The sequence below is a fragment of the Parabacteroides sp. MSK.9.14 genome (assembly GCF_019041495.1).
Classification (GTDB): domain Bacteria; phylum Bacteroidota; class Bacteroidia; order Bacteroidales; family Tannerellaceae; genus Parabacteroides; species Parabacteroides merdae.
This window is the reverse complement of the sequence record NZ_JAHPXO010000018.1, coordinates 1-57,671: the sequence shown is the minus strand read 5'-3', so window position 1 is coordinate 57,671 and position 57,671 is coordinate 1. Positions and strand designations below refer to the sequence as shown.

The 57,671-nt window shown below is 44.9% G+C and carries 58 protein-coding genes and 2 pseudogenes (1 of these 60 running past the window's edge); 53 read left to right on the top strand and 7 right to left on the bottom strand.

Annotated features, from left to right (window positions below; translation table 11 throughout):
• The 6 genes in view from KTG12_RS11190 to KTG12_RS11165 are tightly spaced (at most 52 nt apart) and all read left to right on the top strand, a layout consistent with a single transcriptional unit that may run on beyond the window.
• A protein-coding gene (locus tag KTG12_RS11190; protein ID WP_075965554.1) for a DEAD/DEAH box helicase crosses the window boundary here: on the top strand, positions 1–1,939 show its 3' portion. Its footprint begins 341 nt before the window's first position; the window shows 1,939 of its 2,280 coding nt (coding positions 342–2,280); the start codon falls outside the window, past its left edge; the stop codon is at positions 1,937–1,939.
• A gap of 26 nt (positions 1,940–1,965) precedes the next feature.
• Entirely contained in the window at positions 1,966–3,471 is a 1,506-nt protein-coding gene (locus KTG12_RS11185) for an ArdC-like ssDNA-binding domain-containing protein (RefSeq protein WP_075965553.1), read from the top strand.
• Positions 3,461–3,808, top strand: coding sequence for a hypothetical protein (locus KTG12_RS11180; protein WP_075965552.1), 348 nt, complete (start codon positions 3,461–3,463; stop codon positions 3,806–3,808). Before KTG12_RS11185 ends, KTG12_RS11180 begins: the two co-directional genes overlap by 11 nt.
• A gap of 52 nt (positions 3,809–3,860) precedes the next feature.
• Positions 3,861–4,550, top strand: coding sequence for a hypothetical protein (locus KTG12_RS11175; RefSeq protein WP_075965551.1), 690 nt, complete (start codon positions 3,861–3,863; stop codon positions 4,548–4,550).
• Between the two features lie 2 nt (positions 4,551–4,552).
• Positions 4,553–4,882 (top strand): hypothetical protein, encoded by a 330-nt coding sequence (locus KTG12_RS11170; protein ID WP_075965550.1) that lies wholly within the window; start codon positions 4,553–4,555, stop codon positions 4,880–4,882.
• A gap of 2 nt (positions 4,883–4,884) precedes the next feature.
• The gene (locus KTG12_RS11165; RefSeq protein ID WP_122334176.1) at positions 4,885–6,255 is read left to right on the top strand and encodes a DNA-directed RNA polymerase subunit alpha C-terminal domain-containing protein; all 1,371 of its coding nucleotides are present in this window, start codon (positions 4,885–4,887) and stop codon (positions 6,253–6,255) included.
• 123 nt (positions 6,256–6,378) lie between these two features.
• Here the strand turns inward: KTG12_RS11165 and KTG12_RS11160 are convergent, their stop codons facing one another.
• Both KTG12_RS11160 and KTG12_RS11155 read right to left on the bottom strand, forming a co-directional pair.
• Positions 6,379–7,692: a M23 family metallopeptidase gene (locus KTG12_RS11160; protein ID WP_081415402.1), complete on the bottom strand. Its 1,314-nt coding sequence runs from the start codon at positions 7,690–7,692 to the stop codon at positions 6,379–6,381.
• A 42-nt stretch (positions 7,693–7,734) separates the two neighbouring features.
• Positions 7,735–8,859, bottom strand: coding sequence for a hypothetical protein (locus KTG12_RS11155; protein ID WP_075965547.1), 1,125 nt, complete (start codon positions 8,857–8,859; stop codon positions 7,735–7,737).
• A gap of 243 nt (positions 8,860–9,102) precedes the next feature.
• On the opposite strand from KTG12_RS11155, the gene KTG12_RS11150 reads away from it, so the two are divergent.
• From KTG12_RS11150 to KTG12_RS10980, 35 genes are all read left to right on the top strand, one after another.
• Entirely contained in the window at positions 9,103–9,918 is an 816-nt protein-coding gene (locus tag KTG12_RS11150) for a DUF3945 domain-containing protein (RefSeq protein WP_075965546.1), read from the top strand.
• 5 nt (positions 9,919–9,923) lie between these two features.
• Entirely contained in the window at positions 9,924–10,922 is a 999-nt protein-coding gene (locus KTG12_RS11145; RefSeq protein WP_075965545.1) for a hypothetical protein, read from the top strand.
• A gap of 36 nt (positions 10,923–10,958) precedes the next feature.
• Positions 10,959–12,449 (top strand): toprim domain-containing protein, encoded by a 1,491-nt coding sequence (locus KTG12_RS11140; RefSeq protein ID WP_075965544.1) that lies wholly within the window; start codon positions 10,959–10,961, stop codon positions 12,447–12,449.
• A 10-nt stretch (positions 12,450–12,459) separates the two neighbouring features.
• Positions 12,460–13,698, top strand: a complete 1,239-nt coding sequence (locus KTG12_RS11135; protein ID WP_075965543.1) for a toprim domain-containing protein — start codon at positions 12,460–12,462, stop codon at positions 13,696–13,698.
• Between the two features lie 3 nt (positions 13,699–13,701).
• Entirely contained in the window at positions 13,702–14,007 is a 306-nt protein-coding gene (locus KTG12_RS11130; protein WP_216945442.1) for a hypothetical protein, read from the top strand.
• A 6-nt stretch (positions 14,008–14,013) separates the two neighbouring features.
• Positions 14,014–14,253: a PH domain-containing protein gene (locus KTG12_RS11125; protein ID WP_227226202.1), complete on the top strand. Its 240-nt coding sequence runs from the start codon at positions 14,014–14,016 to the stop codon at positions 14,251–14,253.
• 14 nt (positions 14,254–14,267) lie between these two features.
• A complete protein-coding gene (locus KTG12_RS11120; protein ID WP_075965541.1) occupies positions 14,268–14,906 on the top strand; it encodes a hypothetical protein in 639 nt (212 codons plus the stop codon).
• Positions 14,903–15,532 (top strand): hypothetical protein, encoded by a 630-nt coding sequence (locus KTG12_RS11115; RefSeq protein WP_139322578.1) that lies wholly within the window; start codon positions 14,903–14,905, stop codon positions 15,530–15,532. The genes KTG12_RS11120 and KTG12_RS11115 overlap by 4 nt, the downstream gene beginning before the upstream one ends.
• Before the next feature lie 28 nt (positions 15,533–15,560).
• Entirely contained in the window at positions 15,561–17,360 is a 1,800-nt protein-coding gene (locus KTG12_RS11110; protein ID WP_075965539.1) for a hypothetical protein, read from the top strand.
• Positions 17,361–17,363: 3 nt separating this feature from the next.
• Entirely contained in the window at positions 17,364–17,756 is a 393-nt protein-coding gene (locus KTG12_RS11105; protein WP_075965538.1) for a hypothetical protein, read from the top strand.
• A 1-nt stretch (position 17,757) separates the two neighbouring features.
• Positions 17,758–18,561, top strand: coding sequence for a hypothetical protein (locus tag KTG12_RS11100; RefSeq protein WP_075965537.1), 804 nt, complete (start codon positions 17,758–17,760; stop codon positions 18,559–18,561).
• Between the two features lie 4 nt (positions 18,562–18,565).
• Positions 18,566–20,158 carry a hypothetical protein gene (locus KTG12_RS11095; RefSeq protein WP_075965536.1) on the top strand — a complete coding sequence of 531 codons (1,593 nt, stop codon included), beginning with the start codon at positions 18,566–18,568 and terminating at the stop codon, positions 20,156–20,158.
• A gap of 21 nt (positions 20,159–20,179) precedes the next feature.
• On the top strand, positions 20,180–20,605 hold the full coding sequence (locus KTG12_RS11090; protein ID WP_075965535.1) for a hypothetical protein: 426 nt from the start codon (positions 20,180–20,182) through the stop codon (positions 20,603–20,605).
• A gap of 31 nt (positions 20,606–20,636) precedes the next feature.
• The gene (locus tag KTG12_RS11085) at positions 20,637–21,215 is read left to right on the top strand and encodes a hypothetical protein (protein WP_075965534.1); all 579 of its coding nucleotides are present in this window, start codon (positions 20,637–20,639) and stop codon (positions 21,213–21,215) included.
• Complete coding sequence (locus KTG12_RS11080; RefSeq protein WP_075965533.1) at positions 21,212–21,550, top strand: hypothetical protein; 339 nt, start codon at positions 21,212–21,214, stop codon at positions 21,548–21,550. The genes KTG12_RS11085 and KTG12_RS11080 overlap by 4 nt, the downstream gene beginning before the upstream one ends.
• Positions 21,547–24,609, top strand: a complete 3,063-nt coding sequence (locus KTG12_RS11075) for a hypothetical protein (protein ID WP_216945440.1) — start codon at positions 21,547–21,549, stop codon at positions 24,607–24,609. The genes KTG12_RS11080 and KTG12_RS11075 overlap by 4 nt, the downstream gene beginning before the upstream one ends.
• A gap of 244 nt (positions 24,610–24,853) precedes the next feature.
• Positions 24,854–27,130: a hypothetical protein gene (locus tag KTG12_RS11070; RefSeq protein WP_216945439.1), complete on the top strand. Its 2,277-nt coding sequence runs from the start codon at positions 24,854–24,856 to the stop codon at positions 27,128–27,130.
• Between the two features lie 28 nt (positions 27,131–27,158).
• Positions 27,159–28,202, top strand: a complete 1,044-nt coding sequence (locus KTG12_RS11065) for a hypothetical protein (RefSeq protein WP_075965530.1) — start codon at positions 27,159–27,161, stop codon at positions 28,200–28,202.
• A 4-nt stretch (positions 28,203–28,206) separates the two neighbouring features.
• Positions 28,207–28,944: a hypothetical protein gene (locus tag KTG12_RS11060; RefSeq protein ID WP_075965529.1), complete on the top strand. Its 738-nt coding sequence runs from the start codon at positions 28,207–28,209 to the stop codon at positions 28,942–28,944.
• A 5-nt stretch (positions 28,945–28,949) separates the two neighbouring features.
• Positions 28,950–29,273: a LapA family protein gene (locus KTG12_RS11055; RefSeq protein ID WP_075965528.1), complete on the top strand. Its 324-nt coding sequence runs from the start codon at positions 28,950–28,952 to the stop codon at positions 29,271–29,273.
• An 11-nt stretch (positions 29,274–29,284) separates the two neighbouring features.
• A complete protein-coding gene (locus KTG12_RS11050) occupies positions 29,285–29,851 on the top strand; it encodes a hypothetical protein (RefSeq protein WP_075965527.1) in 567 nt (188 codons plus the stop codon).
• Positions 29,852–29,923: 72 nt separating this feature from the next.
• Positions 29,924–30,886, top strand: coding sequence for a hypothetical protein (locus KTG12_RS11045; protein ID WP_075965526.1), 963 nt, complete (start codon positions 29,924–29,926; stop codon positions 30,884–30,886).
• Positions 30,887–30,912: 26 nt separating this feature from the next.
• Complete coding sequence (locus KTG12_RS11040; RefSeq protein WP_081415400.1) at positions 30,913–31,677, top strand: fimbrillin family protein; 765 nt, start codon at positions 30,913–30,915, stop codon at positions 31,675–31,677.
• A gap of 47 nt (positions 31,678–31,724) precedes the next feature.
• Positions 31,725–31,925 (top strand): hypothetical protein, encoded by a 201-nt coding sequence (locus tag KTG12_RS11035; protein ID WP_147379060.1) that lies wholly within the window; start codon positions 31,725–31,727, stop codon positions 31,923–31,925.
• Positions 31,926–31,940: 15 nt separating this feature from the next.
• On the top strand, positions 31,941–32,393 hold the full coding sequence (locus KTG12_RS11030; RefSeq protein ID WP_075965523.1) for a hypothetical protein: 453 nt from the start codon (positions 31,941–31,943) through the stop codon (positions 32,391–32,393).
• Positions 32,394–32,399: 6 nt separating this feature from the next.
• Positions 32,400–33,650 carry a hypothetical protein gene (locus KTG12_RS11025; protein WP_075965522.1) on the top strand — a complete coding sequence of 417 codons (1,251 nt, stop codon included), beginning with the start codon at positions 32,400–32,402 and terminating at the stop codon, positions 33,648–33,650.
• A 20-nt stretch (positions 33,651–33,670) separates the two neighbouring features.
• Entirely contained in the window at positions 33,671–34,180 is a 510-nt protein-coding gene (locus tag KTG12_RS11020) for a hypothetical protein (protein ID WP_075965521.1), read from the top strand.
• Between the two features lie 127 nt (positions 34,181–34,307).
• Positions 34,308–34,940, top strand: coding sequence for a hypothetical protein (locus KTG12_RS11015; protein WP_147379344.1), 633 nt, complete (start codon positions 34,308–34,310; stop codon positions 34,938–34,940).
• A gap of 6 nt (positions 34,941–34,946) precedes the next feature.
• On the top strand, positions 34,947–35,615 hold the full coding sequence (locus KTG12_RS11010; protein ID WP_075965519.1) for a hypothetical protein: 669 nt from the start codon (positions 34,947–34,949) through the stop codon (positions 35,613–35,615).
• A 100-nt stretch (positions 35,616–35,715) separates the two neighbouring features.
• Positions 35,716–35,979 (top strand): hypothetical protein, encoded by a 264-nt coding sequence (locus KTG12_RS11005; RefSeq protein WP_122298295.1) that lies wholly within the window; start codon positions 35,716–35,718, stop codon positions 35,977–35,979.
• A gap of 5 nt (positions 35,980–35,984) precedes the next feature.
• Positions 35,985–36,686 carry a hypothetical protein gene (locus tag KTG12_RS11000; protein ID WP_075965517.1) on the top strand — a complete coding sequence of 234 codons (702 nt, stop codon included), beginning with the start codon at positions 35,985–35,987 and terminating at the stop codon, positions 36,684–36,686.
• A 2-nt stretch (positions 36,687–36,688) separates the two neighbouring features.
• Positions 36,689–37,186, top strand: coding sequence for a hypothetical protein (locus KTG12_RS10995; protein WP_122338939.1), 498 nt, complete (start codon positions 36,689–36,691; stop codon positions 37,184–37,186).
• Complete coding sequence (locus KTG12_RS10990) at positions 37,170–38,060, top strand: fimbrillin family protein (protein WP_075965515.1); 891 nt, start codon at positions 37,170–37,172, stop codon at positions 38,058–38,060. The genes KTG12_RS10995 and KTG12_RS10990 overlap by 17 nt, the downstream gene beginning before the upstream one ends.
• A 28-nt stretch (positions 38,061–38,088) precedes the next feature.
• Positions 38,089–38,517, top strand: coding sequence for a hypothetical protein (locus tag KTG12_RS10985; protein ID WP_075965514.1), 429 nt, complete (start codon positions 38,089–38,091; stop codon positions 38,515–38,517).
• 44 nt (positions 38,518–38,561) lie between these two features.
• Positions 38,562–38,897, top strand: coding sequence for a hypothetical protein (locus tag KTG12_RS10980; RefSeq protein ID WP_075965513.1), 336 nt, complete (start codon positions 38,562–38,564; stop codon positions 38,895–38,897).
• A gap of 256 nt (positions 38,898–39,153) precedes the next feature.
• Here KTG12_RS10980 and KTG12_RS10975 read toward each other — a convergent pair whose 3' ends face one another.
• Positions 39,154–39,414, bottom strand: a complete 261-nt coding sequence (locus tag KTG12_RS10975) for a hypothetical protein (RefSeq protein ID WP_227226147.1) — start codon at positions 39,412–39,414, stop codon at positions 39,154–39,156.
• Here KTG12_RS10975 and KTG12_RS10970 point away from each other — a divergent pair.
• The 5 genes and pseudogenes from KTG12_RS10970 to KTG12_RS10950 all read left to right on the top strand — a co-directional run bounded on the left by KTG12_RS10970 (position 39,387) and on the right by KTG12_RS10950 (position 43,228).
• Positions 39,387–39,974, top strand: coding sequence for an alpha-L-fucosidase (locus KTG12_RS10970; protein ID WP_229101574.1), 588 nt, complete (start codon positions 39,387–39,389; stop codon positions 39,972–39,974). The genes KTG12_RS10975 and KTG12_RS10970 overlap by 28 nt on opposite strands.
• 550 nt (positions 39,975–40,524) lie before the next feature.
• Positions 40,525–40,773, top strand: a pseudogene (locus tag KTG12_RS10965) (capsular biosynthesis protein); the annotation flags it as partial.
• Between the two features lie 48 nt (positions 40,774–40,821).
• The gene (locus KTG12_RS10960) at positions 40,822–42,177 is read left to right on the top strand and encodes an AAA family ATPase (protein ID WP_122298294.1); all 1,356 of its coding nucleotides are present in this window, start codon (positions 40,822–40,824) and stop codon (positions 42,175–42,177) included.
• Positions 42,152–42,937 carry a hypothetical protein gene (locus KTG12_RS10955; RefSeq protein WP_122334172.1) on the top strand — a complete coding sequence of 262 codons (786 nt, stop codon included), beginning with the start codon at positions 42,152–42,154 and terminating at the stop codon, positions 42,935–42,937. Before KTG12_RS10960 ends, KTG12_RS10955 begins: the two co-directional genes overlap by 26 nt.
• Before the next feature lie 45 nt (positions 42,938–42,982).
• The gene (locus KTG12_RS10950; protein ID WP_075965509.1) at positions 42,983–43,228 is read left to right on the top strand and encodes a hypothetical protein; all 246 of its coding nucleotides are present in this window, start codon (positions 42,983–42,985) and stop codon (positions 43,226–43,228) included.
• Between the two features lie 498 nt (positions 43,229–43,726).
• Here KTG12_RS10950 and KTG12_RS10945 read toward each other — a convergent pair whose 3' ends face one another.
• Positions 43,727–44,107 (bottom strand): hypothetical protein, encoded by a 381-nt coding sequence (locus KTG12_RS10945; protein WP_182430137.1) that lies wholly within the window; start codon positions 44,105–44,107, stop codon positions 43,727–43,729.
• Between the two features lie 71 nt (positions 44,108–44,178).
• Positions 44,179–45,033 carry a DNA-processing protein DprA gene (locus KTG12_RS10940; protein ID WP_122334171.1) on the bottom strand — a complete coding sequence of 285 codons (855 nt, stop codon included), beginning with the start codon at positions 45,031–45,033 and terminating at the stop codon, positions 44,179–44,181.
• A gap of 344 nt (positions 45,034–45,377) precedes the next feature.
• Here KTG12_RS10940 and KTG12_RS10935 point away from each other — a divergent pair, with 344 nt between their 5' ends.
• Positions 45,378–46,541 carry an OmpA family protein gene (locus KTG12_RS10935; protein WP_075965507.1) on the top strand — a complete coding sequence of 388 codons (1,164 nt, stop codon included), beginning with the start codon at positions 45,378–45,380 and terminating at the stop codon, positions 46,539–46,541.
• A gap of 76 nt (positions 46,542–46,617) precedes the next feature.
• On the opposite strand, the gene KTG12_RS10930 is transcribed toward KTG12_RS10935, so the two are convergent.
• On the bottom strand, positions 46,618–49,143 hold the full coding sequence (locus KTG12_RS10930; protein ID WP_075965506.1) for a hypothetical protein: 2,526 nt from the start codon (positions 49,141–49,143) through the stop codon (positions 46,618–46,620).
• Between the two features lie 18 nt (positions 49,144–49,161).
• Positions 49,162–49,953 carry a M23 family metallopeptidase gene (locus KTG12_RS10925; protein WP_075965505.1) on the bottom strand — a complete coding sequence of 264 codons (792 nt, stop codon included), beginning with the start codon at positions 49,951–49,953 and terminating at the stop codon, positions 49,162–49,164.
• Positions 49,954–50,157: 204 nt separating this feature from the next.
• Between KTG12_RS10925 and KTG12_RS10920 the strand changes: the two genes are divergently transcribed.
• The 6 genes and pseudogenes from KTG12_RS10920 to KTG12_RS10895 form a co-directional block, all read left to right on the top strand.
• Entirely contained in the window at positions 50,158–51,117 is a 960-nt protein-coding gene (locus KTG12_RS10920; RefSeq protein WP_075965504.1) for a ribonuclease Z, read from the top strand.
• 1,376 nt (positions 51,118–52,493) lie between these two features.
• Positions 52,494–54,065: a hypothetical protein gene (locus tag KTG12_RS10915; protein ID WP_122298804.1), complete on the top strand. Its 1,572-nt coding sequence runs from the start codon at positions 52,494–52,496 to the stop codon at positions 54,063–54,065.
• Between the two features lie 18 nt (positions 54,066–54,083).
• Positions 54,084–54,740 carry a hypothetical protein gene (locus KTG12_RS10910; RefSeq protein ID WP_122298806.1) on the top strand — a complete coding sequence of 219 codons (657 nt, stop codon included), beginning with the start codon at positions 54,084–54,086 and terminating at the stop codon, positions 54,738–54,740.
• Between the two features lie 275 nt (positions 54,741–55,015).
• Positions 55,016–55,696, top strand: coding sequence for an energy transducer TonB (locus tag KTG12_RS10905; RefSeq protein ID WP_075965501.1), 681 nt, complete (start codon positions 55,016–55,018; stop codon positions 55,694–55,696).
• A gap of 366 nt (positions 55,697–56,062) precedes the next feature.
• The gene (locus KTG12_RS10900) at positions 56,063–57,004 is read left to right on the top strand and encodes a hypothetical protein (RefSeq protein WP_216945438.1); all 942 of its coding nucleotides are present in this window, start codon (positions 56,063–56,065) and stop codon (positions 57,002–57,004) included.
• A 204-nt stretch (positions 57,005–57,208) separates the two neighbouring features.
• Positions 57,209–57,671, top strand: a pseudogene (locus KTG12_RS10895) (Arm DNA-binding domain-containing protein); the annotation flags it as partial.

Below are 57,671 nucleotides of genomic sequence, written 5' to 3'. Positions count from 1 at the left end.
CCTGGATCTCTATGCGCACAACGAGAAAATGTACAGGGAAATATGCTCTTCCTTCGAGACGGTCAACAAAGTTGCGGCGGTCCAGGCTACAGGTAGCGGTAAATCCTTGCTGATTGCGGCATCTGTGCGGGATAATGCGGGACAGCAACAACTGGTAATTGCTCCGCGTACTAATATCCATGCAGAGATTGCCAGACATATTCCCGAAGGGGTAAAGGTGGATTATATGACATTCCAGATGTTGGGACTGATGCAGGCAGAGAACAGGCTGGATTCCTTGAAATATGACCGGATTTACATAGACGAGTTCCATCACGGCGGGGCTACCCGCTGGGGAGCAGCCATAGAGGAACTGCTTGCGGGCAACCCGACGGCGAAAGTGTTGGGCACAACGGCAACCAGCGAGCACTCTCATGCCGTAAAAGGGAAACGGGACATGGCTATGGAGATGTTTGACAAGGTGGCCGGACGGATGGATATCTCTGATGCACTTGTACGCCATATCCTGCGGACTCCGGATTATGTGTGTATGCCTTCTTCTTACGAGGCGATGCGGAAGGATTTGCTTGAGAGCAGCGAGGTGAAGGGGGATTATGTCAAAGAAGCAAAGATCAACCAGATGATTGACTCATGGGAGAAGGATATGCCGCTCCATGAGATTATCCGCGAGAAGCTGCCTTCCACAAATTGCAAAATGGTGGTGTTCAGTTCGGACATCACACAGCTCAAAAAGAACAAGCGGCTGATTGCCAACCTTATGGAAAAGGCGGGAATCAGCTATAAAGGATACGATTACTACCACTCCGGCAACAGGAAGACCATGGAGGGGCTGGAGAAGTTCAAGAGCAAGAAGACACGCTCGCGGGCACAGATTATTTTCTGCATTGACATGCTGAACGAGGGTGTCCACGTTCCGGGTGTACAGGCGGCCTTCTTCCTTCGTCCGACGGACAGCAAGACAGTGTTCTACCAGCAGCTGGGACGTATCATGTCTGCCGGTTCCAATGACTGTACCGTGGTGTTCGATATGGTGGATAACATGTATTCCCGAAATATGTCTGACCTGGCACAGGATGTGCACGACTGCCAGACACGGAAGATCGATTCGCTTTCCATGGGAACGAAGGAGTATGTGGATCCTGAACCGGTGTCTTTCCGGGTGGATGACTACTTGAAGGTGTTGCGTGACCAGAAGGAGAAGGTGGCACCCAGACAAAGGCAGGAGAGTTTCGCCGAGAAACTGGAGCGCATTGCGGCTAACTACACGGAGAACGGACGGATACGGATTCGCGTATATAACACTCAGTCCCGCAATGACGAAAACTGGTTTTATCTCCAGACAAAGAAATATGCGATGGATGCGCTGTCTCCGGAAGAACGCAGGCTGATAGACCGGCTGAAGTTTGATCAGTATGTGCCGCCAGAGAAGAAGGAACAGATTGAATTGGACCGTTTCATAAAGAACTTCAAGCTGCACCATCAGGACATCAGCAGCATGTCCATCGTGGATCAGGCTTACTATAAAAGATTGGCTTTCCAGTTGTCGGCCAACAAGCTGGATTTGGCCGTTTACCGGAAACTGTCTGACGCGGGCGTGGCCTTTGTCGGATATAAGGTTCCCGTAAACTACAAGATAGCCCAAGCCTACAAGCTGGATACACCCGAAGAGGTGATGGCTCAGATGAAGGAGTTGGAACGGGCTAACCGTAAGGTCGTGAAAAGGCAGCCCCGTGTGGTCAAGACCCAGGAAGAGAAGGACCAGAATAAGCTCCGCAAGGTAGTCGCTTCCAAAACTGAAGGGGAGTCATACAAGGTGAACGGGGGTGAGCGTAAGTTCGGCGGGGTGAAGTCACGCGAGGAGATAGAGGCACTAAAACGGAGTGCGGCAACTGCGTTCATGAACAATACGAAAACGGTTTCCCGGCGTATCCATAAATAAGGATTCATTAACTAAAACCAAATATTATGGCATTCAATGACACAGAGAAAACAGATGCGAAAATCGAACAGGCGTATCTAGATTTGCTGGCCAAGACCTTGTCTGCCGCAAAGGAAAAATGGTCTGAACCTTGGCTTAGAAGTATCGTGAACTTTAATCCTCAGGGATTTGACGGTGCACGCTACTCAGGTATGAACAACTTCTTCCTTGCCCTTTCGGATATGGCGAATGGGTATTCTACACCCATCCATGTGACTTTCGCATGTGCACAAAACGAAGGATTCAGAGTGAAAAGGGGAGAGAAGGGTGAACCAATCCTCAAATTTTGCCCGTATTACCTGCCGGATGACGAGGGCAAAAAGAAGGGTATGAAATATGCTTCCGAAGATGATTACCTAAAGATGGATGACGAGACAAAAGCTTATTATCATAAAGTGGCCAAAACGGTGGGGTATACCGTGTTCAATCTGGACCAGACAACTATCCAGGCCGAGAACCCGAAACTCTACAAGAAGATGCTGGACAGATTCTCCAAATTGACCGGCGAACGGGACAACGTTCAGAAAACAGCCATAGCCGGACTGGACGAGACTATCCGAAACAATACGTGGATTTGTCCGATCAAGACGGACTCTATCGGTAAGGCTTACTGGAACTCCAAGGCAAATATCATCAAGGTGCCCGACAAAGCGGATTTCCGATCGGATGTGTCTTTCTATCGTACACTGGTACATGAGATGATTCATTCCACCACGCTGCTGCCTAAACATCCGCTGACTCCCGAAGAACAGGAACTGTTGGCTTCCGAAAATTGCCCGGATGCAAAACGCGAGGCATTGCTCAAAAAGCAAGGCGAGCAGATGCGTACCTATGACTACGGTAACCTGCCTGAACGGGCACGTGAGGAAATGGTAGCGGAACTGGGTTCGGCTATGGTACTGACACAAATCGGCATAGATGCCACGTTCGCTCCGGAGAACAAGGCATATCTCCAGAATTGGGGCGAATACCTGGGAATAAAGGTTGAGACCGGTATGGTCGAGAATCCGGAGTTCAGGGCTTTCGGTTTGATGTTGCAGTCAATGGGTTGGAGAGGAAACTTGCAAGAGTTGATCAAGGATGTCGCTGAAGTGGAAAAAGGGAAGTCTCTCAAAGCTGTGTACAAGTACCACCATATACCTGATAATGCCCTGGCGCATAATTTCCTTGAAATGGTCCGTGACGGGGTAAAGCCTTTGAAGGTGATGGGTGAGAAGTATGTGTCCATGACCGAAGCGGAACGCATGCAGTCAGGCATATCAAAAACGATACTGAGTGACATCGTGAAGGATGCCTGGCAAGCCGCCAAGGTTGTCATGGCTGAAGGGATAAAGATCGATCTGAAAAAGGAACTTGGACAGGCCGAGAATTTCAGCAAGATAAACGACAAGCGCCGGACGGAACCGGAGAAGAAGGGTAAGTCAAAATCCGGCGGCTACAAAAAGTCCAACACGGCAGTTGCCAGGAAAACAACAAAGAAGTATGGCAGGTAGATCCAAACGCTCCCCTGATGCGGAACTGCGTAGCCGGACAAGATTTGACGAACCGCAACGAATCAGGCTGTATGTCTTCGAGAGATACGCCATCATTCACAAAGTGATGCTGTCCCGGAGCAATGCGTTTGTCTCTTTCTCGGTAAAGTCGCGCAAGTTCCGTTTCCAGGAGACGGACATCTATTACTATAGGATGTCGCTTGTAATTACCAAGGACGAATTCCTGCAGATGAAGAAGCTTTTGGCCCTGATGGATCCATTAACGGGGCTCTCACAGATTTGGTTCAACTTTGAAAATACTAATAAAATGGGGGAATCTTTGAAATCTAATGGATAATTGGTTACATTTGCGAAAAAGAACGTGACGACACACGTAAAAACGACAGTATATGAAAAAATTAATCGAAAAGGAACCCCTTGTTCCACTGTTTGTGGACATGGGAGAGTCCGTATTATTGGCTGTCTCTATTGGTGACGGTGGCATGCAGCGTTTTATGAAGGATGATGCAGGTCATTTGCTAGCTCCAACAGGAATATTTGGGTTGGCCCAGTTTTCTGTGGATGAGATAGCCTTGAAAATCCGTTTCCTTAAGCAACAGGATGATCCTTGGTTGCTTAAAACCGCTGAGTGTCTACAATTAGCTCTTGACAGCCGTTATCAACTGAATGACTTGCCCACACGAAATGCAGAACTGGTGTTCTGTCTCATTTACCGTAACTCTCCCGAGTGTGTCCCCCCATGCGGTTTCACGCTTATTCCTATTAACAATTCTGCCCAACTGATGAATCTGGAAGCTGATGCTATCCGTCATGGTGACAGCTATTACTGTTTCCTTCGTAAAATCAATGATCCCGCATCGTTCTCGCTGACGGATGTACGCCGGTTTCTGATTGAGACGGAGGAGGGGAGCTATTTGCGGGATGTCAATGGTGGAACTGTCCATTGGACTAACCGGAGGAATAAGGCGGCACGACTTTCCAAACCTCGCTCGAAATTACTTTTGAAAAGGCTCAATGGAATGTACCCGGATCTGAAATTGCATATAGTAAAGTTTAGTACAAAACCTTATAAGATATAACTATGGCAAATAAAGTAAAAACAGATGTGCCTAAACACAGAATCAGAAATCCATACGAAGGCTACCCGATAAGTTTTTTCTACCCTGTCACCCAGGATGCAGACAAGGCTGACGATGATGACAGTGACGATATGATCCTTATCCTGCGTAAGTTGAGACAGGCTTTGCGTGAAACCGGATATCATATCGGATGCGAGCTGGGCCAATATGTCCTGCTGGACGAGAACGAATCCAAACTGAAAGACGGAAATCCGAAATCTCTGGCACGCTATTGCCTATTGTCCCAGATAATTGATGCGGATACTTATCATTCCATTATCGCAAATGAATAGCTATGGCTGAACTGTTGGATTTTATGGTGGTACGCTCGGACAGGTCTGAAGCTGTAGCCAAATATACCGTTCTATACAGACCGGCTGATTATTTCTGCAAAAGGCTGAACTTTGAGTTCGACAACTCGGAAGAAGCCGAAGCGGTGGCCTTCTATTTCCAGTACTGGATGAATGCCGGAGGGCGGGTCAGATATACGGGAGCTCCGGATATACCCGGAGTGTTGATGTCCATGGACGGTTCGGACATGACGGACTGTCCCATGGACCTATCCAAACAGTTGTACTGTCTGTTCAGCTCAGGAGGATACTGCCCGTTACCACTGGTCGAATACCTGCTCAATCTTCAACCGAGATGTCTCGATTATCTGTTTACACAACATGCCATATCGTTCAAGGCGGCTGGAAAAATCAAACTGGTGCGCTTGAGTGATATCAATTCCCTATTCCGGTTTTCTGAGACGAAAAAGCGGTATAAAGAGGATTTGGCGGTTTTTCATGAAAAGGTTGTAGGACTCAGATGTGAGTATAACAGGATGTCACTGTTATTGCCGGCTCTTCGTCAAATCGGTGAATTGGCAAATGCTCATGCCAAAGACGAACGTAACAACCGGATTCTGTTGGATTATATCGAAGGCAAGGAGAATGCAGAGTTGGCGGCAAACTGGAACCTTTCTCCGGAACGCATCAGGCAGATTCTGGTCGAGCAGGTGAATGCACTCTGCTATCAGATCTCACAAATAATGGTTGTCCATAGCTCTATTCTGGAAGAACGGGCACGTAACATACGGATGGAGCACGAATTGGTCAGACTGCGGGCAGAAGCCAAACTGACTTTAGCGGGGAATCTGTTCAATGTAAAGCCAGACAAGAAAAAGTGGGAATGGATTAAGGATATCTGCCGGTTGTACTCGACTCCTATATCCGAAATGGGTTTCTCTACCCGAACATACAATGTGCTTACCCATCTGGGCGTACAGGATATATTCGGATTAAGCAAGTTGGACGAAACAACACTGCATCATGCGCAAAACTCCGGCAAAAAGACCGTTCATGAGGTGATGGAGTTTAAGGAACAGTTCAACCTGAAGATGCTATCTGACCCGATATACATGCAGTATGTCGAATGGCTGGCACACAAGTTGTCGGAACAGGAACGTGACTGCTTGGGCGAATGGATTGTAAGTATGGACAGTGAGGGGAATGTCTGGACCAAGAACTGCCGGTCGGAACTGGATCTCTCTAAAGTGGATCTGTTCATTCATCCGGATGTTGTGGAGACAAGCATACTCCATATCTGCTTCCCGGAACTGGGGAATTTCAGACAGACGGGTACCACAGAAGTACAAACCCCGAACTCGAATAAACGCAAATAAGGATATCTTTAACTATGAAGTAGGAGGGGTGTCACCCGGTCAAGGTTTTCCACACATTTATTTCATACCAAAACCAGCCTTGCAAAGACTTCCCGGACTGCCCAGATGGACGGTTCCGGGTTATTAATTTCGGGTAAGTGGTTTGACACTGACCACACTGTCCCCGACTGGGAGGATGATGCCGCTCTTGGGCTTGGGTACTTGGGGTATCTCATCCGTCTTATCTGACTCGCCTGTCTTTGACGGTTTTGTCATGGTTACACTTTGTTGCGCTTTCCCTGAATAATGGATGATTCCTCCTGTCTCCGGAACTGGGTTCAGATCCGTTTCCTCTTTCTTCTTATCGATATAGTGGATTCTGGGGTCTCCATCATTACCACGGCCAGAATTTCCGGACTGTACGTTCTGTCCTTGGATGTGTATTTCCCCCTCTGTGTTCTCCTTTTCGTCTTCAGCGACTAGCATCATGCCGGAAGTACGCTTGGATGGAACTGTATCCTGTGACATGGTGGCTTCCTTTGGGGTATTCACCATATCCTTCACCACTGGTTTTTCTTTATCTGATCCTCCATCCTTCAATTCCTGATAGCTGGGCAGGAAGAACTCTTCATCCGTGGGTTGCTCTTCTGCCAGGATACTGGAGAGGTAATCCAGCATCGGTACCGGGTCAATGTATTTGCCTTTGTTCATGATACTGAAGTGCAGGTGCTCGCCGGTGGAACGTCCGGTAGTGCCGGATATGCCGATAGGCTCCCCGGCTGGGACAGGCTGGTTACGCTTGACGAGGATATAGCTCAAGTGGGCGTACAAGGTATGGATGTCACCATGTTTCAGCTCGACACAATAACCGTAACCGCCACGATAACCCGCATAGACCACGAGCCCGGGAAGGACAGCGTAGACGAAATTGTCATGGGCGGCAAAGTCTATTCCGTTGTGGAACTTCATGGCTTTGGTGAACGGATCTTTACGGTAACCGAAGTAGGAGGTCGCCTTCAGCTGGTCCATTGGCATGCTGACCATCGACTTACGCTTGAGGACCTGATACCTTCGCTTAATCAGTTCGTATTTGATGGAGTCCAGATACTTTCGTTCGTCAGCTTCCGTAAAGATAAACGATCCGTTCCCCTCGACTTTATCGTAGGAAAATTGAGTAGGATCGATTGGGACGGTATCTTTCACTGCTTCGTCTTTTTTCAGACCTATCCATTTGCCAATCCGGTCGAATAGCCGGCCGATGCCTTTGCGCCGTTTTTTTTTGACAGTATCGTCTTCATCATCATCTTCTTCATCAAAATCATACTGATCAGTGGGATTGAAATCTGTGCTGACGGTATCATTGACTACCGTTTCGGTTTCTCCCATAATCGTTACAAACTGTGCTTGGACCGTGATGGCAAGCATACAGAATAATTCGGCTAGTAATATTTTTCTCATAGGGTATTGAAAGTTTTGGTACAAGGCAAGAAAGTCCTAATCTTAATACTTGCTCAGCTGGGTTTCTTTCAGGATGACTTTCCCGTTCTCCCGAACTTCCAGCACGTTCTTCGTTTTATCACAATGGATGATGTACTTATACCTTCCATTCTCAAACACATAGCTACCGTTAGCCAATTTCCCACCTTTAAGAATCAATTCGGGTTTCTCGGACATTGGAACGCCTCTTTCCCAAGATGCATATCTGAACATGCTGTCCTTCATCTTGTCTATGCGGACCCGATAGTGCTTGGTCTCGAACAACAGGCACAGTTCGTCAAATTCCCGCAGTCCGGGATAAATCCAAAAGGGACCACTCTGCCCGCACAATGTGAATTGCTTTCCGTCAAAATGCCAGACCTGATATTGATCCGTGAAACTCTGCATGTCATTGGTAACAGGCATATATAAATCTTGGTTGGCGGTATCATAGCGGTTCAGCCAGTCCCAACCTTCTCCCAGATTCGTGCTGAAGTACCAGTCGGATATGGTATGCTCGGTTCCTATGGAGGCAATCTTATCGCCATCCTTATTGAAGCACGGGTATTCTTTGAGTTTGCCGTTCTGAATGTTCAGGGCCATCACTCCCGTATATGCCAAGTTACCGCTTTCCCGGAAATATTCATCCACCAGATAAATGGCCTGGCCATTGTCGGTATAGAGGGTTTTTATAGTGTCAATATGGCTGCCAAAATCCATTTCCGAATCACCGGATTCATTGGGATGAAGGACAGCATAAAGGGATTTGTGCTCGGCCTTCACCTTCTTGCCGGAACGGTATTGGATGATGTTCCCCCAACAAATCATGGTGCCGCCATCCCCGGTGTCCCAGGTATAGACCCGTAGATTGCCGTCCGCAGAGGTGGCGATGGTCACATACTCATTTTGGATAGAGGATGTGAAGGGATAGGAGAGGGTAGCCGTGTCCTGCTGTACCCATTCGATCAGAGGGGTTCTGTCTGAACGGTAATAATCCTTGATTGTCTCGCCGTCTTCCTCATACTCTGACGGATTGCTGGCAGCAAGGACTTCCTGCTCTTTTTGGACCGGATCAATCCGAACTGGTTCATTGCAGCCGGTCAGGATATGAAGGAGACAAATGGAATAAATGATAAGTTTCAGTTTCATAATGGGTCGTTTAATTCTTTGCAAAGATAATGCTTTTCAGGGAGATACGGATTTTATCGACCGATTTCTTCCGACGGTTTCAATGATCTGTTTTTATTATTAGCCTCTAATTATAAATGTATATTAAAATAATGTCTTTATAAGTTAATAATCCCTTATTGGCTTTTCTTAATTTGGCAGGGAAAACGATTTACCGGGCTAAAATTATATATTTGCAATAGTTATAAACCAGAACATTAGACTATGGATAAATTGATTGAGACCATAAACATTAACCAAATACCTTTTGAGGATATTGAGCGCAAAATGGGTGTTCCACCATCAGCTTTTCTGAATGCGCCGGATTCAGAAGATATCATTGATGCATTAACGACATTGACCAACGGACGGAGTTGTCTGACCCCACAGGTTGATTTGGGAGACTACAACTTGGGATTCCGATATGCGAGATTCAGTTTGTATGCAAAAAACGGAAGATATTGCTTCAGAGTCCATCCGGTCCGTGACCAGGAAGAGTTCGTGAATGAGTTCAATTTGGATGCCCGTGAGATAGAACTGCTGTACAAAGGTGAGAAGATAATCAAAATGGCTGATTTGGAACAAACCGGCCAACCGGTTGAGTGCCTGATTCAGCTGATTCCCGGCACCAACGCGCAAGTGGCTTGCCCTCGTTACACGATTGACATCCCTAACCGTATCGGCGGCCAGGAAATCACCCACGAGATGAAGGCCGAACTTACTTCAGGGGCAAAAATGACCATTACGAATAAGGACAATGTGCCTTTTGATATCCAAATTGACCTTGTCAGCCACAATATGCTTAAGATAGCGGAAAATAAAGACCGGTTGTTACGCTCTGCCGGCTCTATCGGACAATCTCAGGAAACGAGGGGCATGAGCTCTGTTCTCGGTGGGGGAAAGAGCACGAAACCGGCCACAAGCAAGTCCAAAGGCAAAGGAAGCCAGGCCGGGAAGAATGTGGCTGCGGAACAGGCATCCGCTCCATCGCAAGGACAGTCACAACAAAGTGAAGGACATCGTGGTGGACTTAAACGCTGATAATTATGGAACTACTGGATATTCAAATAGATTTGTTTCACTTTAAGGGACTGCTGGATTCTATCGGAACGGAGAACCAGGAGAATACGCATGAGCAGCTAAGCGGACGGTTGTTGTATTATATTTCCAAATACAAGAATTCCCCCTCAGTCACGATGCAGCAGGCAAACCTTATGCTTTCCCATGTGGAGAGGCTTTTCAAATTGATGATTGTCTACAAGCCTGAAGAGTTTATGGAATGTCTCTTGAACACCAATGCGGGAAACGAACTGCGCAAGAAAGGGATTGGAGCTGTCTTGGAAAGGAAGTTTGCCACACTGATCCCACTGGACAAGCTGTATCTGCTTTATCTGGAATACTACTGCAGGGAGCTGGTCATACAGGGCAATTTGTCCGAGAGCGTCCGGAGTGACACGGAGAAGGTGCTCAGAACAGTTGACGAAATACGTGAAGCCGAACGTATTTATGCGGAGCAGATGCCCGTTGACACCCTGCTGCTGAAAGTGTTTGACAAAATGTTTGAAGGCAAGATAAAGCTGGAAACGTCGGAACGGATCGATCTGTTGGCCGGACGGGGAAGATTGAGCTTGACAGTAGTGCCGCAATCGGAAAATAACAACAAGCAGTTGGCGCAAATGAAGATCGCCTGCAAGCCGATATCGGAAGGAGTGGCACACCTAAGCAAGATTGGTGTCTATGATAACTTAGGTGTTGATGCCGTTGCCAAGAACGAACGATACATGGTCGCTCGAAAAATACCCTTTGCGGTCAACGAGAAGTCATACCTGATAGGAGACACCAAACGGAATATGTTGATGTCTCTTTCCTACAGGGATCTGACAACCTTATGGCCTTCTGTACGCTATTTCATCGTATCACAATATGCGCATACGGGTGAGGACGAACAGCAGTTCAAGAACAGAAAGGACTTTTGTCATGCGCTGGCACAGGAAGACTGCCTTTCCCCTTTGGGAGGACCTGTCAGTATGGAGGTCAGCATCTGATTATAATATAAACGGAACCAAATAAACGGAATAACTATGGAGAAGAAATCAGTACGTGAGAAAATCGAGGAAATCTGCAATGGCAGACTGCCTTCGCTATATGATGTGGCCACTAAGATAGGGTTCAAAAAGGACCCGATGGAGTGCAGCCAGCGTTCTGTCTGTATGCGTATCGGAGCGGCAGGCGGTGGTGAGAAAATTCTGATTTACGATAACGGACAGAAATATAAGAACTTACGCTCCGGTAAATGCGGGGATGTGGTGGCCATGTCCATCGAGTTCATGGACCGTTTCAGCAACTACTCCCATAACTGGACCTCGTTCTACAAAGAATGGCAGGACTACTACGGTTCAGTCCAGAACATGTTTGTGGAACGGCATGCGGCATCGAACTTCCAGGAAGAGACAAGGGCATACATCCCCTTTACTCCGGAAAGATGGGAAACCAAACCGTTCGGACCGACCTCAAACGTATCCCTGAAATCCTATCTGCAATACATACGGTGCATCGACCGGGATACACTGGCCGAGATGTGCGGATTCTTCAATACAATCAAGGACACCAAGTACGGCACTCATAATGGAAAGGATATCGTGAACATCGGATTCCCGCTATATAGGGTGGGTGAGGATACTCCCTGCGGATTCGAGATCAAGAATGTGGGATACAAACGTACCGCCCCGGGTTCCGATGTATCCATGGGCATGTGGTCAGCAACCCGTGCGAATCTTCAGGATGTCAAGCGCATTTTCTTCTTCGAGTCGGCGATAGACGCTATCTCATACGTGAGCGTTGACCGCATGAAGGCGGCAGAGACCGGGACCCCAAGGAAGATTAATCTCGATACGGATTTGCTGGTGTCATGCGCCGGCGGCCCTAAAATCGGACAGGTTGTGTCATTGAAAAAGGCTTGCCCGCAAGCACAGGTTATCGCAGAGTTCGATTTGGACAGGGCCGGACACAAGCATGATATAATCCTGAATAACATCTGGAGCAACCAGACTATACAGATTAGCAATGTCAACAAGCGTGAAGAAAAGCTGTTTACGGCAGAAAAGGTTTGTACTGAAGAAGGTAAGAAGGAAATACAGGACTTGAAAGATGCCGGATGGAGTTCTTACTTCAGGAAGGACGGTTCCACACTGATGTACAGAAGTAACTTGGTGGGTCACGAGGTTAAGTTCAACGGACAGACCGTAAATCTCGGACTGGATGAGCTGACCCTGCCCAAACTGGCCAATTCGTTCCGGGATTACCGTATCATGATAGATCGCGAAAAACCGATTCGTGGCAACTACATCAAAGTGGTAAATGACCAGCAGGTGTCTGTGGCTGTCAAGGACTGGAACGACCGGGCCATTGCCGACAAACAGCAACGTCGGGCGGGTTTGCAACGCTCTGTTGAGAAGATTGGTGTCATCAAGCAGCACCAACAGGAGAAGGAGGCGGTCGAACAGGCACAGCGTGACGCTCAGATCGCCAAGGCAAACGAGCGTATACAGAACAAGAGTGGCAGAAAAATCTAAAGAGTGAGATATGGGTGCAATGTTTGACAGTTACAAGTTAAGGATTCCAATTACACGGGCAGCCGAGTATATTGGTTATGTGCTTCGTGCCGACAAGGGACAGGGACGCTCGGTTACTATGGGTATCCACGACGGGCACGGCAGATGGGGTGACCAGATTGTGATTGTCAACCACAGAAATCCTGGCACCAACTACTACTTCAACCGGAACGAGGACAGCCGGGACAAGGGGGATCTGATATCTTTCATCAACAATCACATGGCTGATTTCCGTGAGGTGTTGGGGCTGACCGGAAATTCCTCCAGGGGTAATTATGACATGGAGGGGATCAAGGCTGTCCTCGAAGCATTGTCGGGTATCCAGTTCTCGGAACCTCTGAAGTCCGTAAACGGTTCTTTTTCCGCTAACAGGACGGATTCGGAATTCCGGTTGTCGGACTACGAGATATGCCCGCTGAATGAGAAATGCCGGGATTTTCTGATTACCGGGCGCAAACTCTCCCCGTCAACGGTGGACCTGTTCAGCCCGTTCATTAACTCCGTAGCGTATATAGCTGACGGGAAACGGTATTACAATACGTCATTTCCTTACAGGGTGCCGGGAAACACCGACATATGCAACTTCGAGGTGCGGAATTACAGGTATAAGGGACACAGTGCTGGAGGAAACAAGGTGGATGCGTGCTGGGTGGTGTCTTTCAATAGGGAGCCGTGGGACATCGAGTTCGTATATCTCTTTGAGTCGGCCATAGATGCCATGAGTTTTTATGAGCTGAATAGTTCAATCCTGTTAAGCAGATTGCCGCACGTGGCGTTCGTATCTACCGGAGGCAGCGTGTCGCGAGCCCAAATCAGTGCGATACACAATTACTTTGAAATGGCCAGACTGGTATGCTGCTATGACAATGACGAGAGCGGTGTACGCTATGACATATCCACGGCATGCTGTCTGTGGAATGTAACCTTACAGCGTTCGGTGCGTGAGGATTTGGTGGAGTTCATCTGTAACGGGCGCAAGTTTGCAATCCCCCGCGACAAGCTGACCTTTACCGCATTTAAGAATGCAGCCGGACTCAGACAGAATATCCTAGTCAAAAAGCCTCGATTCACTGACAAATCACTGGATGCGGACGGACTGACGGAAACGGTCTGGTTCAAGGATTGGAACGACTGCCTGAAATATAGGAAGACCCCGAAAAAAGAATATATCCTTTACCGGGGCAGAGGACGTGATTATAACAATGTTTGATAGATGACTATGAGAGAATACGGTTCTGACAGGGAGTACCCTGCAAATGATTGCCTCTCCAAACAAGAGCAGGTGATGGATATACACATAAAGCCGAAAATGAGATATTTGGTCGTTTCGGCATTCATACCCGTGGTTGTGTACCTGGGGGCTTTCTTCCTTTCATTTTATCTGCCGCCCGGATACCATTGGGCGTTACAGGTGCTGGTGGGTATCATGGTATTGACGGCGCTTGCAGTATTCTGGTCTGTGTTGTCGCTGATATGCACGAGCTGGACACTGACTCCCGACCAAATCCGCTTCAAATGAGGGGTTATCGCCCGAAGGACAGATTATCTGGAACTGTACCGCGTGACGGACTACATGGTAAAGGAGTCTGTGGTGGAGCGTGCGCTGGGAATATGTTCGTTCTATGTGGTATCGACGGACGCAACCTCTCCAGTCATGCATATCTATGGCATCCCGAACTTAAGGGAATTGCAGATTGAACTTCGGACCCGCGTCGAACGCCAGCGCCAGCTCAAACGGATTTACGAAATTGGAAACCATAACTGATAGACAAATAGGATATGAAAACTGCTGACAATATACGATGGTTGGGGCCGCTGCTGCTTTTCTTCTGTCTGCTGCCGGTAACGGCAATGGGACAGTTTGTAATCTATATTGACCCGACTCACAAGGCCGGTGAGAAGGATTATATATCAACCACCAAAAAATTGATAACCGAGATAAATAAGTCAGCTACAGCGACAGCTGCTTTATATACGACCGCTTCCGAAGAGATGAAAAAGCTGGAACGGCTCAAGAGGGAACAGTATAACGCCCTGACAACCGCATACGCCTTTTATACGGATGAATTGCGAATCAAGCGTTTCAACGAGACACTAGGTACCGTAAAGCGGAACCTTCAGATGGGGTTTTCTGTCATCGAGGCGAACCCGCAAGCCTCCTTTTTCTTCAGGGACAGGCTTATCGAACTGATAGCGGAAGTGAACGACGCCGAACGGGTGTTCAAACAGGCGACGGTCATCGAGGGAGAGGATAACCAGATGAGCAATGCGGACCGGAATGCACTGCTGTTCAAGGCCGAGGAGATGATTGCGGAAATCGCCAAGGAGGGACAGAATATCGTGAATGTGGGCAAGATGATCACGCTGGATCCCGAGAGAATGGAAGAATTGGCCAAAAAGAAATATCATAAACAATGAGAATGTCTATTCATAACAGATCAACGAGAGGTATGCTGATGGTATTCCTGCTCTCGCTTTTCACACTGGAAGCGGCTTCCCAGGTGGTGATTGTGATGGTGGATCCTGTCAATACCAAAACCATGTATGAAGGGAACAGTATTCACGAAGCCGGATTCAATATGCTTAGGGAGAACCAGTCACGAATCTTACAGCTACAGACGCATATCTCCTATTTCTCAACGATGATGGTGAAACGGGAAACGGAGAAGATGAACACGTTGCTGAATATCGACGATTTTTTCTCTGATAATATTCCCTGGCAGGAACATTTCTTAGGACGTATGGATACGGTACGGATGAACCTGAACACTATCGGCAGACTGATAGCGAGCTATCCGAAGACAAGCAAGCTGGCCATTGTTCATAAACGCTTGACTGAGGATCTGGACGATGCTTTCGCCAAGTATAACCAAGCCATCAACAAGAGGGGGAGCGAGAACATGATGCGTAACGACGAACGGAACCACTTGGCAATATTGGCAGAAGACCAACTCGAAAAGGTGGCCAAGCTGGTACGTGAGATGTTTCGCTCCATTCCTCATGCGAGGGAGCAAATTATGGAAGAACATATATCTGGATTTTAACTCTTTACAGAACAGCGTTATTATAAAGATGATGAAATTGGGCAACATATTGGATAAAATGAAAGGAAGCCGCAATCCTGCTTGGCTGTTCCTTTCTTACGACCTTGACAACAGCAGGATAACGGCGGTGCGAAGGGTGGCACAGGATGCCCCGGTCTGGGCAGACTGGAATCAGTTTGTCAAAGAACAGGTAGAACGGTGCTTCAAAGACATCAGCAACATCCCCAACGAACGGGTGTACGCATTCAGATTTGACAATCTGGAAAGCATTCCGTATCTGCAGGGCGAGAACAACAATCATTATATCGAGTTTGTCAGCAGGACGGTTCCTAGCTATCAGCTGGGAATTCTTGAGTGCGCCTTTGCCCTGGAAAAGGGGATTCTGCCCACCGAGCTTCGCAAGAATCCAGAGAATTATGACACCTATACTGAGTATGTCGCCAACCTTCAGATGGATCAGGACATGGAGCTGTTCAAGCGTACAGTCCGTAATGATTCAGAGAACTACGAGCTGTTGTATGACCTGGTCGCACGATATACGGATGTACCTGAGATAACCCAAGAACAAATCGGCATACTGAATGACTCTCCATGCGGATTGCGGGTGTTCTCTGTGCTGGAAGAATTGCTCAAATCATCTGAATATGTGCAGAACACCCTGGACTTTGACAGTTACGAGTCACTAATCTACACCCCAGTGGCAGAGCGCAATGGACTTCATTATCTGAAAGCTGAGCTGGACAAGTTCGACTACGCTTCCGGACGAAAAGGGGAGGGTGACCCCGAGAAAAGGAAGAAGATACTTGAGCTGACCTTATTCATCCGACGCTTTGAGATAACAAGGAACTGGGAAGACCATAACATTGACCGTGAATGGTTTTCCGCGTGCATTGCGCGTATGTCGGATGCGGAGATGGTAGCACGCGAGTTGCAGAACTTCGCCTATATCCCGGCACTGACACGTGCACAACTGCAGTACCTCATGCGGACGGGTACGACGGCAGAGACTTTGTCCCGTAGCGGGATCATGGGGGATGTCATCATGGAGACGCCGTTTTTCCATGAGTCATTCGGACTAGACCTTTCCCAGGTACAGGGAAGGAAAATAGAGCCGTTGGACCAGATGCTCATCGATGCTACCTGCCTGGTAATAGAGAGTTCGCTGGAATGGTTGAAAGAGGTGGCGGTACACCCGGATGAAACCCAGGAAACACGGCTGATGGCCGAACGGGAGATACCGGAAGTGGAACAGTATCTGAGTAGCGCCAAACAGGTGGCACTGGAACTGGGCCGAACTTTACACGCCAAATCGGAACAGGATATTCTGACAGGGTTTGGCAAGGTGCTGGAATCGGCAGCTTCATTCTATACAAGCCATCTGTATGACGGTGCGGGTGACAACCCACAGATTGATTCGGAGATCATAGAGATTATGTCCTCCAAACCTGCAGATACGGAGCTGTCTGAGAAAATGGCCGCTTTGCTGGTAGAGTATGTGGACAGGTTACCCGTCCATCTGCTGTCCCGTTGTCAGACAGTGTTCTCTTCCCAAGTGTATGGCCAGTTACCCATACATCATGACATGTCTTTGGGCAAGCTGCTACAGAAAACGGAACTGGAATCTTCCCTGCAACGGTTGGGGGTAGGCATCGAATGCAGGAAACTGTCACAGGACCGTGATAGCATGGAGGTTGAACTGAAAGAGAAGAAACGTACTGAAAGGCGTATCCAGAAAGAGATTAATGACTTGTCCGATCGCATCGGTGAGTGCAGCGAAGGTATAAACCGGCTGAAGTCACTGATGAACGGCCAGGAAAAGGAGAATTGATAAATGAAGAACTGGCGAAAGGGATTATTGTTGGGCTGTTTGCTCTCCGCTATGGGAACAATCAGCCTTGCCGCCCAAATGGTAGTTGCGGATTCAGCATCGGTTGGCTTGGAGACCGGAAGCAAATATGGAAACTGTCTGCACACAAAAGCCGCAGAGGAGCTGATACCATATATGTTGGGACCCATGAAGGGGATGCGTGCCCGCCTGCACGAGGCTATCCCCAGAAAAGATATTCCGGAGGTCAACCAAGTATACCAATTAAGAAAGCCCAATACTTTTTTCCCTTCCGGTTTCGTCGGTAGGGTGGTTTCAGTTCGGAAAGTCAAGGGATGCTGCGTTGTCAGTTTCAAGCCATTGAGGAAATATAGAAAAAAGGATTTAATACAAAATTAATATGGCAGAAAAGAACATTGTTGAAAATAGACCTGCTGAAGATATCAAAGAACGTTTTTCAAGCAATGAGACGGTCAATACTGTGATGAACGGTCTTGGGAAAGTGGTGGACTATCCCATGGGGGTGGTGGGTAATCTGACAGTAAAGAACAATGCCGTCGATGCTTCTGTGAAACCCGGTAAAGCATTGGGACAGTCCATGTTGATGGGCATCGTTGCCTTTGGACTTAGTCTGCTGCTTGGTAACGGTTTGCTGGGCTCGCTCGGATTCGGCTTGGGAGCCGGAATCATGGGACAGGAAATTCGCACCATGGGCGGCAATCTGGTAGATACAATCAAAGGCAGAGAGTCTTTTCTTAGCGGAAGATTCCTGAGCACGGCAATTCCACTGTTGGTGTCCATGGTACTATCCAGCAAGTTGGGACCGGGGAAAGCGCTCCTGACAACCGTCCTCGGCGGAGCATTGGGCAGCAAGGTGTCCAATTACTTCATGGGATCCAATGAAGGAGAAAGGTATTACGGTGAAGACTATGTCGGTGTCCGCAAGGTACCTGGGGATCAGAAGAAGCCAGAAGTGAAAGAGAATGAAGTAAGGGATCAGTCCGCAAAGGAAGTGGAAAAAGCCTGGCAGACACGCCCGGAAATTGGGAACGAGAAGCACGGCATAGTCAACGAGGTCAGGAATGACAGCGTGGATCTGAAAGCGGAGATTGCGGCTACCCGTGATTCCCTGCAGACCGGGAAAACATTGGTACCGGCAGACACCATCCAGACACAACAGAGAAATTCATCAGTAAAACTTTGACGATATGGCAACAACTAAAGATCAGGAAAATAAGGCCCGGAACAATGGGCTGGGTGCGGAGAAAACGCCTGCGATGAACATAGGTGCGAACGGAAAGATTTCCATTGACGGGAAAGTGATGCGTGAAAAGCCGGGGTTCTTCAAGAGAATGTGGCATTCGATGAAAAGCGGGAGCATCAGCAAGGCTTCTTTGGCAAATCCGGCTGTGAGCCAGTTCCTTTATGAAACGAAGAATCATATATTTGGTATGGGCTTGACTGAGGACGAAACAAACAAGGTTGCCCAGGAACTGAGAACCATCATAGACAGGGACCAACTGGATATGTCGAGATATAACGAACAGCAGCGTGACGAACTGCTCCGTAACTCCAAGACATTCCGTAGCACCATGGAGGGAAAGATGTATCTGGAGAGCAAATTCGGAGCCCATAGCCAGCGGGAAGAGAAAGCCAGGGAACTGGCTGACAAGATTATTTCCGAGATGCCCCAATTGGATATCAAGAAACCCGGCAAAATGGAATGCGAGCGATTTGATATGGGGTTGGTATTTGGTAATCATACTTCCTGGGAACGTATGGTCATAGACCCGAAGGATTTTGCCCTGCAGCGCGAAGCGGCGAACCTGGCATTCTCCATGGGTATGTCAAAACAAGATTCCCTCAGAGTAGGAGAGGAAGTGTTTGCCCAGGCTGACGCTCTCACCACCAAGGATAGAAACTATAACCTGAATGACTTGCTGGCACAGTCACCGACATTCTCCACCTATGAACAGGGTGTCCAATACCTGCAACGAATGAGATTGGATATGGCCGTCGAGCAGATTCATCAGGAAAATATTTCCGCACAACAGGTAGAGGCAAATTCCATCCGGACAGATGCGGCAAACAAGCTACGTTCCGAATACGGTCTCAACCCGATAGCAAACCCTGTCGGTCAAGGAACGGAAGCCGGACAGCAGTTGCCGGGGCTGGGCTCCATGATGGGGAATGTGATGAATAACGGCATGTCTGGTGTCTCGCAAGAGTCACACAACGGAATAAAGGAATTCTTCGGATCGATTCTGGGACGTGTAGTACTGGCAGTGGCCGGATTCTTCATGTCGAAGTTACTGGGTGGAACGAATATAAGTGGATTGCTGGTCGGTGGTTTGGGTGTTGCGGTTTCCCCGCTTCTCGGAAATCTTTTCGGAAGTTTCTCCAGCAGATCAGATATGACGCAACAAGGCATGAATATACTGAACGATTACGACATGAAGGAACGTGTGGCAGAAAACCGGGAACGCCAGCAGTCCATAGTGAACGGACGGCAGATCGATGACCGGACAACCGAGAAACAGGTGGCCAAAGAAAAGACAAATGCCGAACTTATGAATATAGTGAGAGAGAAGGGAATAGACGGCATACAGGTGTACTTCGGAGCCGATGAAAAGAGACTGAATGAGTTCCTGACACGCAATAACCTGAATGAGGTGGCACGCAACGAGGCTAAGGTGCGGATGGAAGGCGGCGACTGGCTGAAGGCGACCCGCGACGCACTTGCTTCTAACACTAACAATGTTTCGGCGAACATTAACGAGGGGTTAAAAAAGCATTTGTAATAATTAAAAATATAAGATATTATGGCAATACAGCTGGCAGCGGCAATAGCGCCTGTCGTTAAGAAGGTAGGCATCGAGATTGCAACGGAAGTGGCATATAAGATGTTGCATGAGGAGACCCGACGGAGAAAGGCTAAGATAAAACAGCTGAGAGAAAACGGCGGTCTTGGTACATCCATGGATGCTCCAAAACCCGACATGAAACAACGGGTCAAGAATTTCGGTAACCGGGTGGCTTATGAGGTACTGGACTCAAAGGCTCTGAATACAGGTATCGGAGCTGTAGTGGGCAGCATCTCTACTGCCGTATCCTCCAACATACGTACTCCCGAAGAAGAGGTTCTCTTCAAAAAGAAAGAAGAGGCACAGAAAGCCGAACGGCCGGCGACTTTCCAAAGAGACCGCGAGGCTCAGGAGAACTCCAAAGGAAAGGGTTTACACAGATAACTAGTTTACTCACTAAACCAAAACATATACTATGGCAAAAAAACAGACAACGCAAGACCAGGATTCCATTCGGGAGGAACGGGCATATAACCGTGAACGGACCCGGATAGAAAGTTACGAGAACAGTTCCAAAAACCGGGCACGGAGAAGAGTGCTGGACGGCATCGGGAAAATTGTAACAGGACGCAGACGTGAAGGAGTACGTGAAATACGCGAGGCCGCAAGACAAAGAACGGAGGAAAGTGTACGGAACAGAGTCATGGGCGCAACCAATGAGGCTATTCATCAGGCAGAGAAACAACGCCAGGGTTTGCCGGGCGACACAACAAGGACTGAAAACGGGCAACAGATACCCCCTCAGAACAGAGAAGAGCAGACAAATGGAACTCCCCGCCAGATGGACACAAGCAGGCAAATCCCTGAAAGACGGGAAGGGGCCAACGGCATGACCGTCGAACAACTGACTCAGCTGAATGAGCTGAAGAAATCTAACCCTCAGAAATACAAGGAAGAGATGCAGCGCATATTCGGTACTTCACCGGCAGCCGGGAAGGGAACCGGTGAACAGGTAAAGTTAACTAATAACGAAAAACACGGTTTGAAATTATGATAAAGGATTTGATAAAGGAGTGTGTGGTAAACTCTCAGCTGGGAGTGAGTGATTTGGTGGAATACTGCGACGTTACAAAAGAAGATGTGCAGAATATTCTGAATGACGGGGACTATAGCATTGATGTAGCTGACAAGATAGTCTGCCGGCTGGCTATGTTCTCCAACAAGAAGGACAGGCTTATGGAAGATCCGATCCCACATATAGAACTTGAGAACGGTATGGTACTTTTCCGAAAGGACACTGAAAAACAGTGCCGGCTTCTGGTGGTGTCTCCCGGCATCAATACTATAGATAAACTGACTTCAAACTGTTATAAAATATCACTGAAATGAGAAAGTTCCTTGAGTCTCTGTTTGGTACCTCGAAAGGACAGGCTAACATGCAGGATATCCGTGTAAGCAAGGAGTGCAGGCTTTTCGTCTCTGTCGAAAGTGCGTCCAATATCGTATGCTATGCCGCCAAAGGGCTGGTGCAGGATGACATGAAGAGGGGGGCGCTGGAATACCACTTGAAAACACGGTATGATCAGATAAAGAACAGCTTTAACTTCATTCCCGACGAGGTGGTGTCCTGCTGGCGTTTTGCCAACATCGACAAGACTCCAATCATGGACGAAAAGTACCAGGCTTTCGTCAATTTCCTGCGTGGCAAGAAAGCAGAGAAATCCGTCTCGTTACGCGAATACTCGTTCCGGAAAGAGAACAAGTTGGACGAAAAGACACCGATTGACGAAAGCTCGTTCAAGAACTGGTGCAGGATTCAGGACTCAAGACTACTCGACAATTCATTCAAAGGAGATGCGGTCAGACTAAAAGAACTGATGGATGCCGACGAATATGACGAAAAGGCAAAGACCGGTATTGCCGAAATCATGAAGCGGTATCTGCCGAGCGACCAGCTGCTTGCCAGACTGCTAAAGGTAATCGAGGAAAAGGATGATCTGGAGAAGAGGGTGACGGTGTACAAGGACGTGGAGGAAATCATCGAGGGATCCAACTACTACGAAATCACCAGTATCAATGACATCGAGATGCTGTTCAATATGCCGGTTGATGACATGCGATCCATCCATATACTGACATTTGAACTCCTGCGTGACGAACTGGAGAACAACAAGGCGAACAAGCATTTCAAATTCATTTCTTCCCTCAAGGAGGAATACGACCTGGGCAGAATCAAGAAACAAATCCTGGAATATCACAGCATGCATGGAGGACTTACCGCCGAAGAGGAAAGGTTCAAAATGAACCTCGACGAAAAAGGACTTAAAGCGGACCTCAAAGAGAAGCTGATGCTTCAGGGACGTTACGTGGATGATGATACTCCGGGTGGGTCGGGTAAGTATGCCGTTGTCGGGAAAATGGGGACAGATGATAAGATTGCTGTAGGGCCGGTTCGAACGGAAACAGAGAATCAGGAAGATGGACATTCTTCAAAACCGAATTTTGGTGATATGCTGCGTGAGAAAATGTCATTAGCCAAGACGGTAGGGAGACCGTCCTCCGTACCTGCTGCAGGACCGGCTCCGGAGAAAGAGCCTGACGTATTGCCGGATACCGGCAAAGAGATACGGCATACGCTGGAGCGCCTTTCACGGGGCACGCTTCTGCGTAAGGAGATTGACCGTTACAAGGATTGTCCGGAAATCACACGGGCTCAATTGGAATGGGTATTCGAGCAGCCTTTCATCACGCCGGATTCCTTGATATCGAACGGTACGATGATAGGCTCAATCATGAACACTCGGTTCTTCAAATATTTGGAAAAACGAATCGAGGCATATAATGGTTATGTCAATAATCAATTCTCCACAGTGGATGTCAACCTGATTTCCATTTATGCAACGATATTGTCCAACGATATCAAGTATTACAGCGGAAAAATTGGCAATGGCGACGGAAAGTCGGGGATGGAACCGGAATATGAGGTGGAAATCCAACGGCTGATATTGGAGAACCGGAGCACGCTCATGGTGCTGGAACCGCTGCTGCAACAGATAAAGGAAGAGCGTGAGAACGAACGGCTGATGGCTGCCGTAGACCAGTTGCACCTGTGGACGGAGACAGTCTTTAACCTGGACATCGACGATCAGAAAAGACACGAGGCAGCGGAGAAATGGATTTCTCTGGTGTTCCTCTGGCGTGATTCCCGGAAATTCATACTGGACGTGCTGAAGGAAATCGAGCACTTCAATACTGCCGGCTCTTCAGCATTCCTGTATTCGGAGTTAGCTATCCAGATGGGACTGGCCCAATACAGCTCGGTTGGGGTGAAGTTCAATTCCCCCGAACGGTACGATATTCTGAAAGGCAACAAACTGACTTGGCTGGACTGCATCGTCTGCCAGCTCTTTGTAGGGGTCGCACGGATGGACTATGAATACACCGCAAAAGAGGCACTGGATAAGGTCAAGACTGTCCGTTCCTATTTCGAGGAAAACAGGAAAAAACTGCCCCCTTGGATTGTCAAGGATGAAATGCTGAAGGAGATTGATATACAGCTTGCCACAGAGAAGATAGGCGTGTACCAGGAACTGGCCCGATATACCCAGGACTGGTTTTCAGGGAAAGAGGTCCCTGATATGTTCATGTTGAAAGTAAAGCTGGACGATATTTCACGACATGCAAATGAACAGCGGAAACAATTCCTTGCAGCCAACGAAGCCAAGACTGCCAAGAAGAAAGAGATACCGGCTGAAAAGGTGGAGAATGAACAGAAGAATACTACACAGGAAGGACCTGTCTCACCTTCGAAAAGTAACGAGGAAGAGACACCTCATGCCGATCGGCAGCCGGAAAGGGAAGATGATACTGTCCCCTTCCACTCCGGATGTGAGATTGATTTCGGGTTGGGTGATGAATTCACCGCCGGCGAGGAAAAGGAAATCGACGAATCCATGCTGGAGACAGCGGAGATTTCCGATGATGCGTTGGCACAAGCGATAAATATGGAAGAGGAAGATAACGCAGCCGTTGATTCCCCAAAAGAGAATAAGGATGATACAGGAAAAGATACCAAAAATAGTCTTCCTTCCCCCTTATACTTTGTTCCGGATAGGGACGGACAGGACTTCATGGATCCAACCGATCCGGACTGGACATGGGAGAAGTCTCATTTGTATGCCGCTTTGGATGAAGAAACAAGGACGAAGTTTTGGACAGATAAGCCAGAACGCTATCTGTTGTTATGTATGTCGCCGGATGCGGTTGAAGCATATATTCAATCCTCCATAAGTCCGGATGAAAGAAATTCTTGGGAAAACTTTTATAGAATGCTTAATAATAGGAATAAAAGCTGGGTAAGTGAGAGTAATGAAATGAGAAGGCTAATCTGGGAAACTGTTGAGTCAATCATACAAAAAATAACGTCGCCGGCTAAAGACACATTCTAAGTACAAGCAAGAACTGAATTTAAGAATTGATAATAGAATGATGAGCCATGTCGATGACAGAAAATGGAGAAATACTTGACAGTGCCAAATTCCGACGACCCTTAGTAAAAGACAGTCTTGTGAAATTTTGATCATAGCAAGACAATCCGGATATGATACGAAACCAACCTAATAAACAGGGACTTATATTTGTAAGTGTGAAATATAAATCGTAAATTTGCAGTAACCAAAACAAATAGACACTATGAATACGTTTGCAAGTTTTTTTAAAAAGAAACCTTCCCAGGAAGAAATGGAAACAATGATAGCCGGTGGCATGACCGCTTCTTCAGCGGAGCAACCTGCCGGACAGGACTCGATATGCTTTTTCGCTTATATAATTGAACCGGACAGGGAGTATAGCGAAATGAGAACTTGCTCCGGTTGGAAAGCGTTCCCGCAACTCATACATGATTTTGCACGTTTGGCTGCAGATTTAGTAACGAACGCGCATGGCTCTGAAAAATACGGATGCGAAACGAGGTTCGTCGTTACGACTGAGGGTAACGGTCCCATGGTATTTCCTGAGTTTAAATATCACACGGATTTTATGGGGAGTAAGTATATAGATGTTCCAATAGGTGTGCTGGTGTACTTGTATTTCAATGGGCTGGATACGGTTGAATATTTGATGTATTGGCAAAATAAAGAGTGGGATAAATTCTCGACCAATTTTCTGAATGCAATGGGATTCCCCGATTCAGAAGGCACCTTTTGGCCATCAGGAGCTCCGATACATTTCTATTGCAGGTATTACAACCATGTTGTCAACAAACAGGGGATACCGGACTTGTTGTCCCGGATTACCGACCCGAATTGCGATGAATTAGAGGGTATAGTGGAATATCTGGTTGTGTATGCTAAAAAATTCCCTTATCCTTCCTCAATTTTGGTCAATGCGCTGGCAAATTCTCCGGCTTTCAAACCTGAACTGGGGAACAAGGATAGTTTGACCGATAGGGTTGAGTACTTATCCCAAATCCAATTGCATGATATTACAGATTTCCAAAATGTGTTCCTCTTTGTGAATTGGTGGTATATCAAAGATGTACGGTTAAATGAAATTGCTACCGAAATTAAAAGTATAAGGGAAGCCCATGCGTATATCTCACTCTCTCCGTCTAAAGAAAAGAAAATCATGGATTTGACAAAAGAAGAGAATATTCTTGTGGCTCTTGAAAGGAGATTGTCGGAAATATGCGGTAAGATTGAAGATTTATGCTCAAAAGCCGAAAACGAAAAAACTTTATCTGAACTGAAAGAGTATCTGTCACCAAAAGAGGGTAAATATAGCAAAAGTGAAATACTTCATGGAATTAAAGAGGGATTTAACGGTGCGTCATCATCCTGCTTGAATGAAGCGGCGGGCTTAATTATTCAATCAGAATTGTTATGGAAAGAACCTGAATTCGTTTGGGAATTGGAGGGGATATTGATCGATCACTATAAATCGCTGCCTAATTGTAAAGATACTATTTTTGATGCTATTTTTATTAAAGAACGAATGCCATTATTGGACAATATCTCTAAATTGTATGTCCTGACAGAAAAGAATTTAATTGTCGAAAAGATAAACATGGCTGCAAAAGCGCTGGATGAAATATCTGCTGAAGAGCAGCGATTGGAAAAAGCCGGTAGAGAAGCTGACGATCTTCGTCCGGATAGAGTATTAGCCGAAGTAAAACTTTACTATCTGAAAGAAATGGAAGTCCTTTTGTATGAGATGGTTGAGATGTTGGAGAAAAAGCCGGAAAAGAAAGACTTGCACGATATAGACATTATCCGAAAACTGTCAGATTCCATTGGATGTGAAGGTGTGGAGTTTGACGATGCAGAGTTGGAAGTGCTGAAATTGTTCGGACTATCAGATTGGACAGCAAATGCTGGAAAAGATAAAGAGAGTGTGGATTATTTTAGGGGGTTCCTGAAGAAGTTTGCGACCATTACGGAAGTATATTACAAGGCCGGATTCAGCTTCCACGGTTGGGGCATTATTTCAGAACAATACTTCACCCCGTCACTCGGGTGTGAAAATTACAAAGAATTCCTTCCCAGTTTGTCGGCTAATGAAGGTGTATGCGAAGAAGTACATCCGGTCTATGTGGATTACAACTCAAGATATGGCAATGAATATAACTATATCCGTAGCATATGGCCTTGCGAGGATGATTATAAGGATAATAAGGAAGATTATCTGAAGATTCTGGATCGCATGGCAAACGAGAATGAATTCTCAGAACTGGAGAAACTATTTGACAGCCGAGAGTCATTCCGTAACTTATGCGGCGGCAGCTTGATAAACGATGGCTTTGAAGATCGGTTGACGAAGTTTATCCGGATGAAGAAAGCCCTGCCGAACTGTCACAGCCTTATCGAACGGAAGATGCTGCAAAATTCAATAGACAGAGTACGAAAGGAGTTGTCAAATCGGGCAGCTGTGATAAAAGGCAGTTACGAAGCAGCCAACAGCGTAGAGAAATAGGAATATAAAACTAAAACCATAAAGAACTATGCAACAAGTATTGGCAAAAATGGTGGACACGGTCGCCGCCTTACTGGAAACATTCTTCGGTTCCCAAAACAACTTGTCCGTGCAAGGGCTGGGTGCCGGAGGACTAGGTGTCCCGGCTGAGATACTACGCCGGATGCTGGTCTCTCCTGAAACGGAAAGGGCCATGATGGAGATCCTTCCGCAAGGACGGGACCGTGAGCTGAGACAAAAAATCAAGATTGACGGGAAAGGAATGTACCAACCCAATGAATCGGATTTCAGGGGGTGGCGCAATGAGATTAACCTGAAAATGGACCGAACACTGAACGAAATGGGACTGGACAAAAACGCGGCAAGGCTGTTCAAACAGCGGACAGCAAACATGGCGTATCAGATTGACCGGTTATGCCGGAAGTACACTGATCCCATCGAACGGAACCAGAAAGTAAGTGCCCTCATTGACAGGGAAATCAATATGGCTGTCCAACTAACACAGAAAGAAGAGGTTATCTGGATACAGGACAAGGATTCCACGAAACAGGAATTGGGAAACATTACCGGCGGGATAAAAGAAAAAACGGCGTTCTTCAATGGGTTCACATCGTCCCAGGCTATCCCTGTATGGGTACCGGACATGGCTGTTGACCGGCTGCATGAAGCGGGGCCCGAAATGGAACGGATGCATCAGTTACAGATGGCGACCTTAGAAAAGGCTGAGATGCGTGCAACGGATAAACTTTCCCTTCAGAGCATCGAGGAAGGTGTGAAGAAAGGAGTGTTTACCGCTGATGACCTGTTGCGCAAAAGCGTGGACATGTACGCTTCCGGAGATAACATCATGCTTGCACGGTTGGGGCTGATAACCAAATATGAAGAATATAAGTCTTCATTGCTACTGGAGAATACAACAAGGGCTGACCGTATCTGGAATGATATGAAACATGACGTACAAGAATACATTCAGAAAACTCAAGGAACAAATGGACAAATCTTGGGACAGGAACTGGTGCACACTGAAAGGATAGGCAATCAAATGAGTATGGGATTCGGATTAAAACTTTAACGATATGAATGAAGAAAAATTACTGGAACTTCTGAAAGATCTGGTCGGTGGTGACAGAGCTTTCCAATGGGTAGGCGAACAAATGGGTAAAGGCATCCACAAGAGTTATGATAAGACCCACAAAGCCGCACACGCTGTGATAGGCGGCATGGCACTGGTATGCAGGGGAGGACACAATCCCGCTGCTCCCGTTCCTGAAGAGATGAAAAGGGACGGTTCAGAGTTTGGTAAAGGACAAACTGCCGCCGAAGGCCAGACTAAGGGACTGGACGAAAAGGTGGATTCTGTATTGAAGGGCTATGGACTGAATGAGGAAGAGAAACGCTATTGCAAAGGAACCTTCGATGATATTGCCAGCGAAGCCAAACAAGCGTTCGAGAACGAACAGGATCCGAAGCTGAAAGCTGCTGCAGGTGTACATGCATTGGATAAGGGCATCAAATCCAGTGTCGAGTTCTTCGGTGCCGCCCATTCATTAGGCATGAAAGGCGAACAGGGCCTTGACGAGTATTTCAAGAATGATGAAGAAAAGAAGGAATCATTCTTGAAAATGACAGGAATGGGCAGGGAATACGAGAAACTGCAGGCTGCCAAATTAGAAGGAAATGAAGCGAAGCTGAAGGCTGCCGAAAAACAGTTGATGCAAAAAGCTAATTCAATTCTTCAAAGTAATGGATATAGTCATAGGCACACGGAAACTGAGCAGCAGGTCCAAAAACATCAAGCGAAACTTAAGATGTAATAGCTATGGGACAGATATTGATGAATTCCTTTCATGTGCTTTTAGCACTGCTGTTTATCGTATCGCCGGTATGCGCCGGCATATTTGCGGCCATCGGCTATATGCGGAAGAAGGAACTGAAAAAGTTGCATAAAACGCTGGAAGAACTACGGGCTGAGAACCAGGCATTGCTTAATAGTTTTGCAGCAGAGCAGCAGGCTGGAAAAACTTCCGAAAGACCGGCTGCGTCTGGCAACCGTTACAGACGGAAGAAAAGACGCAGCAAATTCCGCAACAGGCAGGAAGATGCCGGGAACAACGGCGACGGACAAACGGATAATAATGGCTAAACGGTTCGACTATGAATAAAAATGAGTCTTACTATCGGTTGCTTCTGGGAGCGGGCGTATTTCTTACGGCCCTCTCACTGACATCAACCTTGATACTGTCGCAACACCACGTTGCATACGCCATCGCGGTAGTGACATCGGGCATGACGGTTTTCGGTGCATGGAAGCTGTGGGTGATTAAAGAGAAGAAAGCGGACGAACAGATGCCTGACAAAGAAAACATCTATAAGGACGCCCAGTTACGCTCTTTGGCATCGACATTGGCTTTTTCCTACCTTCGGGGGCTAAACGACCTCTCGGACAACGAGCTGTATTTTGTGTCCGGATACTTGACACTGGCTATCTTGCACACACTAAACAAGAATCTGGTATTCAACAAGACGGTATGTTGGGATTTAATAGCTCAAGGAAGCGCGGAAGCTTTAATGGAAATGCAGAAATCCTCCAGTGAACCCCTTCAATTGGTTTGGGACATGAAACCTGTTCCGGTTGAAGCGATTCTAAATGAGCCGGGAATGCTGGAATTATTGGACAATTCCGTCGAGAATGTTTTCACAAAAATGAAAATTTGTGAATAATTACACTACTAAAAGATTGATTTTTGGTAGTTTGGTTGTAAAAGGTTTATTTTGCTGTAAAAGATTAAATGTATGAGACACCGAAACTTTACTATTGATGAAGCAACTGAGCTGAACAGGCTGGTAACCGAGCTGCTTCCAAAGATTCAGGCAATGCCATTTGGCAAACGGATTAAGGATATGACGTGCCAGGTGGATGATGATGCGGATCCTAACACCGGATTCCCGGAGATCCGGGTGAAGGTGGACGGAAAGCTGTCCGACTCGCATCTGAAGGTGCTGTGTGGACTGGCCGGTCAATTCCCACAGGAGGATGTTCCGGGAAGTACCTGCAAAGAACGTCTGGGCGTTTGTACGATGGACTCCCACAAGGTCACTTCCTCTATGGTAACCTTCAAGTGGTGTGGTCTGCGCAAGATCGATTCCATAAATCTCTTGGATTATTTCTATGCAGACGGGACATTCAGCCCGACCTTTTTGGCGACGAAGAAGGTCGAAGGAATCGTTTATTTTGTCGATGCCGAACGGGTGAGAATCATGTCGGTCAACAATGGCACGAAACTTCCTTGGTGTACGGCTGATGCGGTCCGGGTGGGAGAGAGCCTTCCGGTCATCAATCCCTTCGGAATCTTTGAAGCGGATCAACCGCTGGAAGATCTGAAACAGGCGACGAACAGGCTGTTGAAAGGTATTGAGAATACCAAGCTGAAGAAAAAGGATTTCCCGGCACTTGCCTATGTGCTGTCCTATGAGACGGAGCGTATCAAGAAAGGGAACTGGCATATGGTTCTTCCCGGCGATGCTGTCCATCTGTATTCAAGGAAACAACGTGGCGAACTGTCCAGGAATGTGAAGCGGTGCGGAGGAAAGGGACTGTGCAAGAACGCATGGTTGGGAAAAGAGTTTGATGACGACCTCGCATACATGGTTCAAGTCACATCTGTCAACTCCATGATAAAGCCGGAGAGCAAGAAAACCAGCCAGATGGTGATACCCGTCGCCGAGTTGGATTGGGAAACGATCGAGAATTTTTAATTATGGAAATATAATAATTTACGTTTATGAAAATACAGAGAATAATCACTTGGAGTAAACTGATGGCATTGCCGCTCTTGCTGGTTGCATGTACCGAATCTACTGAACTGGACAATATAGAACAGACTTCAGAAGAGGTCTATCCTGAACTGGACTTTTCATGCGAGAGCCCTTCACGTGCTGTTGTCTCTTCCTTTGAGCCAGGCGCCAAAATCGGAGTGTTCGTGACTGACAAGGGTACGACAAACGGATACGGGGGAAATGCGTCAAACATGAATATTACCTATACCCTGAATGGGGACTCGTATTGGGAGGCCGGATATAATACGGCATTAACCAACTCCGAGGCGAACGTATACGGGTATTATCCGTATCAGTCAAATGTTTCGACAGGTATGGCCAAACTGGAGAACGGTGTGGACTTCCTGTACACTCCAGTTCCTTCTGTCATCAGCAGGAACAATCCGATGGCCGAAATCGAACTGAACCATGCCATGTCATTGCTGAAGTTCAACTTTGACGCTTCACTTGGCAATATCACACGCATCTCTGTACGCAGTCTGCCTGCTTCAGCGGACTATAACGTGTTCACCGGTAAGGTGATCGCTTCCTCCGGAAGTACATCCGTTGATCTTACCATGAACAGCCCGGAGATTGCAGAAGGTTTTCTGGCAATACCCGGATACAAGATTGACGTAAAGGTGTCCTCGGATAAGGGCAGCTTCGTCTGGAAACCGGGAACGGTGACAGAAAGCGGAAAGAAATACAATATCTCGCTCTCCGCGAAATAAGTATTACAAACTGGCGATAAGCCGCAAATAGATAGAATATGGATACAATGACATTACGAAGAATCCTGCAAGCGCAGTACCGCTTTGGTGAATTTCCTTGTGATAATATCGACCCGGCAAACAAGGAATACTTTGAGAGTATGTTCCGCATGGAGCCCATGGAACGGATCGATGCTTATATGGCCATGACACCGGAGGTACGTTCCCAGTATTGGTCTTATTGGACCGATGTAAGACATCGGTTATAATGTCATGAACTTGCTATGGGGATCCGCTCGGCATACAGCAGGTATAAGAACAGAATCGTCCGGAATGTTCTTGTCGGGACAATCGGGACATTGTTCGTTATGGGCATAGGCTATACCACATATCGGATTGTTCCGGCATTGGTTCCGGAACCGAAATTTGACCTGCCGGATTGGATTGGTATGGAACGCAGGACTTACGAAAAGAAATGGATGGGCCGTGCTGTCATCCATGGGCACGACACGGTCAGTGTCCGGATGTTCTATAAAGGAGACGGACCGGAAGCCTTGCCCGTGGAAATTCACGGAGTTTCTACTGCACGCGCCGTACAGTCCATTCAAGGGATGATTGCCCGTACAAGCGGTTTCGACTTGTATGAACGTTTTGGGAAGACATACGTCTTCACGGATTCTGGTATGGTGATTTTCAGTCCTACGGAATTCCATTATTATCGAGCGATTGATAAATGACATACTATGGAACTACTGAAAAATTTTACGTTAACTGAAGGTTCTCATAAATTCGTGTTCATTCCGTATCAGGAGAATATGGACATCCGACAGGTGCTCGCTCAAACCAAAAAACAGAAGCCCCACCGGATTGTATGGCTGAAAAACCTGTTTACCCAATCCGGGTGCGAATGGCTGGATTATCTGGCCGAACACATAAACTTGCGTGTAGCCGACCTGCGAAACGGGGACGGGTACATAACAGCTGTTGCAACTGTCAAGGAATTACGCTCAATCATTCAGAACGCTTACAAGCAGCAACTGCTAAGACAGCGTGAGACGGAAAACATCGTCGAAGAGCTGAAGGCAATTCCGACTGAAAAGGTTCTGATACTGATAACAACCGGACGGCTGGACTATACGACTCTTGAAGAGACGGTTTTACGGGAACAATTTGATAATACACTCCGCAAACTGGATGATGATATCCCCGAAACAGGTTTTGTGGAATATAATCAGGGTTACCTACGGAGAGGTTCGGTATTCCAACTCTCGGACGGCAAACGTGCGGTGGCGTTCAACGGTTTCCATCTTGGTGGGGAGACGGTAGAACAATCAACTGCCATACAGGCTATTGTCATGGGCAAGGACTGTATAACTGATGTAAGCGAAAGTTTCTTATGGGTAATCTCTGATACAGGCATGCAGGCCAACCAGAACACCGTGAAAATCCATCCGGAATATGTGTGCAAACCGGCTTTGGTGGACGAGCTGTTTGTCTTTTACAACTGTTTCGTCCTCATGGGAATGAACAAGGCGTACGAGGAATCATTTGATTTGGATGATGCCGTGGCTCTGAGCGCAAAGCTGTACAAGGGGGTCAAGGACATTTACGGTGAACCGTACATCCTGCATGCGTTCCGGGTGCTGAAAAAAATGAAGACTCCCATGGAACAGATTTGTGCGCTGCTGCATGACACTCTTACGGTAAGGGAGGATGTGTCAGTCAATATGATGTTCGCAGAAGGGGTACCGCTGATAGTCCTAAGGACGGTGGTGGCATTGACACGTAATCCCGATGAATCACTGGCTGAGTATATCCGTCGGGTCAGGACTGACCCGCTGGCAACGGCAGTCAAGAAGAGCTGCCTGCTGCACGATATGGATATGTCACGCATCAAGGGGAAGCCCTCAGAAAGTGATTTTGAACGTAAATATGCGCTCCAGAAAGCGTACACACTATTGACAACGAAGAATGAAGAAACACTATTTGTCTGATAAATGCTTAGAAACGAACTATGTGCGATTTGACACAATCCATTGACATTATAGACCGTCTATTGTCCGTATTGGGCGATCGGAAGAATTTTCAAAAAATCTATTCGGAAGCCCTGGGCGGTTCGGTATCCGGCGACATCAGCATGATACGCTCAGATCTGTTCAACAAACCCAACTACCTGGGAGCGCTGCTGTTCGAGGATACGGCCTCAGTGCTCCTGCTGTTGCAACAGACCGGACTTGTACATTACGAAAACCTGACGGGGACACTCAGCGAGCGTGAGCAGCTGCAGGAAACCGAACTTTGGTCACCCGGCTACAATGACAAAGAGGACTGCATCATAAAGTTTCTCGACTATACAAACAACCACCATGCAGACTCCATGAGGATACCGTTTCCCACATGCCACAAAGGGGATGCCGATGCCGATTGGGTCGAAGAATGCCACACCGAAAAATATGTGTCCGTTTGGAACAGCCTGTCGCTTATTCAAAAGGCACAACTGCTGTCATTCATTCAACACACGTGAGTGACAGTGGCTTCAGTTTGAATATTTTTTGTACTTGCTTGGATATTAGAGAGAGATCCTGTAATTTCACCTAAAAATTTGAACGTCAAACACCTGAATGGTGTTTACGCGGACTAAAATCAAAACTATGTGCCAAAATCTTAACAGGACTATCAAAACAGGGCTGTTTCTCATTGCCTGGCTACCGACCCTATTGTTCGGTCAGGATCTTGTCATGAGGGATTTTTCTTATCGCCTCGGACAGGTTACCTATATCGGGAAGGTGCGATGTATGGGCTCAAGAGTGATTATCCGCTCCAGCCTGCAGGTCACTACCCCCAAAGGGGCGGTCTTGGATCGCTATGTCGAACCGGTGACCCTGACTGTCATGGAATCTTTCTCCATCCCTGACGGACTGGATGAAGTGTTCTTGTGGGATGCCATGCTCGCAAAACAATACCTGACAATCGCGCAAGGTTATTTTCAGACAGGAACCCGCTATTGCGCAGTCAACACTGCCGCACACGGTCGTATGCTGGATGAATCAAAAAAGTACTACCAAAAAGGGAAAGAACTGTTCCTGAAGCTGGGTAATGATGCGTCGGCTTCAGAAGTGGACCGCCTGCTGACCCTCATTGAAGCTATCAGGACGAACGCAGACTACGGACTCGCCAAGTTACAGTTCGACGAATACTACTCCATCAACTACAAAATCATGAAATCATGCATCTGCCTGGAAGACGGCTTTGATGATCAATATAAATGTGTCACTCTAAAATAAGAAATCATGCACAGGATACTCAAACTGATATTGCCTGCTTTCCTAACAGCGGCTTTTCATACAGCAAATGCGCAGTACCGCACCTATAGGGTAGTGGATAACGGCATCGAGACAATCGGCTATTGCAAGCTGTCCAACGGGGCGGTAATACACAAATACTCCTCATTGCCCGAATCCGGTGCATCGGTTTCCGAATCCGAGAACGGTTCTTTCACTATCGAGATACCGGAGTTCACCAATACGGAGGAAAGGTTCAATGTAGGCAACGGGGTTTCCTTCGAGCAGGTGTTCAACAGCATCAATGCCCGCTACTGTGTCCGGCAGGGGTATCTCAATTTTCAGGAATCAATCAAGGAAAAGGACAAGATTGCCTACCAACGGAAGATAAAGGCGATTCTGGGGTATTATGACAATGCTATCCGGGCCCTTGAAAAAGACAACCGAGAAAAGGCTGTCGATAAAGTCAAGCGCCTGATCCGATACACTGAAGAAATCCCGTTCATGCGGGGTAAAATGGAGAAGGGCTATCTGCCTGAATATGTACGGCTCGTTGAAAACGCAATGAAGTCCATGCTGGAATTTGACTCGGATATCCAACCGGGATACAGTGTTGTCGTGCATAAGTCACAGCTGCCTGCCAAGCCAAATAAGAAGGCACGGAAACGGCGCAGATAACGGTATACGGGCATTTTATCGGAAATTTTATTGAGATTGCTTGTAAATCAACGGATAATAGGTTATTTTTGTATTATTAAACTTTTAACCAAAACAGACAATGCCAACCGGAATACCCATGTTGTCACGCGCTTTCAAGAAAAGTGCCGACAAACCCATTACGAACAATACGGCCAACGGCCTTGACCAACAAGTTCCACAGAACAAGGAACAGGAACCGATTTCCTTTCAGTTCAAACCTGCCCGTGTGGAAGATTCCGTAAAGAAACAATATACAGATGCTCCTGTCCCAACGGTAGCAGGTGACCAAAGGGCTACATTGAATCCTTCCCGCTTGAATGGATGGATTAACGGTACAAAATAACGGGTATGGGAACCATTTGTATATATGCACTTTTCTTCATTGCCGCATGGGGTTCCATTCACGGCATTACCGGTGCTGTCCTTAAACGTAAAAGCGAGGCTTACACCGGATGGGGACTGTTGGGGCTGGTTTCCGGTATATTGGTCATGGTGTTCTCTTGCTTGCAGACAGGAACCGTCAACACAACCTATTCCCTTCTGGCCACTTTGTTTCTGCTGGGTTCAGTCTCCAATATGATTGCGGCATCACTGTTGCAAAGGACCGTCTTGCTGTACGGGTACGAGCAGTGCAACCTGAAGAGAATAGCGGCCGACTGGCTGCAGGCCAGGGGCAGGGGAGAGTATCACTTGTTTTTGGCCGACATGAAGAATTCAGAATACCTGAGAATCATATCCGACGCCTTGCGTATCGTTCACTCAGTGGCGGTGTCCCTGCCCCGAGACTATACTTTCCAAGTAACGGATTACGGTTTTTTAGTGGATGCCTTCTCGTTAATAGACAACAGCCGGTACAAGATTCTGGTGGCTTACCCTTCCTTGTCCAAGGAGAAACTGCAGAATTTGGAGCTGGAAACTGCAATGGAGAAGGAACAAGTCATCTATGTCGTGTCTGACAACTATGGTATCAAGGTGACCGAACTGCTGGATACTATGTCCAAGCAATTGCTTTTTGGAAACAATAAATGTGTAACAACTAATAAAAAATGACTATGAACATAAATTTCATTATGCAATCAATGTTTATCACACCGAAACAGGCTGTGGAGTTGTTTAATCTGAATATCGACCAAAACGTGTCCATGTTCTTCTGGGGTGAAATCCTTCATGAGGGACAACAGTGCTGGGGTCTCTTCTTGATAGCGGACGAGGATACCGATCCCCAATATCTGACAGGAGACGAGCGGGCAGAAGCGCTGCATAATTCAGGTGTCGATGTCGAGCAACTGGTAGAGAACATGTATGCGGCATTCGAACTGTCACAGCTTATGCAGATACTCCAAAACGAAATCATGAACATGAACCTGACCGATGATGATACGGTCAATATGTCGTTCTGCCCCAGAGACTACAACTATCACGAACTTGCGGAAGGTTGCGCCGACTTCCTGATTGGACTGCTGAGAGAGGGCCAGTTTAACGACGATCAGTGTAATGGGGCGCTTGAGATTTCAGATAACAGTATAGCAAGATATGAAAATACTTTCTAATTACATCAAGACAGCCGGTGTTTTGCTTGCCGTAATTCTAGCCGGCTCATGCACGGACCATGACGAGGTACGTGAAAAGACCAACACGCTCAAATTACTGGTCAGCAGCCATTCGTTCCTGGCTCCGGACCAACCGGACAAATATCCTTCTACGCACGCCGTCGGGTTGTTCTCCTTAGACAAGAACATGAACCAGACAAATCTGTTGAATAACCAAAAGGCGATATCCAACGGTTCCAAATGGTATCTGGACAAGAACTGTGAGGTAAGGCTTGGAGAGGACAGTGTCAACGCATATGCTTATTATCCGTACGACCCGAACATGCAGTCGGACGAATGGCTCCGTATCAATACCGGCAAGACGGACTACATGTATGGGCTCCATGATATCGAAGAATACGGATACATCAACTACGCCCAGCCTATTGCAGACATCAAGATGCGGCATGCGATGTGTATGCTGAAACTGGACATACGGCCCATTCTGGAACAGGGATGCACCGTATCTCACATCTATATAGAGGGAGCCGATCCCGTGCATCCGATTTACTCTACTGGACAAATCAATATGTTCACCGATGAAACGGGTTCCTTGCAGGTCCTGGACGGAGAAATGGAATGCGAGATTGACGAGACAGGACAAAAAGCCTTATTGTACATGATTCCCTGCAAAGGGGTGGCCATCAACATTACAGTCATCGTAAATGGCAGGACCTATACATTACCTGTCAAGGATCTGAATTTTGGCCAGGGCATGGTACAGAACTTCTGGTTGGGATTTGATGTGGCAGAAGAAAACCTGTACCTGAAGGGAGTCAATATCGTCCCTTGGGAGGACGGGGCAGAATCAGACTTGAGCACATCGTATAAATAACAAATACAAAATCAAAATTTTCTTTACTATGAAAATAAAACTGATAGTTACAGCTTTGCTGTTGGGCGGGCACTTGTATGCAAACGCCCAGACGAGTGTGTCTGACACCATCCGTAGCCAACATACATTCCGGCTACATAACAACACAGAGGTGACCGAGAGTAAAACGGTTGTGGTGACTGAGGAACCAGCACAGAAAAAGAAAAAAAACAAGGTAAAGGTCCGCAAGCCCAAAAATATGGAATACAGACTTGCCTTGCTGGAAGTCGAATTTGAGATGGAGAATTATCGGAAGAAAATCAAATCCTCCGGAGAGGAAACCAAAAAATTACTGCTGCAGGAATTAATAAACAAGTTGGCGTCCATCACGAATGTCAAAACAGCAGATTACAATCAGGATTACACACAAGTACTGGTCATCTTGCCTGATGACACCGAATACCGGGTGGATTTGTGACGATGAAAGCAAGTATAAGGATTTAGTCAAGGAGGGTATTGTTTATGAATGATAAATTGAAAGTATTGCTACATGCCGTAGCAGAGGTCACCAACATAGATACCGCTACGTTGCGTCAGCATAAATCCAAGACACACAAGATAGCTTTTGCCAAACATGTGTTCTGCTATGTTGGATGTATCAAGCTGAGATTCAAACAACAGGATATAGGGAACTATATCGGATTATCACAAAGCAGGGTGTGCCAGGTTACCTCACGGAGCAACTTCATGAGAGTGAACAATCAGGGGTGCAAGGGCATCTGTGACGAGGTACTGAAAGTCGAGGAAAGATTCGAGGAACTGTCAGATGAAGTCAGATTGGGAAAGGTTACACTTTGAAAATCAGATAAAATCACGGCTCTTTCATTTAAAAATACTTTGAAGAGGCTGTAAATAAAACTGTGTCAGCAAAGAATAAAATATTAATTTTGCTAACACAGTTTATTTTACGCCCCCTACTTTGAATATCTAATGTTTGTGGCAGATAGACATTTAGAACAGCTCAACGCAACTTTTGACATAATATTGACTTAATGGTACATTTTGGAACTAAGGTAAACTCAACATAATCAGTGGTTGTCAGTCTATTCCAAGTTTAAATGAAAGAGCCGTGCTCGACATAGCCCAAATCGCTGCTGAATATATCCATGTTGTAGTTGATGCGCAGCTGCATCACCAGGTCACTCTGCCGTAACGAGTAACCGCCACGGTTCAATGCCAACCGAGAAGTGTTCAATGCCGATTGCAAGGCCATGTTCAGATTGGCTGCGCCTACAACGCCTTTCTGTATGGGAGTGATTAATTGTATGTTGCTCACCTTTTGACCGTATGCTTTGGGCAGATGGTTCTTTACCAAAAATCGTTATCTTTTCACTCCTTCGCCTTGAAATTGAACACCGGTTTGATAACCGTTTCAATCGTTACCGTCTCTTGGATCAGCCGCATGATCGCTGGCCGGTTCAAGAAATCTATCAGACTATCAAGAGCCGTGAGCCGCAATGTCAGATAGGCATAAATTGGACCATTGGAGAGGATGCTAATCCTAATGACCCCAACGCGCCTGAAAAATCCTATAAAATCATTCCTGAAAAGCAAAAGGAGGGTGACCCCATACGTTATTTCCCCAGTGATTTCCGTTTGGGTGATCCGCTCTTGCCTGCCAATCCCGACCCTAAAGTATTTATTCATCAAGGCAAACGCTATTATATGCCGTTTGAATCGACTGTATGTTTTTTTAAAAGGTGGTTCTATCATACAACGGATAAGGAATATAAATCCATTGATGAATTGTTCAAGTTCTACCAACGCGCCACGGCTCAAGACAATATCCTGATTCTGAATTTGCCTCCTAATCGTGAAGGCAGAATGCGTCAGGAAGATGTGGACTTATTGCTTGAACTCCGCAAGAGAATATAATGCTGTCCTATGAAAAAAGTAATGTTATATTTGTTATGCTTGGTTCTTATGGCAGAGGTACATGCTTCCTTCTACTGATGAGTTGGATAGTTTGCGCATAATATCCTACAATGTCCATAATGGGATAGAAAAATAGCACATCAGACCGGGATGAATTATGTATTTGGTCCTGCTATCAAGAAAAAGAACAGGAAATTTACGGTTAAACAGACAAGAATGATAAAAGATTATGTCGCTTCCGATTATTGTCCTGTTTATGTTGATGTACATTACGGGAAATGATATTTCTTTGTACAGCCGAATTGTCAATGAATAAAGAAATACAAGTAAATCGGTTGCCCCAAAATAGACGAAGCCCCGAAGAATCGGAGTTTCGTCTATTTTGGGGCAATTTGTTTTTTATGTATCTTTTATTCAATGTATAGAAAAAATTTGTAATTTTGTTTTTGGGCAAAACTCTAATGTACTTCTTAATCTTTCTCCGAATAAAGAGGGACGTACTCACAGAACGTGATGCCAAAAGACTCATTGAGTTTGGCATCACGAACGCTATGTCTATATGAATGAGAACGATTACCGGCAACTGAAAGAGATGAAGGTAAAGTTTCAGCTGAATCTCTTTTCATTGGTCGATGCTTATGGCATAGAGGCAAGAAAAAAGGCGGAATGGCTGTTGAAAAATAATTTTTATGACTTGGCCGGCAGCGATACACACCGTTTGGGCGTCTGGAAATCTCTTCTTTATGCAAAAGGTAATGCTAAATCTCTTCAACAAGTAGTGTCTCTTGTTTGTTTTTAATTCTAAAAGTAGTAGCTTTGTACTGACTATAGGCAAATTGTAAAAAATATGGGCAAATACATATATAAACTGCTTGGTTATCATGCAGTTAAAGAGGCAGAAATCAAACTGGATGGCATTACGGTGTTATCCGGCATTAACGGATGTGGAAAGAGTACCCTGTCCCGATGGCTGTATTATCTGATTAACGGATCGCGAGACTTTGACATTTTTTTGTTGAGGGATTATAAAGCTAAAATAGATAACTTGATTAATCGGATGCGATTTGCTTGTATGGATTTGGGGCGATTCTCTCAAAAAAGCGGTTTGTTGGAAAAAGGTTCTTTGAATACTTTGCTTGAAGTAACCGAAAAAATGAAGCAGACAAGAGTGCACTCGTATGAACAAATTGAGATTGTTCAAGATTTGTTTCTGCAAGCCTTGTATGCCACAGAGAATTTTCTATCGGAAGCCTTGACGGAAAATCTTTCTGAAGCACGTAAAGTCAGAATCTTGAATTATTTGAGTGTTCATAACAAACAAGAAGATGTTCGTCAGTCTATTGAAAATTTTGTTGGGCAGAATAATCGTTTGATTACTCAACTGACTAATCAATTGGTTAAAAATATGAATGAACGTCCGCGTTCTACCTATTTAAAGTTGATTGAGAAGTATTTCGATATACAGCATGATTTCCCTTTGGGGATTCAGTTGGAGGAAGATGAGGTTAATCTTCTCGAAGATACCCATGTCTCCACGTTGTTCAATTTGCAGCGAGCCATTTATATTGACACTCCCATGGCAGTTGAAGTGGAAGATACGGAAAACATTTTTTGGAATGATTTGCGTGAGATGATGTTAGATGATAAATCGGGTAAGAATTTATCTATGGGAGAACGAAAATTTTTGGTACGGGTCAAAGATTTATTGAATGGTGAAACGGTATTGGAAGAGGATGATGTCTTTGATGAAAAAAGTTTGCGTTATATTTCCAAAGATAAGAAAGTAAATATCTCCTTGAAAGATGCAGCCACAGGATTCAAGGCTTTTTCTTATCTTCAACGTCTGTTGGAGAATGGTAATCTGAATCAAGAAACATTGCTGATGATAGACGAGCCGGAGGCACATCTTCATCCGCAATGGATAGTAGAATTTGCTCGGCTTCTAGTTTTATTGAACAAGGAACTGGGATTGAAAATTATGATAGCCAGTCACAATCCGGATATGGTGGCTGCCATTCACGATATAGCTCACAAAGAGGGTGTGTTATCGGACACTCGTTTCTATGTAGCACAGCCGGATGAAGAAAATCCACACCAGTATGTTTATAAGGATTTGGAACATGAAATAGGAGAAATCTTCGATTCATTCAATATTGCTTTGGACAGAATCAATATATATGGGAATGGGGGAATGGATTTATAATAATGAGGTCGTAAGGGGACATTCTATTTATCCGGTATGTCATTCTACGTTGAATGCAGTGTCTCGTCGCGATTATGGAAATACATATTCCTTTCGTCCGGATATTGAATGTCTGGATATGGATACATACGAAAAAAATGTATTGAGAAAGGGACAGCCTGATTGTACGGTGGATGCGGTAATTGGCATTTCTACTTATGAAAATAATCGAGTTTCCAGTCCGCGTTTGTTGCTTGTAGAACTTAGAATGGATTATGATAATATTAAAAATCTTTCTAAGACAGCTATGGAAAACAAGGTGATTTACACCAAGAAATTGCTTGGCAGGAAAGTCGCAATTGAGTTGAAAAGCATTTTCCTGTTTAAGGAAAAGCTTGCTTCACAAGCTAAAAGTTGGTTTAATAGACAAAGTCGGACAGGAGGCGAACTAAACAATTGTAGAGCATGCTCTGTTTCAGAATTTCATAACATTATTAAATCGCCTTCTGATTTTCCTTATACACCGATACATTCGGAAGAAAATATAAGAACTGATTTAAAGAAACATGAAAATACTGCTGATTGGAAACTGTTTCTTGGACAAATAAAATATTGGCGTGAAATAGCTGAAAAATATAGATATTCCAACAAATCAGAATTTGAGCATATTTCGAATGTCATAAAGACAATATGGGAGGAATTTAAAAAGAAGAATTATTCTTTTAGTGATGATGAATTGTTGGAAATCTGGTGTGAAGAAGAAAAAATAAATTTGTTATGAATGCGGTAATGTATAAGATGACAAACATAGTAAATAGCATATGTCATGCAAACATATACATTTGGCATGTATAACCATCTGGAAACCATACAGGAAGAGAGCCGAACAGGATTTTGCAATCAAAATGTGGTGGTGGCAGGCGACCCGGCACAGCAAGGCCATAAAAAAGGAAAAGCATGTGCTCTTCCCGATACTTTGTTTATAAAAAAGTTGATGCTTTCTTTAACCTATAGAGAGGGAGTTTTTAAGGTATTCTTTTCATCCGACAGATTTCTTTATCACTTCCTGTAATTGGAGGAATAGGTATGGAGCAAATGTTCCATATTCAATGGATAATGAGGTTGCAGGTAAACTCCTTACATTTATTCATAAGATGCTACTAAATAAATAATGGATGTTTTGTACATTTTAATCAGTAAGCACTTAAAAAAGGAACGAAACAGAAATGTTTATCTTTGTTGCTAGTCAAAATAGAAAAATGTGTATAGCAGCGAAAAATTAGAAAGGTTTTACTTTTTCAGTACTAGGTCGAATTTTGCCTTATGGTGAGTCTTTATACTTCTTTTGTATGAGAATAAAATTCTTTATAACATCTTTCGTAAGTGGTATAAGGATATGCGTAATTAAATAGTTAAAGAGCAGGTTGACGGTATTCAGACAATGAAGAGATGCATAATGTAACATCAGCAGTTGAGCATTACTGGACAGTATCAATAAATCGTAAGCATCCGATAAAGTACACATTGCAGACCTAAAAACTCTTCTATTACTTTGCGATCAAAAACGTAGTTATGAAACGATCAATGAGTAAAGAAAAGTTTTTAGCGCTATATCAGCGCCAACAGTCCAGCGGACTAACCATAAAGGATTTCCGGCTAACTCTTCGTTTGAAAGTTGTACATCCTCTTTAAGGACAACTTCTTTGGCAAGTTGTTTTTCCCACTCGTTGTCTAAATGGCAGACCTTAATCCACGGTTCTTCACCCTCTTCCGTCTTGCTCCATTGGATCACGACTTCTCCTTTAAAATCCTGATCCGGTTCCATCATTCGTAGAAGATCGAACGCTTCACGGAAAGAACAAATACTGTTTTGGGTATTCTCATCCTGTTCTAATAAAGAGGGTATCAAATCATCGAATCGGACTTGCATAAATAAGTCTTTGAGTGTCATATTGTGCTGTTTATATTGTTAATTCTGTTTGATGCAGCATAATGCCCATTATAAGGTGTTAATGATAGGCATTATGGTTTTTTGATATTTACAGCAAGATTGTACTTTAAAAGGAACTCATTCCCGCTGCTCAATTCGTTATATGTATCATATTCCACAGCATATATGGTATTTTCCCATCCCCATATATCACCGTCATATTCTTGGGTGAAGAAAACGGTGTACATGGTTCCGCTGACGATCGGGCATTGGGCGACAATCACATCCGAGGACATAACGGATTGAAACCGGCAACGGGCAATTAATCGACGTGGATTGGCTTTCACGCCAAACGGATGTTCGGAAACGATTGCCCCACCGCATCGGATGATTTCTTCTTGTAAAGGGCGGTTTGTCTTCGGATGCGTGATGTCTAATCCAGAACCGACAAAGGCGATGGTCTTCCCTCCGGCACCCAGACAACCCCGATGAGCCGTCGTGTCACAACCTGCGGCCAGACCACTTACAATAACGTGTCCTTCCAGCGTAAATTTCCGGGCCAATGAATAGGCGGCTTCCCGTCCTGCCTGATCGGCACATCGGGAACCGATAATGGTAACGCAATCGGTACGCAACAATAATTTTCTATCGCCTAATATATGGAGCAAGGGAGGAGCGTCCGGTATTAAATTATTGAATGCGAACCAAGGGTATTCATCCGAATAAAAGGAAATGGTGGCGACTCCCGCTTCTGTCTGTTTCTTCAATATCTGTTTTGCTTTTTCATGTTGTTTAGGCGAGTTGGCAATTGTTTTTTGCAAAGCCTCTTTTTCTTGCGGGGAATAAAAACTATGGCATATGTCTGCATCGGAATATCCTATGAGCTGCAGGCAGAGAAGTTCATCTATCGCGAAGAAGTCTTTGAATCGTTCTTTATAATACATCATAAGGTACTGTTGTTTTTATCTAAATGTTGCAAAGATGTGGATGAAGGTGTGCCAAAGTGAAGCATAGATAAAAAGAATTTCATTAAAGGTATTTGAACTAACGTTTTTCGGAAGCATATCCTCCAATCATCGAATCGCCCCATGATTTATGAACCGTGCGAGCAAAAAGCGCCCTCACCATCCAAGGAAATACCCCTATAATATAACAACATTTTTGAGTGAACAACGAAATCTTAAATGAAAAAGCCGGGAGACAAAATGAATATTTTCACAATTATTTACACAAGTTACGAGAATTAGAATTACCTTTGTAGCACAATTTGTAATTACCAAAACACTTGATTATGAAGAAGTATTTGTATTTGGCTGCTTTCTGCCTGTTATTGGGGCCGACCGTATCGGCCCAGAACGATGCCGACAAAGGCATAGAATTTCCCCATCGTGTAGTGACTAATGGATTTTGGGACAACTGGTTTGTAGGAGTAGGCGCCGGTGTAAACGTCTATGGTGGGCAGCATGACCAACACATGTCCCTGGGCAAACGCTTCGCACCCGCTGTGAACGCTTATGTAGGGAAATGGTTTACTCCGGGCCTGGGAGTCCGCGCCAATTACTCCGGTTTGTACTGGAATGGCGTCGCAATTTCTCCGGAAACGGGATTTGTACGCAAAGGCTTGGGTGACGGATACCATAAGCAAAAAGGAAATTTCGTCAACATGCATGCGGATGTGATGCTGAACCTCTCGGAAATGTTCTGTGGACATAACCCTCAGAGAGCTTACTCATTCATCCCTTATGCCGGTGCTGGTATCATCCATTCAACCAGCCAACCGAAGAATGACGAACTGACCTGGCACGCCGGTATCATCAACCGCTTCCGCATAACAGACCGCCTGGCTGTCAATGTAGAATTGGCTACCGCGTTCTTCAAGGACAAGTTTGACGGTGAACTCAGCCACAAAAGAGCGGAAGGCATGTACAGTGCGTTGGTAGGCATGTCTTACCGTATCGGCAAGAAAAACTTCGACCGGAATATCATCAAATATACCGGAATCGACCAAAGCGAGTTGGACAATGCCAACGAGAGAGCCAACAACCTCCGTGCTGAGAACGAGAAGCTGAAAGAGGAAATCCGTAAAGAGAAAGAAATGAAGGCCGAACCTGCGGTTCAAGTGATAACCACCAAGACCATGGCACCGGTGTATGTGCTCTTTGATCTGGGCAAGTCGGCTTTGTCAAAAGCCCAGCGAATCAACTTGCAATATGCTGCCGCTTCCATCAAGTCTTGCACGGATCAGGTATTCACCATCGAGGCATACGCTGACAACAAGACCGGCTCAGCCGAGACAAACAAACGTCTGTCTTCGCAACGTGCTGAAACCGTTAAGAAATGCCTGGTTGAAGAGTTCGGTGTACCCGCAACCATGCTGCGTGTTGACGTGAAGGGTGGCGTGGACAATATGTTCTACAATGACCCGGCATTGAGCCGGGCGGTAATCATCAAGTAATGAAATGAGTCGTAAATATCATTATACATGATTGTTTGATTCTATGTGAAGAATCACAAAACCCGTGAATTATAAATTAGTTATTTTGTTGATCCGCCGTGCGTGAGCATAGCGGATTTTTTAATGACATCTTCAATAACCGGGGATACTTGGTAACAAAGTCTTCGGGCAGCTCTTCCGCAAGAATGCGCTGGCCCTTCTGATGCTTTTCCATGATCAACAGTATATGGTCATAGAGATAGGAAAGCTTGGAATGCTCTATGCAGGCTATCAGCTTGATGAACTGATAGAAGGAATAACGCTTCCTGTCCGTACCGGCAAAGTCCGCAATGCGGTCGAGCGAGAACATAAGTTCCGTAGCGAAGACACGGGAGATCCGTGAATAGGGACATCTGGCATGTTTCTCCAGGAAATTCTTGATCATCTGGTTGTTCACTTCCAGCGCGTCAAACGGCTGATAATCCTCTCCCAAAATATCCCCGTCAATATCCGGTGCGGTGAACAGGTTCCTGTGTGGGACAATCACCTGATAGTACTTGCCGACAACCCAACTGTCGGCATCAGGACAGGAACATAGCACTCCGTTGTTTCCATATAGATAGAACCTACCGTCCTTTCTCTCCAGACCTTTGGCAATGAACACATCGCCGGCCTCTATCTGGCTGGCCAGATTGTGCTGTATCTGGTTGCGCAAGTCTATCTGGTAACCGCTGAACTCTTCACAAGAGAACACTTGGGCGGTGATTTCATCACCGATAGTGAACAGACCTTCCAAAGTACCACCGGGAACCTGAAATATACGGTTTGTATGAAGCACGCAATGTTGCGGTTCGTCAACCCCTTTGTCCGTATAGATAAAGTAGCCTAACCGGTTGCTGGTTTTTGACAGCCCTTTATATGTCAGCCTATAAAAACCGTCCGGCAAGGTCAATTTTCGTTTTTCCCGCTGTTCATCCCGTCTCCAGAAAAGCTTCTTCCATGCGGCACCGGCACCAGCCATGTCCGGAAGGTTCAGGCCATCAATACCACGGACAATCTGGCTGCACAGATTGACCTTGACTTTCAAAATTGAGTACAAGGTGTTGCAATCCGAAAGATTACTGCCAGGTAACAAATGGGCCTTGGGATAAAGATGGACGCCTTGAGCGTCAAACAGAATGGCGCCTTTGTCCAGATAGACAAATTCCTTTTTCAACGGCTGCATCCGGGTGCTGGCCAGCTTGATGATGAATCCGGACAGATCATCAGACTCCAAATCTCGTTGCCCAAAATTGACAGCCGAAATGCCGCAAAGCAAGTCCAATGACTTGTATGCGATGCTTCTGGACAGCGGATAGGAACGGTAATAGTCCGCACCGGCACTATGATAACTGGCAAACCGGGCTATCTGGGCCAACTTCAGGATTTGTGTGGGAGGTGTCATAATCCCTTTCGTCAGCACTTGGACACCTATCAGCCTTTCCAGTATTTCCAGTTCATCGTCCGGCACAGGAATCGCTTCCAGATTCAATTTCCCGTTCATTTTCATCACCCTGAGGTTGACATGGGCATCTATTATGCTGTTCAAGGTCTGCAACGACGGGATGTCCACACGTGGGATACGACTGCCCCAAAAGGCAATCCAGGCAATCGTCAGTATATTCGCTTCCAGTAGTTCCGGTTTGTTATTGCATGCTTCCACAATGATTCCGAACATTTCCGGAGAGACCGGCTCGCCTGATTGCAACTTTTTCAAGACCTCCTGGCAGAATCTGTCGAATGTATTGTCACGGATAAGCGCCATAGCCCCAAGCAGGCTCTTGCAATAGACAATCTCAAAGGCTGCCTTACGGAGAAATTCGGCTTTTCTATCTTCATTGAACGATGACAGATAAATGGTGTTTGACCGAAGTTCTTCCTCCAACTGCAGATAACCGTTGCAAAGTTCATAGATATACGGCCAGTCCTTTTCTTCCAACGATTCATCAAGCAGCTTGCGGACACCGTTCGCAAAGGTAAACACCCACAAATTGTTTTTGGTAACAATCTGATGGCTCATTTTTATCTTGGGGTTTTCTCCCACCGCATTACGCAACCGGAAGAAGCAGCTCTTCAACAAGGAATTGTGGCCGCAAAGCGCTAACAGGTTGCGGGGCGACACAAAGTTCATGTTTTCCATCCCAACCGACGGTTGAAGTTTCAGTACACCGTCGTATTCCTTGCTACGGACCAATCGGTATCTGCAGTCTATACCTTGGCCAAACACCACCTGGCAGCTTCCCTTGCGGATCATCAGTGTGTGAAGCAAACCGTATTCGTCTTTCACGGTTACCTGCACGGCCACAAACTGGGGATCGTCATCAATCTTATGGACCGTAAACCGGGCAAATCCCTCCAACCCGTAAAACTGTTTGAGCAGGAAAAATCGGTCCTGCCTGATTTCTTCAATCCCAGTATCGGTCTTCATGATGACACAATGAACGATGTCCGGTAACGGCTTGCACAACTGTGAGGGAGCCAGAGGAACCTGATAACGGTCTCCTGCCAATTCCACAACATAGCGATGTATACCTATGGAGTCAATGGTTATTTCTAAAGGTTTCAATGCGATAAATTCTTTCATGATCCATTCAATTCAAGGTTAACTATAGCGGATGATTTGCCCTTTCCGCAGTTTGCTGTTTCTTTCAAGATGATTGTATCTGCATAATTCGTCAACCGTAACGGCATACTTTTTGGCAATGGAAAGCAATGTGTCTCCCTTCTGTACCCGATGGCACAGAATCTCCTTCTTTTGATCGGGACGCTTGTTTGGAACGATACGGTTGTTCTTCGTATAATAGAAGGTCGGTTGATGGACTTTCTTTTCCGCAAAATCAATGATTCGTCGGGGGTCGATGGCTTGGCCCATAAACAGTATCTCAAAATGCAGGTGTGGTCCGGTACTTCTTCCGGTGTTGCCACCCAAGGCAATGGACTGTCCGGACTTGACCTCAGTTCCTTCGTCCAACAAGCATGTTTGCAGGTGTCCATAAACCGTCTCAAGACCGTTCAAATGACGGACTACCATAAACCGGCCATAACCGCCATAGTCGTATCCTGTCTTGCGTACATAACCTTCAAAGGCAGAAGCGATCGTGTCACCGACCTCCAAGGCAAGGTCTATGCCACGATGCATCTTTTTACAACGCATACCATAAACCGATGTGACCAGCACATCAGCCAGCGGCATTACAAAGCCGGAAACATGAATGGGATAGCGGTCAGGAATATCTGAGACCGGTATATACGCATGAACACGATCCTCCCGATAACCATCGTAAAGTGAAGATGGAGGCTTCGGTTTGGAACGGCTGCCGTCAGCTAATGCTTGGGCCGAAATAGGAGAGCACACAAACAAACAGAAAATCAGAAGGATGACTATCCGTAGCATATCAATCAGGTTTTGGTTTTCAGATGCAAAAATAGAGGATGACAGTCTAACAACCTAACTTTTAGCGGTTTTATTAGTATATTTTTTGAGCCGTTAAATAGGAGCCACAAAATCTGCTGCACAACATGACCGCTAATTTCGACATCTCACGAATAATGCCGTGCTTTGTATATAAATACAAGAACAATTAAACATTATCTGACTATGAAAACGTTTTTAAGGATTCTCGGGACAGGCGCATCAGCCAGCAGTTCCAAACATGTTCCATCAGCACAAGTGTTCAATATCGGCAACAACTACTATATGGTTGATTGCGGCGAGACAGCATCATTTTGGCTGTCACGTTTTAACATCAACGTATGCCGCCTGCGGAAGGTTTTCATTACACATATGCATGCAGATCATTATCTTGGATTGCCGGGCATCATCTATTTAATGGATTTGATGGGAGCAAAGCATTTACAAGTATATGGGCCTGTCGGATTGAAAGAGGCTATTGAACCTATGCTTAAACTGTATGGTCACAAGCTTCGTATGGATTTGGAGTTGATAGAACTTACTGACGGTGTATCAGAAGTTATCAGCTCGGATGATCGGCTGACTGTGTACAGCCTCCCTCTGGAACATTCCGTACCGTGTATAGGATACAAATTCGTTCAGACAGACAAGGGGCTGGAAGTTCCTGATGAGATTATCAAAGAACATAATCTTGATGATTTTGACATTGAGCAGCTGGAGAAGGGAAGACTTGTCAGAGGGCTCATTCCAACAGAGGTCTGTAACACTCACCACCGTTTTTCATATGCCTACCTCAGTGACACGCAATACTGCCCGGCAATCGTTCCGCTTATTGAACGGTGCGATGTCATCTACCATGAAACCAGTTTCTTGCACGAAAATGCATTGAGGGCGAAAAAATGCCTGCATTCAACTACCTGGAATGCGGCAGAGATAGCTAAAGCAGCCGATGCAGGACAACTGCTGATTGGACATTATTCCAGAAGATATTGCTTTAGGAAGCATATACAAAAATTTCAGGATGAAACGAAGTCTGTGTTCCCCTACACCCTAGCCGCCAACGAAGGGATGGAACTTGACTTGCGCAAAGGAAGAGAAATGCGTTTTACCTTTACCAACAAAATGCGGGAGTTACTTGAAAGTTAACATTAGGGAGCAGTAAGGAGCATGAAGGTTTTAAGTCTTCATTCTGAATGTAGATGAAGCCTTGAAAACTTCATGTAAATTGTAGAATAGCGTATTGGGTTATTAGTTTTTTAGGTTGCACTCTGTAGTTCTAAAAATTAATAAGGTGTGTAATGCTTTAAAATGAGGTGTAAACTGACGGATTCTTAATTTATCTTTAAACAATTGAGTATATTTTGCATTTAAAGAATGTTTGTGTAATTTTGTATAAGGAATTGTGACTGTAATGTGTTCGTTGCCGTACCGAAAGTACTTATACATAGTGATGTTTGACTTATTTATTTTATATCATATCTAATTCGATGCCAGATACCGGGCTTCCTAACAAAACGCAAAAAGGGATTCAAAGCTTAGGTATTAGATGGCATCTTCCCACCGGTTTTATTGCGTTATGGAAGTAAAACACCGGTATTATTATCTGATTCTTGCATACCTAATGCAAACCTTTATCTCAATATTTCGTAACTAATTGATTTTCAGCACAACCTAAAGATAGGGGTGTTAATTATGTCAGTGGTAACTATTTTATAAATAGTTGTATTTTAGGCATTAATGGCGACATTGCTGTCTAAAAAAAGAATTTCTACTATGATATTGTAGATGAAGCAGTTGATACCGAATTTTGCGCGGTCTAAAAAACTAATTTCTACTATGGAATGTAGATATGATATGGTCTGTAATGCTTATCTGTCAGTCTAAAAAATAATTTCTACTATTAAATTGTAGATCTAATTTCTGCTCAATAGCCTCCAAACGTGTCTAAAAAACTAATTTCTACTGATATATTGTAGATCAACTGGATACGCCAAGCTTAATAATTGCGTAATGAAATAATTTCTATTTGAGTTTGTAGATGCTTGTGAATGCCATTCATTTTGCTGATTTCTTTCAAATTCGACAACTAAAAAATCATTATAGTATAATCTTTACTAAAAGTGTAAATTATTCAATCCTCGCTGTAAACTATAGACAATGTTATATTTATCAATTAAAATATATTCTATAATTACCGTTATGTTTAATTATAAATTCCAAACCCAAAAATCGACACGCATTCTGAATATTATATATAGCCAAACACTATCCATTTCATTACCGACATCCTATGACGGCAATTGCGTAGAATATATGGTACATCAGGCTATACAATAAATCCTCGGGATGTTGAAAAGATAACACATTCTTCTATCTTTTTTGGAAATAATATAAATAAATATCGACCTCATTCATACATTTATATACCAATATCAGATAAATATTGTTAAACATCCTCTCTTATTACTGATAATCAAAAATATTAAATGTATTTTCGTAATTGAAATAATCAAAATATAACTATGAGCATAATAGACACCTTAATCAATTTCATTAAGCCAAAGAAACACATTAGCGGGGATATACTGACTGTTGAAACTAACAACGGAGAAATTTTGAATTCTTTCATCTGCCCTGCCGATAGCAACAACAAGAACAATGTGTACATGATGTTTTATAACGAATATCATAACGACATTGACAAGCTACATACTCTTAACGGTTGCTACGTGTACAAATACTCCGATATTAATTATTTGAGCAAAAAGGACCTTGAAGAAATGATTAAAAATGTCAAGCCCTCCATGGCAATGTACGCGCCCGAAGCAGTGTATGTGACAGAAAAGTCGTTCAATGCAGCCCAGTCGCGACTATATCAGAATGACCAGGATGTATATAATCATGTCAAACAAGAACTGGAACAGTATAGTCCCGATATGCTCACTTATGCGTATGATAATTATGCCAAGTTCATTGAGAAGCACGGCTATCATGATATTCCCCGTAGCGAAGACTTCTTCATAAAGGCCATCGAACACGGAACGAACATTGAAAATATCCCTGAAAAATCCCGTTCTCCCCATGTAACCGAAGTGTACAGCATGCACGTTCTCAAGCAAGGGCAACAGAAAGCACAAATTAATTATGAGCAGAAAGATTGGATAGCTATCATGAAGGACTTCATGGCAATACGCTTTGAAAAAGATTATGATTATGATATGAGCATTTACGGAATACCCGGCAGATTCGAATACTATAAGAATCATGGTGTAAAGAATCCTTTGAAGATATACCCTGACATGAACTTATCCGTACAAGACTGGCACTACCTCTGTTCCATCAGTACCGAACTAATTTCAAACGGGTATGTACCTAAGGAGGTGCTCGATAATCCTTCTTTCTGGGAAAATTATACGGATCTGATAGGGAAAGGCGATTTTCTTGACAATCCAGATAAGACACGATACCAAACGTTCGATGAATCGGAAGTGTTTGTACACATGCCTGAGTCCATGAAAAAGGATCCAGAGGTACAGAAAATATTGCTGGCCCAAGGAACTATATCCACGAACTTCTTCGGCAAGAAAATGTCACCGGATACTTGGAAATGCGCTTCTCCCGAAGAATATATGAATATCCCAGTAGAAATAAGGCAACAACCAGACTTTAGAGAGATCGGGATAAAAGCGGTACGTGCTTATATCAATAATCTACGCTATATTCCCTCTGGTTACATAGAAAATTGGATGGTCGAAAAGGCTATAAAGCACGACATGTCACTTCTTTATCACATACCCGATGAAGTCATCACAAGTATTCCGAATATCGAGCAGAAATTATTGGATGGTATAAACAACTACCGGCAACAGGACATATTCTATGCAGAGGACTTACCTGGTGAATATGGATTGGTGGCATGTGAACAAAAAGAGGCAATGAATATGCTTAGGTATATTCCCCAAGAATTGCGCACAAAAAACATCTGCCAAGTAGCTGTCAGAATCAGCCAAGAGAACGAAAAATATGTTCCGAATTCCTTGAGAATCAAAACCGAGGATAACGAAAAAAATAAATCCCATAAGATTCGACGATGAATTTTAAAAATATAAATCATGAGCAGATTATTCAGAATATTGAACGATAATGAAACTATCGGTGTCGTTTACGACAGCAAGGAACATACAAGTCCGAGAAAGCAAGAAATCATACGTCTCTGGGACACGCTAAAAGCTGTGTGCAGATTTTCCAAGGAGACCGGAATCTCACTCCAGACAGCATACAATACAGGCATGAAGATAATGGATGGCACTGAAAGATTATCTGACGATCAAGGGGACGTAATTATCTCAAATTACCCGAACCATGGGAAACGGTTCTATACCGAAATGAAACGATTCAACCGAATCCATGATATTCGCCTAGAACAAGAGAAAATTGAATATCTATGGGAGGTGGTATGGGAAACCGTTCGTTTGGAATTATACCGGAATCTACCAAGCAGACTGCATTCCATCAGCTATTATCAGGATATCGGGAACGCTATGCGATATTGCCAATTTGGTAGAGATAATACACATATAGTCCTCTCGGTAACTCCGGACAAACAATGCAGACAATTCGATGAGAATTGGTTCAAACAGATAACCACGTCATCCAATTATGACGAGGTAACCGAACTGGCAAAGGGATATTGGTCCGGTAAAATGACTCCCAACAGAATTATCGAGGTGCTGGTGACCGGCAAATATGAGTTCCTACGAAAGGTCTGAATACTAAAAGATTCAGTATATTCAAGAACTTGATTGCTGGAGAGGGCATGATGCTGACAAGCATCGTCGGACCCGGAAAAGTATATCTGAGCAGCTCAAACGCCATGCGAAAACATATATAATACAAGATGCAACATTAAATATAGGACACAGAATAAGCTCAAAATACTAACAACCTGAGGAACTATAATAATTTAATTATTAAGCCATTAGACTCTAATAAACATTTGTTGCAATTTTGCAGAGTTGATTGATTTTATCAAAACCTTCAAATTATGGAAATAAAAAAGAACCCACTACTCATTATGGAGAACAACCGATTCCCACGCTTTCTGATTGGATTGCTGGTTTCGCTTTCAATACTTTTTATAAGCTTTGAGTGGACAAACAGCGATAAGAAGGTGACGGCACCGGAACGCAAAAGTATTATCTGGGAAGATGAAGAACTAGTACCCATCACTACGATGGATGACATCAAACCGAAAGTCCTCCCTCCGGCTCCCCCAAAAGTAATTGAGGAAATCAAAATTGTCGAAAACGACTCCAAGCTGGATGAAGTTCAGGTTGAGACTACAGAGGATCTGGACCAGCTCGTTGCCATCAAGCACGTAGATGTAATCATCAAAGAACCTGAAGAAGAAGAGGTGTTCACTATAGTCGAAACCATGCCAAAGTTCCCCGGTGGGGAGACAGCGTTACGCAAGTTCCTTGCTGACAACATACGCTATCCGACCTTAGCTCAAGAAAACGGTATCCAAGGAAAGGTAGTTATCGAATTCATCATCGGTAAGGATGGAGGTGTTTACGATATCCAGGTTTCACGCTCAGTCGAAGAATCATTGGACAAAGAAGCGCTTCGTGTAGTCAACCTCATGCCTAAATGGATTCCCGGAAAGAAGAATGGCAAGACTGTTAAGGTCAAATATTTCTTGCCTATCATGTTCCGATTCCAGTGAACAAGTAATTGATAAATAAAAAGAAACGAATAATTACGGCAACAATCACATTGCGAATCAGCGAAGAACTAAAATCTCAGTTAGAGAAAATGGTCGATGGCTCGGTGAACAGAGGGAGCATCGCTGCAATGTCGAAACTCAACATTCTAATGGCTTAATTTCTACTATTAAGGTAGATTAAAACACGTTGCCGACCAATTATAGTTATACAATATTTTCAAATAGAAATATATCTCCAGAATTTTTCATCTCCATTTCTTAATTTACCATAAATGTGAATAGTCTGTAAATAACAGTTCAAAATGACGATCATCTTAAGTATTACCGACTATTTTTGCTAAGTTTGTGACAACCAAAAGAAAACAAATGAAAAATTTTATTATTGACCATAAAGATAAGATAGAATTAATCCAACATATAGTGGAAGAATTTACCGATACATGCAAGGGATTGCCGATTTACACAGCCTTAGATAATGTTTTTGCTGGACAATTTTCGTTGAACAAACGTATTATATCCCTTTTGTGGCTGAAAAAGGAAAAACGTACAGAGATATTTGCCAATGAAGAAATAATACGGAACGCTGTTTGTAAAGCAATACGTTCCGGCAACTATATCATTGTTCTAGTTGACCAATCATCAAAAGATTTACTTACATGGTACCGAAAGCAGATAAGCTTTTTCTCTTCACAAGAAAAGACATGCGTCCTATCAGAACAAAACACAATAATTACCTGTGTGAAGAGATTCTTAGACAGGGAAAAACCTTTATGGGGCATGTACTTGCATGCCAATATAATATTGATTGAATATGACTTATACTCGTGCACAGATTGTGGACATCCTTACTATTTTCCAAAATGGATGTACTTTAGCACATCAGAGAATTATGAGAACAATATGCTAAATAAAGGTTCCATAAATCATGAGCAACTGGAACAGAATATCATGATGATAAAACAGCGGCCATCCGTCAAACTGTCCATTACCGAAATGGATGACAAACTGATAACACAATACCGGGCACATCTCAAGGATGCACTAAACAGAGAAAAGGTTTTCAATACATATAAGAGCATGGCACAACCGCTAATCACTAACAATTTTGACAAGACAATACCATTCGTATGCCCACACTGTATATCCAAAATAGGTTCTATTGACAGAATAAAGAAAACAATTACAGTACAAGACGAGCAACAGCTTTTACCACATCCAAGTCTGTTTGAAGCCTTCGAAGTAGACCTGGATCCCCATTTTATCCGTTCCACTCTTGGGCATCATATTTACAGAACAACAAATCAATGAAAATATACAGCAAGCAATATTATTCCTTAGGGCAGAGATTACACAAATCATTCAGAGGTATGATACAGGAAAGAGATTACCAGTTACCACTCTTCAAAGATGACATCGAAGTGAAAAATGACCGGATAAACGATATGCAGAAATTGAGTATTCCAATGATTAGCTCTAACGCATGTAAATTTGCAATTAAAAACAGAGCTGATTATGAATGAATTAAAAGTGACTTTCTATCTAAAGAAAAATGAGACGAGAGCCGATGGAATCGCCCCTGTTTTGGGACGGATACGCATTGGCAAATCAATGGTACAGTTCAGTGCCAAAGTGTATATTCAGGAAAAGTTATGGGATGTAAAGTCCGGCAGGGCAAAAGGTAAAAGCAAGGCGGCATTAAACGCCAATGCAGAGCTGGACAAATTATGTGTGGCCATCCATTCCGCATACAAAGACCTGCAACTGAAAAGCGACAATGTCCTTGCAATTGATGTGAAAAACGCTTTTCAAGGAATCGCATCCGAGCAGGACACGCTGGTCAAGCATTACGAGCATCTCAACGAGAAATTCTACAAGAAAGTGGGTGTCAACCGTTCCATTGACACCTATAAACGGTATTGCGTGGCACTGAACCACCTAAAGAATTTTCTTCAAAAGAAATACAAGGTAAGGGATA

What these genes read in the sequence shown, in the direction of transcription:
- KTG12_RS11185 (WP_075965553.1), top strand. Translation starts at nt 1,966, where the DNA reads ATGGCATTCAATGACACAGAGAAAACAGATGCGAAAATCGAACAGGCG.
- KTG12_RS11180 (WP_075965552.1), top strand. Translation starts at nt 3,461, where the DNA reads ATGGCAGGTAGATCCAAACGCTCCCCTGATGCGGAACTGCGTAGCCGG.
- KTG12_RS11175 (WP_075965551.1), top strand. Translation starts at nt 3,861, where the DNA reads ATGAAAAAATTAATCGAAAAGGAACCCCTTGTTCCACTGTTTGTGGAC.
- KTG12_RS11170 (WP_075965550.1), top strand. Translation starts at nt 4,553, where the DNA reads ATGGCAAATAAAGTAAAAACAGATGTGCCTAAACACAGAATCAGAAAT.
- KTG12_RS11165 (WP_122334176.1), top strand. Translation starts at nt 4,885, where the DNA reads ATGGCTGAACTGTTGGATTTTATGGTGGTACGCTCGGACAGGTCTGAA.
- KTG12_RS11160 (WP_081415402.1), bottom strand. Translation starts at nt 7,692, where the DNA reads ATGAGAAAAATATTACTAGCCGAATTATTCTGTATGCTTGCCATCACG.
- KTG12_RS11155 (WP_075965547.1), bottom strand. Translation starts at nt 8,859, where the DNA reads ATGAAACTGAAACTTATCATTTATTCCATTTGTCTCCTTCATATCCTG.
- KTG12_RS11150 (WP_075965546.1), top strand. Translation starts at nt 9,103, where the DNA reads ATGGATAAATTGATTGAGACCATAAACATTAACCAAATACCTTTTGAG.
- KTG12_RS11145 (WP_075965545.1), top strand. Translation starts at nt 9,924, where the DNA reads ATGGAACTACTGGATATTCAAATAGATTTGTTTCACTTTAAGGGACTG.
- KTG12_RS11140 (WP_075965544.1), top strand. Translation starts at nt 10,959, where the DNA reads ATGGAGAAGAAATCAGTACGTGAGAAAATCGAGGAAATCTGCAATGGC.
- KTG12_RS11135 (WP_075965543.1), top strand. Translation starts at nt 12,460, where the DNA reads ATGGGTGCAATGTTTGACAGTTACAAGTTAAGGATTCCAATTACACGG.
- KTG12_RS11130 (WP_216945442.1), top strand. Translation starts at nt 13,702, where the DNA reads ATGACTATGAGAGAATACGGTTCTGACAGGGAGTACCCTGCAAATGAT.
- KTG12_RS11120 (WP_075965541.1), top strand. Translation starts at nt 14,268, where the DNA reads ATGAAAACTGCTGACAATATACGATGGTTGGGGCCGCTGCTGCTTTTC.
- KTG12_RS11115 (WP_139322578.1), top strand. Translation starts at nt 14,903, where the DNA reads ATGAGAATGTCTATTCATAACAGATCAACGAGAGGTATGCTGATGGTA.
- KTG12_RS11110 (WP_075965539.1), top strand. Translation starts at nt 15,561, where the DNA reads ATGATGAAATTGGGCAACATATTGGATAAAATGAAAGGAAGCCGCAAT.
- KTG12_RS11105 (WP_075965538.1), top strand. Translation starts at nt 17,364, where the DNA reads ATGAAGAACTGGCGAAAGGGATTATTGTTGGGCTGTTTGCTCTCCGCT.
- KTG12_RS11100 (WP_075965537.1), top strand. Translation starts at nt 17,758, where the DNA reads ATGGCAGAAAAGAACATTGTTGAAAATAGACCTGCTGAAGATATCAAA.
- KTG12_RS11095 (WP_075965536.1), top strand. Translation starts at nt 18,566, where the DNA reads ATGGCAACAACTAAAGATCAGGAAAATAAGGCCCGGAACAATGGGCTG.
- KTG12_RS11090 (WP_075965535.1), top strand. Translation starts at nt 20,180, where the DNA reads ATGGCAATACAGCTGGCAGCGGCAATAGCGCCTGTCGTTAAGAAGGTA.
- KTG12_RS11085 (WP_075965534.1), top strand. Translation starts at nt 20,637, where the DNA reads ATGGCAAAAAAACAGACAACGCAAGACCAGGATTCCATTCGGGAGGAA.
- KTG12_RS11080 (WP_075965533.1), top strand. Translation starts at nt 21,212, where the DNA reads ATGATAAAGGATTTGATAAAGGAGTGTGTGGTAAACTCTCAGCTGGGA.
- KTG12_RS11075 (WP_216945440.1), top strand. Translation starts at nt 21,547, where the DNA reads ATGAGAAAGTTCCTTGAGTCTCTGTTTGGTACCTCGAAAGGACAGGCT.
- KTG12_RS11070 (WP_216945439.1), top strand. Translation starts at nt 24,854, where the DNA reads ATGAATACGTTTGCAAGTTTTTTTAAAAAGAAACCTTCCCAGGAAGAA.
- KTG12_RS11065 (WP_075965530.1), top strand. Translation starts at nt 27,159, where the DNA reads ATGCAACAAGTATTGGCAAAAATGGTGGACACGGTCGCCGCCTTACTG.
- KTG12_RS11060 (WP_075965529.1), top strand. Translation starts at nt 28,207, where the DNA reads ATGAATGAAGAAAAATTACTGGAACTTCTGAAAGATCTGGTCGGTGGT.
- KTG12_RS11055 (WP_075965528.1), top strand. Translation starts at nt 28,950, where the DNA reads ATGGGACAGATATTGATGAATTCCTTTCATGTGCTTTTAGCACTGCTG.
- KTG12_RS11050 (WP_075965527.1), top strand. Translation starts at nt 29,285, where the DNA reads ATGAATAAAAATGAGTCTTACTATCGGTTGCTTCTGGGAGCGGGCGTA.
- KTG12_RS11045 (WP_075965526.1), top strand. Translation starts at nt 29,924, where the DNA reads ATGAGACACCGAAACTTTACTATTGATGAAGCAACTGAGCTGAACAGG.
- KTG12_RS11040 (WP_081415400.1), top strand. Translation starts at nt 30,913, where the DNA reads ATGAAAATACAGAGAATAATCACTTGGAGTAAACTGATGGCATTGCCG.
- KTG12_RS11035 (WP_147379060.1), top strand. Translation starts at nt 31,725, where the DNA reads ATGACATTACGAAGAATCCTGCAAGCGCAGTACCGCTTTGGTGAATTT.
- KTG12_RS11030 (WP_075965523.1), top strand. Translation starts at nt 31,941, where the DNA reads ATGGGGATCCGCTCGGCATACAGCAGGTATAAGAACAGAATCGTCCGG.
- KTG12_RS11025 (WP_075965522.1), top strand. Translation starts at nt 32,400, where the DNA reads ATGGAACTACTGAAAAATTTTACGTTAACTGAAGGTTCTCATAAATTC.
- KTG12_RS11020 (WP_075965521.1), top strand. Translation starts at nt 33,671, where the DNA reads ATGTGCGATTTGACACAATCCATTGACATTATAGACCGTCTATTGTCC.
- KTG12_RS11015 (WP_147379344.1), top strand. Translation starts at nt 34,308, where the DNA reads ATGTGCCAAAATCTTAACAGGACTATCAAAACAGGGCTGTTTCTCATT.
- KTG12_RS11010 (WP_075965519.1), top strand. Translation starts at nt 34,947, where the DNA reads ATGCACAGGATACTCAAACTGATATTGCCTGCTTTCCTAACAGCGGCT.
- KTG12_RS11005 (WP_122298295.1), top strand. Translation starts at nt 35,716, where the DNA reads ATGCCAACCGGAATACCCATGTTGTCACGCGCTTTCAAGAAAAGTGCC.
- KTG12_RS11000 (WP_075965517.1), top strand. Translation starts at nt 35,985, where the DNA reads ATGGGAACCATTTGTATATATGCACTTTTCTTCATTGCCGCATGGGGT.
- KTG12_RS10995 (WP_122338939.1), top strand. Translation starts at nt 36,689, where the DNA reads ATGAACATAAATTTCATTATGCAATCAATGTTTATCACACCGAAACAG.
- KTG12_RS10990 (WP_075965515.1), top strand. Translation starts at nt 37,170, where the DNA reads ATGAAAATACTTTCTAATTACATCAAGACAGCCGGTGTTTTGCTTGCC.
- KTG12_RS10985 (WP_075965514.1), top strand. Translation starts at nt 38,089, where the DNA reads ATGAAAATAAAACTGATAGTTACAGCTTTGCTGTTGGGCGGGCACTTG.
- KTG12_RS10980 (WP_075965513.1), top strand. Translation starts at nt 38,562, where the DNA reads ATGAATGATAAATTGAAAGTATTGCTACATGCCGTAGCAGAGGTCACC.
- KTG12_RS10970 (WP_229101574.1), top strand. Translation starts at nt 39,387, where the DNA reads ATGCTTTGGGCAGATGGTTCTTTACCAAAAATCGTTATCTTTTCACTC.
- KTG12_RS10960 (WP_122298294.1), top strand. Translation starts at nt 40,822, where the DNA reads ATGGGCAAATACATATATAAACTGCTTGGTTATCATGCAGTTAAAGAG.
- KTG12_RS10955 (WP_122334172.1), top strand. Translation starts at nt 42,152, where the DNA reads ATGGGAATGGGGGAATGGATTTATAATAATGAGGTCGTAAGGGGACAT.
- KTG12_RS10950 (WP_075965509.1), top strand. Translation starts at nt 42,983, where the DNA reads ATGCAAACATATACATTTGGCATGTATAACCATCTGGAAACCATACAG.
- KTG12_RS10945 (WP_182430137.1), bottom strand. Translation starts at nt 44,107, where the DNA reads ATGACACTCAAAGACTTATTTATGCAAGTCCGATTCGATGATTTGATA.
- KTG12_RS10940 (WP_122334171.1), bottom strand. Translation starts at nt 45,033, where the DNA reads ATGATGTATTATAAAGAACGATTCAAAGACTTCTTCGCGATAGATGAA.
- KTG12_RS10935 (WP_075965507.1), top strand. Translation starts at nt 45,378, where the DNA reads ATGAAGAAGTATTTGTATTTGGCTGCTTTCTGCCTGTTATTGGGGCCG.
- KTG12_RS10930 (WP_075965506.1), bottom strand. Translation starts at nt 49,143, where the DNA reads ATGAAAGAATTTATCGCATTGAAACCTTTAGAAATAACCATTGACTCC.
- KTG12_RS10925 (WP_075965505.1), bottom strand. Translation starts at nt 49,953, where the DNA reads ATGCTACGGATAGTCATCCTTCTGATTTTCTGTTTGTTTGTGTGCTCT.
- KTG12_RS10920 (WP_075965504.1), top strand. Translation starts at nt 50,158, where the DNA reads ATGAAAACGTTTTTAAGGATTCTCGGGACAGGCGCATCAGCCAGCAGT.
- KTG12_RS10915 (WP_122298804.1), top strand. Translation starts at nt 52,494, where the DNA reads ATGAGCATAATAGACACCTTAATCAATTTCATTAAGCCAAAGAAACAC.
- KTG12_RS10910 (WP_122298806.1), top strand. Translation starts at nt 54,084, where the DNA reads ATGAGCAGATTATTCAGAATATTGAACGATAATGAAACTATCGGTGTC.
- KTG12_RS10905 (WP_075965501.1), top strand. Translation starts at nt 55,016, where the DNA reads ATGGAAATAAAAAAGAACCCACTACTCATTATGGAGAACAACCGATTC.
- KTG12_RS10900 (WP_216945438.1), top strand. Translation starts at nt 56,063, where the DNA reads ATGAAAAATTTTATTATTGACCATAAAGATAAGATAGAATTAATCCAA.